This window comes from Pseudomonas sp. 22189 (assembly GCF_052045635.1).
Lineage (GTDB): Bacteria > Pseudomonadota > Gammaproteobacteria > Pseudomonadales > Pseudomonadaceae > Aquipseudomonas > Aquipseudomonas parakoreensis.
Genome location: NZ_JBQEPG010000034.1, coordinates 1 through 49,186 on the forward strand (window position 1 = coordinate 1; position 49,186 = coordinate 49,186).

47 protein-coding genes are annotated in these 49,186 nt (G+C 61.2%); 32 read left to right on the forward strand and 15 right to left on the reverse strand.

What is annotated here, in order from left to right; genetic code table 11:
- Window positions 1–507: 507 nt before the first annotated feature.
- The 3 genes from ACTJKS_RS25095 to ACTJKS_RS25105 all read right to left on the reverse strand — a co-directional run bounded on the left by ACTJKS_RS25095 (window position 508) and on the right by ACTJKS_RS25105 (window position 2,078).
- A complete protein-coding gene (locus tag ACTJKS_RS25095) occupies window positions 508–1,320 on the reverse strand; it encodes a class I SAM-dependent methyltransferase (protein ID WP_108183091.1) in 813 nt (270 codons plus the stop codon).
- 30 nt (window positions 1,321–1,350) lie between these two features.
- Window positions 1,351–1,623 (reverse strand): DUF4242 domain-containing protein, encoded by a 273-nt coding sequence (locus ACTJKS_RS25100; protein WP_041073516.1) that lies wholly within the window; start codon window positions 1,621–1,623, stop codon window positions 1,351–1,353.
- A gap of 191 nt (window positions 1,624–1,814) precedes the next feature.
- The gene (locus tag ACTJKS_RS25105; RefSeq protein WP_041073518.1) at window positions 1,815–2,078 is read right to left on the reverse strand and encodes a DUF2790 domain-containing protein; all 264 of its coding nucleotides are present in this window, start codon (window positions 2,076–2,078) and stop codon (window positions 1,815–1,817) included.
- 297 nt (window positions 2,079–2,375) lie between these two features.
- On the opposite strand from ACTJKS_RS25105, the gene ACTJKS_RS25110 reads away from it, so the two are divergent.
- From ACTJKS_RS25110 to ACTJKS_RS25135, 6 genes are all read left to right on the forward strand, one after another.
- On the forward strand, window positions 2,376–3,116 hold the full coding sequence (locus ACTJKS_RS25110) for a response regulator (RefSeq protein ID WP_108183092.1): 741 nt from the start codon (window positions 2,376–2,378) through the stop codon (window positions 3,114–3,116).
- Window positions 3,113–4,426, forward strand: coding sequence for an ATP-binding protein (locus ACTJKS_RS25115; RefSeq protein WP_108183093.1), 1,314 nt, complete (start codon window positions 3,113–3,115; stop codon window positions 4,424–4,426). The genes ACTJKS_RS25110 and ACTJKS_RS25115 overlap by 4 nt, the downstream gene beginning before the upstream one ends.
- A gap of 240 nt (window positions 4,427–4,666) precedes the next feature.
- Complete coding sequence (locus ACTJKS_RS25120) at window positions 4,667–6,847, forward strand: hypothetical protein (RefSeq protein ID WP_262949570.1); 2,181 nt, start codon at window positions 4,667–4,669, stop codon at window positions 6,845–6,847.
- On the forward strand, window positions 6,834–7,862 hold the full coding sequence (locus ACTJKS_RS25125) for an NAD(P)/FAD-dependent oxidoreductase (RefSeq protein WP_108183094.1): 1,029 nt from the start codon (window positions 6,834–6,836) through the stop codon (window positions 7,860–7,862). Before ACTJKS_RS25120 ends, ACTJKS_RS25125 begins: the two co-directional genes overlap by 14 nt.
- A 276-nt stretch (window positions 7,863–8,138) precedes the next feature.
- Window positions 8,139–9,185, forward strand: coding sequence for a class I SAM-dependent methyltransferase (locus tag ACTJKS_RS25130; RefSeq protein ID WP_108183095.1), 1,047 nt, complete (start codon window positions 8,139–8,141; stop codon window positions 9,183–9,185).
- 152 nt (window positions 9,186–9,337) lie between these two features.
- Window positions 9,338–10,180, forward strand: a complete 843-nt coding sequence (locus ACTJKS_RS25135; RefSeq protein ID WP_108183096.1) for an NAD-dependent protein deacetylase — start codon at window positions 9,338–9,340, stop codon at window positions 10,178–10,180.
- Between the two features lie 124 nt (window positions 10,181–10,304).
- Here the strand turns inward: ACTJKS_RS25135 and ACTJKS_RS25140 are convergent, their stop codons facing one another.
- Complete coding sequence (locus tag ACTJKS_RS25140) at window positions 10,305–11,180, reverse strand: LysR family transcriptional regulator (RefSeq protein WP_047293426.1); 876 nt, start codon at window positions 11,178–11,180, stop codon at window positions 10,305–10,307.
- A gap of 265 nt (window positions 11,181–11,445) precedes the next feature.
- Here ACTJKS_RS25140 and ACTJKS_RS25145 point away from each other — a divergent pair, with 265 nt between their 5' ends.
- Genes ACTJKS_RS25145 through ACTJKS_RS25155 form a run of 3 tightly spaced genes read left to right on the forward strand, consistent with a single transcriptional unit; the run spans window position 11,446 to window position 14,027 of the window.
- A complete protein-coding gene (locus ACTJKS_RS25145) occupies window positions 11,446–12,144 on the forward strand; it encodes a CoA transferase subunit A (protein WP_003226174.1) in 699 nt (232 codons plus the stop codon).
- 24 nt (window positions 12,145–12,168) lie between these two features.
- Complete coding sequence (locus tag ACTJKS_RS25150; RefSeq protein ID WP_041073534.1) at window positions 12,169–12,834, forward strand: CoA transferase subunit B; 666 nt, start codon at window positions 12,169–12,171, stop codon at window positions 12,832–12,834.
- An 11-nt stretch (window positions 12,835–12,845) separates the two neighbouring features.
- The gene (locus tag ACTJKS_RS25155; protein ID WP_108183097.1) at window positions 12,846–14,027 is read left to right on the forward strand and encodes an acetyl-CoA C-acetyltransferase; all 1,182 of its coding nucleotides are present in this window, start codon (window positions 12,846–12,848) and stop codon (window positions 14,025–14,027) included.
- Window positions 14,028–14,276: 249 nt separating this feature from the next.
- Here the strand turns inward: ACTJKS_RS25155 and ACTJKS_RS25160 are convergent, their stop codons facing one another.
- Complete coding sequence (locus tag ACTJKS_RS25160; protein WP_041073538.1) at window positions 14,277–15,596, reverse strand: Nramp family divalent metal transporter; 1,320 nt, start codon at window positions 15,594–15,596, stop codon at window positions 14,277–14,279.
- A 144-nt stretch (window positions 15,597–15,740) separates the two neighbouring features.
- Window positions 15,741–16,277, reverse strand: a complete 537-nt coding sequence (locus tag ACTJKS_RS25165; protein ID WP_086792825.1) for a chalcone isomerase family protein — start codon at window positions 16,275–16,277, stop codon at window positions 15,741–15,743.
- Window positions 16,278–16,410: 133 nt separating this feature from the next.
- Here ACTJKS_RS25165 and ACTJKS_RS25170 point away from each other — a divergent pair, with 133 nt between their 5' ends.
- Window positions 16,411–17,205: a hypothetical protein gene (locus ACTJKS_RS25170; protein WP_041073540.1), complete on the forward strand. Its 795-nt coding sequence runs from the start codon at window positions 16,411–16,413 to the stop codon at window positions 17,203–17,205.
- 75 nt (window positions 17,206–17,280) lie between these two features.
- Window positions 17,281–17,847 carry a hypothetical protein gene (locus tag ACTJKS_RS25175; RefSeq protein ID WP_108183098.1) on the forward strand — a complete coding sequence of 189 codons (567 nt, stop codon included), beginning with the start codon at window positions 17,281–17,283 and terminating at the stop codon, window positions 17,845–17,847.
- Window positions 17,848–17,850: 3 nt separating this feature from the next.
- Here ACTJKS_RS25175 and ACTJKS_RS25180 read toward each other — a convergent pair whose 3' ends face one another.
- From ACTJKS_RS25180 to ACTJKS_RS25195, 4 genes are all read right to left on the reverse strand, one after another.
- Window positions 17,851–18,567, reverse strand: coding sequence for an alpha/beta hydrolase (locus tag ACTJKS_RS25180; protein WP_108183099.1), 717 nt, complete (start codon window positions 18,565–18,567; stop codon window positions 17,851–17,853).
- A 165-nt stretch (window positions 18,568–18,732) separates the two neighbouring features.
- Entirely contained in the window at window positions 18,733–19,845 is a 1,113-nt protein-coding gene (locus ACTJKS_RS25185) for a M14 family metallopeptidase (RefSeq protein ID WP_108183100.1), read from the reverse strand.
- 200 nt (window positions 19,846–20,045) lie between these two features.
- Window positions 20,046–20,825: an ABC transporter substrate-binding protein gene (locus ACTJKS_RS25190; protein WP_003226194.1), complete on the reverse strand. Its 780-nt coding sequence runs from the start codon at window positions 20,823–20,825 to the stop codon at window positions 20,046–20,048.
- A 294-nt stretch (window positions 20,826–21,119) separates the two neighbouring features.
- On the reverse strand, window positions 21,120–21,548 hold the full coding sequence (locus ACTJKS_RS25195) for a rhodanese-like domain-containing protein (protein ID WP_108183101.1): 429 nt from the start codon (window positions 21,546–21,548) through the stop codon (window positions 21,120–21,122).
- A 102-nt stretch (window positions 21,549–21,650) separates the two neighbouring features.
- On the opposite strand from ACTJKS_RS25195, the gene ftrA reads away from it, so the two are divergent.
- Entirely contained in the window at window positions 21,651–22,625 is a 975-nt protein-coding gene (ftrA, locus tag ACTJKS_RS25200) for a transcriptional regulator FtrA (protein WP_440829035.1), read from the forward strand.
- Between the two features lie 106 nt (window positions 22,626–22,731).
- Here ftrA and cobF read toward each other — a convergent pair whose 3' ends face one another.
- A complete protein-coding gene (cobF, locus tag ACTJKS_RS25205) occupies window positions 22,732–23,487 on the reverse strand; it encodes a precorrin-6A synthase (deacetylating) (protein ID WP_108183103.1) in 756 nt (251 codons plus the stop codon).
- A complete protein-coding gene (locus tag ACTJKS_RS25210) occupies window positions 23,487–24,077 on the reverse strand; it encodes a histidine phosphatase family protein (protein WP_262949056.1) in 591 nt (196 codons plus the stop codon). Before ACTJKS_RS25210 ends, cobF begins: the two co-directional genes overlap by 1 nt.
- A gap of 311 nt (window positions 24,078–24,388) precedes the next feature.
- On the opposite strand from ACTJKS_RS25210, the gene ACTJKS_RS25215 reads away from it, so the two are divergent.
- From ACTJKS_RS25215 to ACTJKS_RS25265, 11 genes are all read left to right on the forward strand, one after another.
- Complete coding sequence (locus tag ACTJKS_RS25215) at window positions 24,389–25,243, forward strand: MurR/RpiR family transcriptional regulator (RefSeq protein WP_095668866.1); 855 nt, start codon at window positions 24,389–24,391, stop codon at window positions 25,241–25,243.
- A 2-nt stretch (window positions 25,244–25,245) separates the two neighbouring features.
- A complete protein-coding gene (locus ACTJKS_RS25220) occupies window positions 25,246–25,890 on the forward strand; it encodes an isochorismatase family cysteine hydrolase (protein WP_145595250.1) in 645 nt (214 codons plus the stop codon).
- Complete coding sequence (locus ACTJKS_RS25225; protein WP_041074159.1) at window positions 25,887–27,218, forward strand: glutamine synthetase; 1,332 nt, start codon at window positions 25,887–25,889, stop codon at window positions 27,216–27,218. Before ACTJKS_RS25220 ends, ACTJKS_RS25225 begins: the two co-directional genes overlap by 4 nt.
- Entirely contained in the window at window positions 27,202–27,954 is a 753-nt protein-coding gene (locus ACTJKS_RS25230; protein WP_262949055.1) for an N-formylglutamate amidohydrolase, read from the forward strand. The genes ACTJKS_RS25225 and ACTJKS_RS25230 overlap by 17 nt, the downstream gene beginning before the upstream one ends.
- An 85-nt stretch (window positions 27,955–28,039) precedes the next feature.
- Complete coding sequence (locus tag ACTJKS_RS25235) at window positions 28,040–29,389, forward strand: APC family permease (protein WP_262949054.1); 1,350 nt, start codon at window positions 28,040–28,042, stop codon at window positions 29,387–29,389.
- Window positions 29,390–29,508: 119 nt separating this feature from the next.
- Window positions 29,509–30,525 carry an arginine N-succinyltransferase gene (locus tag ACTJKS_RS25240; RefSeq protein ID WP_047293392.1) on the forward strand — a complete coding sequence of 339 codons (1,017 nt, stop codon included), beginning with the start codon at window positions 29,509–29,511 and terminating at the stop codon, window positions 30,523–30,525.
- Between the two features lie 61 nt (window positions 30,526–30,586).
- On the forward strand, window positions 30,587–31,621 hold the full coding sequence (gene astA, locus ACTJKS_RS25245; RefSeq protein WP_262949053.1) for an arginine N-succinyltransferase: 1,035 nt from the start codon (window positions 30,587–30,589) through the stop codon (window positions 31,619–31,621).
- A 185-nt stretch (window positions 31,622–31,806) separates the two neighbouring features.
- Complete coding sequence (locus ACTJKS_RS25250) at window positions 31,807–32,676, forward strand: isocitrate lyase/PEP mutase family protein (protein ID WP_007968750.1); 870 nt, start codon at window positions 31,807–31,809, stop codon at window positions 32,674–32,676.
- Window positions 32,677–33,002: 326 nt separating this feature from the next.
- Entirely contained in the window at window positions 33,003–33,776 is a 774-nt protein-coding gene (locus tag ACTJKS_RS25255; RefSeq protein ID WP_262949052.1) for a hypothetical protein, read from the forward strand.
- Complete coding sequence (locus ACTJKS_RS25260) at window positions 33,773–34,432, forward strand: transposase (RefSeq protein WP_145595239.1); 660 nt, start codon at window positions 33,773–33,775, stop codon at window positions 34,430–34,432. Before ACTJKS_RS25255 ends, ACTJKS_RS25260 begins: the two co-directional genes overlap by 4 nt.
- Before the next feature lie 17 nt (window positions 34,433–34,449).
- Entirely contained in the window at window positions 34,450–34,626 is a 177-nt protein-coding gene (locus ACTJKS_RS25265) for a hypothetical protein (RefSeq protein ID WP_198760018.1), read from the forward strand.
- Window positions 34,627–34,690: 64 nt separating this feature from the next.
- Here the strand turns inward: ACTJKS_RS25265 and ACTJKS_RS25270 are convergent, their stop codons facing one another.
- Together ACTJKS_RS25270 and ACTJKS_RS25275 are read right to left on the reverse strand one after the other, a co-directional pair.
- Complete coding sequence (locus ACTJKS_RS25270) at window positions 34,691–35,926, reverse strand: M20/M25/M40 family metallo-hydrolase (protein ID WP_198760019.1); 1,236 nt, start codon at window positions 35,924–35,926, stop codon at window positions 34,691–34,693.
- A gap of 125 nt (window positions 35,927–36,051) precedes the next feature.
- Window positions 36,052–37,125 carry a diguanylate cyclase gene (locus tag ACTJKS_RS25275; RefSeq protein WP_198760020.1) on the reverse strand — a complete coding sequence of 358 codons (1,074 nt, stop codon included), beginning with the start codon at window positions 37,123–37,125 and terminating at the stop codon, window positions 36,052–36,054.
- A gap of 172 nt (window positions 37,126–37,297) precedes the next feature.
- On the opposite strand from ACTJKS_RS25275, the gene ACTJKS_RS25280 reads away from it, so the two are divergent.
- The 6 genes from ACTJKS_RS25280 to hglS all read left to right on the forward strand — a co-directional run bounded on the left by ACTJKS_RS25280 (window position 37,298) and on the right by hglS (window position 45,029).
- Entirely contained in the window at window positions 37,298–38,749 is a 1,452-nt protein-coding gene (locus tag ACTJKS_RS25280) for a flavin-containing monooxygenase (RefSeq protein WP_262949051.1), read from the forward strand.
- A gap of 21 nt (window positions 38,750–38,770) precedes the next feature.
- The gene (locus ACTJKS_RS25285) at window positions 38,771–39,697 is read left to right on the forward strand and encodes an alpha/beta fold hydrolase (protein ID WP_262949050.1); all 927 of its coding nucleotides are present in this window, start codon (window positions 38,771–38,773) and stop codon (window positions 39,695–39,697) included.
- Window positions 39,698–39,789: 92 nt separating this feature from the next.
- Window positions 39,790–41,289 carry a glycolate oxidase subunit GlcD gene (glcD, locus tag ACTJKS_RS25290; protein WP_262949049.1) on the forward strand — a complete coding sequence of 500 codons (1,500 nt, stop codon included), beginning with the start codon at window positions 39,790–39,792 and terminating at the stop codon, window positions 41,287–41,289.
- Window positions 41,289–42,338, forward strand: coding sequence for a glycolate oxidase subunit GlcE (glcE, locus tag ACTJKS_RS25295; protein ID WP_262949048.1), 1,050 nt, complete (start codon window positions 41,289–41,291; stop codon window positions 42,336–42,338). The genes glcD and glcE overlap by 1 nt, the downstream gene beginning before the upstream one ends.
- Before the next feature lie 2 nt (window positions 42,339–42,340).
- The gene (gene glcF, locus ACTJKS_RS25300; RefSeq protein ID WP_262949047.1) at window positions 42,341–43,561 is read left to right on the forward strand and encodes a glycolate oxidase subunit GlcF; all 1,221 of its coding nucleotides are present in this window, start codon (window positions 42,341–42,343) and stop codon (window positions 43,559–43,561) included.
- Between the two features lie 88 nt (window positions 43,562–43,649).
- A complete protein-coding gene (gene hglS, locus ACTJKS_RS25305) occupies window positions 43,650–45,029 on the forward strand; it encodes a 2-oxoadipate dioxygenase/decarboxylase HglS (RefSeq protein WP_198760026.1) in 1,380 nt (459 codons plus the stop codon).
- Window positions 45,030–45,114: 85 nt separating this feature from the next.
- Here hglS and ACTJKS_RS25310 read toward each other — a convergent pair whose 3' ends face one another.
- Window positions 45,115–45,792 (reverse strand): type 1 glutamine amidotransferase domain-containing protein, encoded by a 678-nt coding sequence (locus tag ACTJKS_RS25310; protein WP_262949046.1) that lies wholly within the window; start codon window positions 45,790–45,792, stop codon window positions 45,115–45,117.
- A 386-nt stretch (window positions 45,793–46,178) separates the two neighbouring features.
- Here ACTJKS_RS25310 and ACTJKS_RS25315 point away from each other — a divergent pair, with 386 nt between their 5' ends.
- The 3 genes from ACTJKS_RS25315 to ACTJKS_RS25325 form a co-directional block, all read left to right on the forward strand.
- Window positions 46,179–46,694, forward strand: coding sequence for an Hcp family type VI secretion system effector (locus tag ACTJKS_RS25315; RefSeq protein ID WP_003226246.1), 516 nt, complete (start codon window positions 46,179–46,181; stop codon window positions 46,692–46,694).
- A 131-nt stretch (window positions 46,695–46,825) separates the two neighbouring features.
- Window positions 46,826–48,868: a type VI secretion system tip protein TssI/VgrG gene (gene tssI / locus ACTJKS_RS25320; protein ID WP_440828915.1), complete on the forward strand. Its 2,043-nt coding sequence runs from the start codon at window positions 46,826–46,828 to the stop codon at window positions 48,866–48,868.
- On the forward strand, window positions 48,858–49,186 hold a 329-nt coding region (locus tag ACTJKS_RS25325; protein ID WP_440828916.1), incomplete at its 3' end, for a DUF4123 domain-containing protein. The genes tssI and ACTJKS_RS25325, both read left to right, overlap by 11 nt.

A 49,186-nucleotide genomic window follows, 5' to 3' on the forward strand; every position in this document is an offset into this window, starting at 1 on the left:
GCTGTGGGCTCGACCTGCTTGTTCAACCAAGCTTCAAACTCTTTGAAACCCTTCGCGTCATTAGGCAGCTTGGCCTTGGTTTTGTGCTTACCGTTTGGCAAGTGCGTGGCGATATCAAAGGTGTTTTTAGCGATATCGACACCGACGAAACTGGACATGAGTGTCTCTCCATTGATCTGTTTTCGATCATCACTGCACTCTGTCCAACCTTGCGAATGCGAGCTCTCGCCAGAGACGGGCCCAAGATACCGTTCGAACTATATGAGTGAGTGTGGAGGGCTGGAGCACGATCTACATCACAGGCAAAAAGCCTAAGGAGCTGCACGGCTTCCAAGTCCCTCCCTCGATGATCAGTCGAGAACTATCGCTCCTGACGGAGCGATAGTCGAGATACAAGGAGCTGCCGAAGGCTGCGATCTTTTGGCTTTGGTTTTAAAAACAAGATCAAAAGATCGTCCGAACGCGGCCCGAGCCTTCGGCAGCTCCTACAGGGGTTTCATTGATGTCTCAGCGTTTGGTGATCACCACCTCCAGGTACTCGCTCGGCACCACCAGCGAACCGGCTCCCGCCCGATTCGAGCGGTTGAGCAAGTCCGCCAGATCACTCTCCAGCGCCTGACCGCTTTCCGGCGGCAATGCCGCGAAAGCCTTGTGCACCGGCCCGTACCAGTGACGGAAGATGTCGATGAAATGCGCTGCCGAGCGATAACGGAAGTTGAACGTGCGGCGGGTGACCTGCAGCAGAAATGCACGTTCATCGAAATGGCTGTGCAACCACGCTTCGGTGCCCCAGTTTGACGGTGGCTGCGCCACGGCGGGCGGCGGCACGTGACGGCCGAGAACCTTGAACATCTGGCCGACGAAACCTTCCGGCGTCCAGTTCGCCAGACCGATGCGCCCGCCACGCCGGCAGACCCGCGCCAGTTCCGCCGCCGCAGTCGCCTGATCCGGGGCAAACATCACGCCGAAGGTCGACAACACCGCGTCGTAACTCTCGTCAGCGAACGGCAACGCTTCGGCATCGGCGACCTGAAAAATCACCTCCAGATGCTCGGCTCGTGCCCGATCCTGCCCACGTTCGAGCAGCGCCGCGACATAGTCGGTCGAGGTCACCTGGCAGCCACGCCGCGCTGCCGCCAGGGTCGCATTGCCGTTGCCGGCGGCGACATCCAGCACCTCTTCATCGCAGCGCAGGTCGCAAGCCTCGGCGAGGTTTTCGCCGACGATCTGCAAGGTGGTGCCGATCACCGCGTAATCGCCGCTGGCCCAGGCGACTTTCTGGCGCTCCTTCAGACCCGTCAGATCAATGGGCGTACTCATCAATCGTGCTCCGCAGCAGGTTGGAGAACTTCATTCAGCCGTGGTCGGGTCAATGACCGTCATGACCCGTGCCACGCTGTTGGCCGGGAAGCCGCCCAGCCTGGCGTGCTCGCGTACCTGCTCCTCGTCAGGGGCGATGTAAACGCAGTAGATTTTGTCGGCCGTGACATAACTCTGCAGCCACTGCACTTGCGGCCCGAGTTCACGCAACACTTGGCAGGAGGTTTGCGACACGGCTTTGAGTGCTTGCTCCGACAGCTTTCCGGCCCCTGGAATCTCGCGTTCAATCACGAATTTCGGCATGGCAACCTCGCGTTCTTTTTATCAAGGACAGGGTCGGCAGTGGCCCTGCCTGTTCACTATCGCGCCGAGGGTCGATGGCGTCCGTGCCAATCGTCCGAAGAGCACGTAAAACAAGGGCTGGGCCGATGAATGGCGGTTTTTTGTAAAGCCTTCGAAACACTGTCGGGATTACTCGGGATGGCGAGGAGCACTCAATTTTCGTTGTTGCAGCCATCGGCGAATTTACGGTAATCCAGCACTTGGGTTTTGCCTGCCGAATCGAGGTAGGTCATGCGCGCATCGACAATGCCGCAGGTCACAGAGGTGTCCTGGGTCATCGACAGCACTTTCTGCACGTCCAGGTGCGTGCCGTAGGTGTAGGTGTGCGGGGTGATATCGGCTTCGGCACGGGCCGACAGGGTGCAGATGTTCAGGGCGGCGAACAGGCAGGCGGCGATCACGGATGTGCGGGTCATGGCGGTTACCTCAAGGCGTGGGTGGGTTGAGCCGAGGCAAGCTGGATGCGCCTCGATGGAGCCTATTTGAGGCGCTTGAGGTATCACGTCTGTGTCTGGAAATGCCCGTTATGACGCGTTGTGTATCTGCGCCACCCGGAGATACACAGCGATACAAAACCCTGAAAAAATCGCGTTTTTGCGTGTATCTGTATCCGTCATGGCGCCAGATACACTGCAATACAAACCCCGGCAGGCAAGCCGGCGCAGGCTCGATAGACTGCATGGCATTGCCCTTTGATTAGAGGTTCTGCACCGATGGAACATGTCGATCACATTCTCATCGTCGACGACGACCGCGAAATCCGCGAGCTGGTTGGCAATTACCTGAAAAAGAACGGCCTGCGCACCACCGTGGTTGCCGATGGCCGACAGATGCGCAGTTTTCTCGAAGCCAACACCGTCGACCTGATCGTGCTCGACATCATGATGCCCGGCGACGATGGTCTGCAGGTGTGCCGCGAGTTGCGCGTGGGCAAGCACAAGGCCACGCCGGTGCTGATGCTCACCGCGCGCAACGATGAAACCGACCGCATCATCGGCCTGGAAATGGGCGCTGATGATTACCTGACCAAACCGTTCGCTGCCCGCGAACTGCTGGCGCGGATCAACGCCGTGCTGCGGCGCACGCGGATGCTGCCGCCGAACCTGGTGGTCACCGAAAGCGGTCGTCTGTTGGGTTTCGGCCGTTGGCAGCTGGATACCTCGGCCCGACATCTACTGGACCAGGACGGCACGCTGGTCGCGCTCAGCGGCGCCGAATACCGCTTGCTGCGGGTGTTCCTCGATCACCCGCAACGGGTGCTCAGCCGCGATCAGTTGCTCAACCTGACCCAGGGGCGCGAGGCCGATCTGTTTGATCGTTCCATCGATCTGCTGGTCAGCCGCCTGCGCCAGCGTCTGCTCGACGATGCGCGCGAACCGGCTTACATCAAGACCGTGCGCAGCGAGGGTTATGTGTTCTCGCTGCCGGTGGAAGTTTCCGGGGCTTCGGCATGAGTTTCAGGCTGCAGTGGCCGCGTACGCTGGCGTCACGCTTGTCGCTGATCTTTCTGGTCGGGCTGATCCTCGCTCAGGCATTGTCGTTTGGCGCGCAGTACTACGAGCGTTTCCAGAGTGCCCGAAGCACCATGCTGGGCAATATGCGAAACGACGTCTCGACGTCGATCGCCATCCTCGACCGTTTGCCCGCGCAGGAACGGCCCGCCTGGCTCAAGCAACTGTCCCGCAGCAACTACGACTATCTGTTGAGTGTCGGCGAATCCGGTGCGCCGCTCGACCCCGACGCCGACGAGGTGCCGGTGGCCGTGACCTCGATCAGCGCCGCGCTCGGCGGTACACGCCCGCTGAGCTTCACCCGGTTTGCCGGGGAGCAAAAACACTTTCAGGCCCATGTCAGACTCAGCGACGGCAGCCCGGTGACGATTGATGTGCGTCCAGCCATGCCGCCCTTGTCGCCGTGGCTGCCGGGGGTCTTGCTCGGACAACTGGCGTTGCTGATCGCCTGCACCTGGCTGGCGGTGCGCATCGCCATCCGCCCCCTCGCCCGCCTCGCCAACGCCGTGGAAACCCTCGACCCCAACGCCCATCCCGTGATGCTCGACGAGCAAGGCCCGATCGAAGTGGCCCACGCCGCGCGGGCCTTCAACGCGATGCAGAAGCGCATCGCCGCGTATCTGAAGGAGCGCATGCAACTGCTGGCGGCGATTTCACATGACCTGCAAACCCCGATCACCCGCATGAAGCTGCGTGCCGAGTTCATGGACGACTCAGTGGAAAAAGACAAACTGTGGAACGACCTCGGCGAAATGGAGCACTTGGTCCGCGAAGGCGTGGCCTACGCCCGCAGCATCCATGGTTCGACCGAAGAAAGCCGGCGCACCGACCTCGATGCCTTCCTCGACAGCCTGGTGTTCGATTACCAGGACATGGGCAAGGATGTACGCCTGATCGGCAAGAGCGCGGCGGTGATCGATACCCGCCCCCAGGCCCTGCGGCGGGTGCTGGTGAACCTGACCGACAACGCGTTGAAATTCGCCGGTGCCGCCGAAGTCTGGGTCGAAGCCCACAAGGATAGCCTCGCAATCACCGTCATGGATCGCGGCCCGGGCATCGCCGACGCCGAACTGGCGCACGTGCTGCAACCGTTCTATCGCGTGGAAAACTCGCGTAATCGTGATACCGGCGGTACTGGTCTGGGACTGGCGATCGCCCAGCAACTGGCCATGGCCCTCGGGGGTTCGCTGACCCTGAGCAATCGCGAGGGCGGTGGGCTGTGTGCCGTGCTGAAGCTGCCGCTGCAGGCCTGAGCCGTTCAACGGCCACTGTTCAATCGCTGCCGACAGGTAACTGACGGTAAGGTGCACATTGTTGCACCATGCCTGCACCTTTATCGCAATCCACTGACTGCGCCGCCGGGTTGTCGCACTTATCGTTATGTTGTCCGTATCGCGTTAGCGACCACTGGTCACCACTGTCAGATCTGACAGTGGTGAATCAGCGTCGGGATGCGGTTCCATGGCGATTGGTCCAACCTGTCGGGGCGCCACATGACTCTGCTCGAATCCGTCAGCCACGTGTGTACGCGCCTTGCCCCCGGCGGCTGGCATTCGCTGATGCTCGCCCACGGCCTGGATCTGCTCGGTGAACCGTTCGCTGCCGAACTGCAAAAGCCGCTGAACATCGACCGCTCGATACCGGGGTTTGCCGATTTCACAGTGGCCGGCAGCCGCGCGATCGAAGCCGGCGTGCCGGCGCACAGCCTGCTGTATCACGCGCTGGCCTCGCCCGATGTGCTCTGCGATGAGAACGGGCAAACATTGCAACTGTTTCCCACCGCCGCCGAGATCGAGACAGTGCTCGACTATGTCTACAGCGTCATCCCGCCCACGCTCGACAGCCTGCGCCACAAAGCCCGGGGCGCGCCGTTGGCGGTGGTCGCGTTCGCCAGTGAATATCGTTGCGCCGCCGACACCGTGCATGGCCGGCATGCCGACCTGTGCTTCTCGCGTACCGGTATCGCCCGCGTCGGCACCGCCCCCGCGCGCTATGACGCGATGCGGCGCAGTTTCCTGCCCTTTGTCGACGATGACCCGCACGGCATCCGGGTGATGCCGGTACGCTACAGCGCCTACATTGCCGTGCAACTCAAGGGCGATGCCGAACGCTTCGGGCCGATGGATTTCCAGGTGGATCTCGACCCCGGGCTGGATTTCTGGGTGCCCCTGCACAAGTTGTTCAATGGTTCGCAGTGCCTGGAGGGGCTGAACCTGACGCTGACGCTGGACAACCACCAGATCAACGAAAAACTGCGACATATTCATTTGCGCCACAGTGGCACCGGTTGGCAGGAACCGCTGATCAGCCAGCCGCCCTTCGTCGTGACGGACAATCTTGCGCATTGGGCGTCGGCTGTGGATCTCGGGCCGGGTCTGCTGGTGCCGGAAACCAGAGCCCGGCTGGTCGCGCCTGTCGAGTACCAGGGCAAACCGTTGTCCTTTGTGCTGCCGGCCAACACCGGCGGCATGGTGCACGGACGTCACCGGGTCGAGGCGGATGGCAGCATCGAAGATCTGAACGACCACGAAGGTGTCGACGAGTTGGTTCGTCAGGGCGGTTATCGCGCCTTGCATTATCAGGACGGCACCGCCGATGGCTGGGTGTTGCCACGCTGCCGGATGCTGGAAAACTGCTTGCCGACGGTAGCCGCCTATTCACTGATTGGCCCTCCGGATTTCTACCCGTTATGCACTCAACGCCGGCTGTTGCACTGGCTCCGCAATGAACCGACGCTACCAGGTGCCGGCGTCTGGCACGCCCGACTGGAAGCACTCTCTAACGTACGCTACTGCGCCAACCTGGACTTGCAGGGTCAATTGTTCTCCCCGGCTGACCGCGGGGTGAGCGCGATAGTCGGCCTCGTCGATCAGCTCGGCCCGCCGCAATCCACCGGCGCACAAACGTCACCCTCGCGGCCCACCTCGTTGCCCGACGGCGCCGCCGGTGTGTTCGGGCCTGGCTGGGAGGTCGGCTGGGTTCGCCAGCGCACGGCGGACGACGAATGGATCAACGTCCTCGCCGGTTATCAGATGGCCAGCCCGTTTCCCGAGGATGCCAAGATCTGCGCCGCGCTAGGTTCTTTCTGGCCCGGGGTCGCGCCGGATTCGGCACGGGTCTTCGAACCGCGCTCGACGCTGCACAGCATCATTCCCCTGACCGATGAGGAAATCGGCATGGGCGGCGTGGCCTGGGATAATCAGCGCGCCCCGCAACTCATCACTGAAGACGAGCGCCTGATTGTCCAATACCACGCGTACGCCCATGCCGATTACACACAGGTGGCCCTCGATGGCCGGTTTTCCCTGAGCCTGACCGGCCACACCGCGCAAGCCGCGTATCAGCAACGCGTGCGCTCGATGTATCGCGTGTACCGCGTGCTCGGCGCCGCCAGCGACAAGCCTCTGCGCAATGCCTGGCCGCTGCTGTCGTTCGTAGAGTTGCAGCGACCGAATGCCGAACTTGAAACCGCGCAGGAAGAGTCAGGGCGGGTTCTCGACGGCTGGGTGCAGCGCTTTTTGCTGTACAGGCGCGGTGCCGTGAAAGTTGCTGAAAGTGATTTCAGGTTACGCCACGTTGAAGTCGAAGAGCGGGTGATTCTGCTGCTCAGCGCGGATGCAATCCTGATCAAACGCGACACCCTGCCATGGCAGGTAGCCGATGAAGCCATTTGACGTCGTGATCATCGGCGCCGGGCCTGCGGGCAGTGCAACCGCGATCAGTTGCGCCCGACACGGGCTGCGTGTGGCCTTGCTTGAACGGCAGGCGTTCCCGCGCTTTCGCCCCGGGGAAAGCCTGCATCCGGGCATCGAACCGCTGCTGCAGCAACTGGGGGTTGCCGAGCAACTGTGTGGCCGCACGGCCCGGCGCTTCGACGGCCACTGGGTACACTGGGACGGCGCACCGCGCTTCAATGGTTTTGGTGCCGATGATCGCGGCGCCTGGCAGGGTTTTCATCTGGAACGAGCACAACTGGATGCGGCGTTGCTATCGAGTGCCGCCGCGTTGGGTGTAGAGGTCAATCAACCCTGCCGGGCACGACGGGTACTGACCCAAAGCAACCGAGTAATCGGCGTGGAAACCGACAGCGGCTGCTTCTACGCGACCTGCCTGATCGACGCCAGCGGCGCTGGCTGCTGGCTCGGTCGCCAACTCGGTTTGCCGGTGCGCCACTGTTCACCGCCGCTGGTGGCGCGTTACGGCTACCTGCAGGGCCACAGCGCGACCTATGCAACGGCCGCGCATTTGCTGGCCGATCCTGACGGGTGGACCTGGATCGCCCAGGTTGAGCCCCAGTTGCTGCACTGGACGCGCCTGACATTCGAAAACAACGGTCGATCGGCGAGCCTTCCCTTGGCGCTGCATGCATTCCCGGCCGTGGGGCCGATACGAGGCGCCGATGTGACCTGGCGCATCACCACGACCGCCGCCGGTGCCGGCTATTTTCTGGTCGGCGATGCGGCCAACCGGCTCGACCCGGCGTCCTCCCACGGCGTGCTGAAGGCGTTGATGAGCGGTATGCAGGCCGCGCAAGCCGTGGTGGATTGCCTGCGCAAACCGGCCTTGCAAATACCGGCGCAGGCGCAATATCGCCATTGGCTGAACGCTGGATTCGCGCGCGATATGACGCACTTGCGCAATTTCTATCGTCAGCATCCCTGCCCACCGTCCTGGCTGCCTGTCGCATGACTCACAGGAAGCTGGCGAGCACGGAGTCCTCATGAAACCGCCGCAACAACGCCGAGCCGCCGACTGTATTCTTCCCACAGTGATAAAACCGCACTGTCTTTGCAGGTTCACAAAGCCTGCAGGTTGCCGCAGCCCGGCTAGACTGATTTATTACCCAGTCGAGGGGGCTGCAGGACGCATCGTCTCGCCCTGCCCGCATCCACGACCACCGCCCGGTGGTGTATGCCTCGACCTTCAACACCGCCGGACTGTGATCCTGTTTCAGGAGCACATGTGATGGACGAGGCCCGACTCAACGCATTCATGGGCAAACTGGTCAACGACATGGGCGGCGCCGCAATGTTGGCGAACGTCATCGTTGGCGAAGAACTCGGGCTGTACCGGGCAATGGCCGACAGTCAGCCGATCACCCCGCAAGCCCTCGCCGAAAAAACCACCTGCAATCCCCGACTGGTGCGCGAATGGCTCAGCGCGCACGCCGCGTCTGGCTACATGGAACATCACGATGGTCAGTTCCGTCTGCCGGAAGAACAGGCACTGGCACTCGCCGTCGAAGACTCACCGGTGTACGTCGCCGGCGGACTCGGCGTGGTGGCCTCGTTTTTCCACGACAAGGACAAACTGGTCAAAGCCATGCGTGGCAACGGCGCCCTGCCCTGGGGCGATCACCATCCGTGCATGTTCAGCGGTACCGAGCGCTTCTTCCGCCCCGGCTATAAGGGGCACCTGATCGCGGAATGGCTGCCGGCGCTGGACGGCGTGGTGGCCAAGCTCGAAGACGGCGCCAAGGTCGCCGACATCGGCTGCGGCCACGGTGCCTCGACGGTGATCATGGCCCAGGCGTTTCCCAACTCGCGCTTCGTCGGTTTCGACTATCACGCACCGTCGATCACCGTCGCCACTCAGCGCGCGGAAGAAGGCGGCGTCAGCAGTCGGGCGAAGTTCTTCCAGAACACCGCCAAGAGCTACCCCGGTGACGAATATGACCTGATCTGCTATTTCGACTGCTTGCACGACATGGGCGACCCGGTCGGCGCTGCGCGGCATGCGTTCGAATCATTGAAGGACGACGGCACGGTGCTGTTGGTCGAGCCATTTGCCAACGATACGCTGGACGACAATATCAACCCGGTCGGACGCCTGTTTTACGCGGCCTCGACCTTTATCTGCACACCGAATTCGCTGTCCCAGGAAGTCGGCCTGGGGCTCGGTGCGCAGGCGGGTGAAATGCGCTTGCGCAAGGTGTTTGCCGAGGCTGGGTTCAAGCATTTTCGCCGGGCGACGCAGACGCCGTTCAACCTGATTCTGGAGGCGCGCAAATAAACCACCGCTGTCACCTGTGGCGAGGGAGCTTGCTCCCGTCGGATTGCAAAGCAAGCACTAAACAGGCCTGCTGCGCAGTCCAGCGGGAGCAAGCTCCCTCGCCACACGGTTAATGCTAACCTGCGAGCACCGTCCTCCCCGGAGTGCTGAGCATGCTCGACAGCCCGATCCGCGAACACTTCAACACCCTGTGCCAGGCCATGGCCGATGGCGATTTTCTGGTGCTGACCGGCGCCGGCATCAGCACGCCATCGGGCATTCCGGATTACCGCGATAGCAAAGGTGTGCGCCGGGGCCGGCAGCCGATGATGTATCAGGAATTTCTTGCTGCCCCCGAATCCCGTCGCCGCTATTGGGCGCGGGCCATGCTCGGCTGGCCCCGGGTGCGCCAGGCGCAACCCAACGCCGCGCATACAGCACTGGCGGATTTGCAGCGCCAGGGACGGATCAGCGCCTTGATCACGCAGAACGTCGACACCCTGCATGATCAGGCCGGCAGTCCGGATGTGATCGAACTGCACGGCAGCCTGCACCGGGTGCTGTGCCTGGATTGCGGCCAACGCAGCGCGCGCGATGAGATTCAGCAACGCATGGTCGAGCAGAATCCATATCTGGCCGGGGTCGATGCGGTGCAGGCGCCGGACGGCGATACCCTGCTCGATCCGGCCTTCGAGGCGCGCTTTCAGACGCCGCAATGCCCGTATTGCGACGGGGAGCGGATGAAGCCGGACGTGGTGTTCTTTGGCGAGAACGTGGCGCAGCCGACGGCGGCGCGGGCCATGGCCGCAGCGGAAAAAGCCGAGGGTTTGCTGGTGGTGGGTTCGTCGCTGATGGCGTATTCGGCGTTCCGTCTGTGCCGGGTGATCGCCGATCGCGGCAAGCCGTTGCTGGCGATCAATCTGGGCAAGACTCGCGCCGATGATCTGTTGGATCTGAAGATCGAGGCGTCATGCGAACAACTGCTGCCGTTGCTGGCGCAACACTTATCTACCTGAATCCGCACTTTTTTTGTAGGAGCTGCCGAAGGCTGCGATCTTTTNTTGATCTTGCTTCTAAAAAACAACGTCAAAAGATCGCAGCCTTCGGCAGCTCCACAGAGATGGGATCTCAGTTCAGGGTTCAGTGTTCGGCTTTGAGGATGTCGAACAGTGCCTGCGCCGCCGCCGACAGTTCATTGCCTGGCTCGGTCAGCACGCCAATCGCTCGCTCCACCGAATCATTCAAGGTCAGGCAATGCGCGCCCAGTTCGAGCATCTGCTCGGCACACAACGCCGGCACTGCACTCACTCCCAGCCCACTGGCGACCATGCGCCCGACGGTTGCCAGTTGATGGCTTTCGAACTCCACCGGCAGCTTCATGCCCCGCGCCAGCAAGTGTTCTTCGAGCATCACCCGCACTGTCGACGGCCGTTGCAGGGTGATGAACGGTTCCTGCAGCAAGGTCTGCCAGTCGATTTCGCCAAGCCTGGCCAGCGCTGAATCTTGCGGCACCACCGCGACAAAGCGGTCCATGTACAACGGGGTGAACGTCAGCGAGGTGTTCTGCATCGGCTCGAACGCGACACCCAGTTCCACGTGGCGGTCGCGCACCATTTCCAGCACTTGTTCGTTGATCACGTCGTTGACCGTGACATTGACGTTCGGATAGCGCGCGCGAAACGTCTTGAGGATCGGCGGCAACAGGTTGCCGGCAAACGACGGCATCGCCGCCAGCGTCACCCGCCCGCGTTGCAGGCTGAAACGCTGGCGCATTTCGTCTTCGGCGTTGTCCCAATCGGCGATCAGGCGCCGAGCCAGCGGCAGCAGCGATTCGCCCTCGGCGGTCAGCGCCACATTGCGCGTGTTGCGGCTGAACAGCCGCCCGCCCAGCCCCTCCTCCAGCGCCTTGATGGTCAGGCTCAGCGCCGATTGCGACAGGTGCAGACGCTCGCAGGCCACGGCGAAACTCAGGCTCTGGGCCACGGCGAGGAAGGCGCGGATCTGTTTGATGGTCATACTGGATAACGCCCTGTTAGCGATATTGCCGGATAAACACCGTACCCACTGTAGGAGCTGCCGCAGGCTGCGATCTTTTGATCTTGATCCTAAAAAACAACATCAAAAGATCGCAGCCTGCGGCAGTTCCTACAGGTAACAGTCAAGATTATTGAGTTTTATCTATTAATCAACCTTAAAAATCAACTTAACAAATATATCCTCCAGCGCGACACTCCAGTCATTCGGCTAGCCAGCCGCCCGACAAACAATAAAAGAGGTGCATATGGCAGGTTTCGACAAGCGCGTGAGTTCCTACGAGGAAGCTCTGGCCGGTCTTGAAGATGGCATGACCGTGATCGCCGGCGGCTTCGGCCTGTGCGGCATTCCGGAAAACCTGATCGCCGAGATCAAGCGCAAGGGCACCCGCGACCTCACCGTGGTTTCCAACAACTGCGGCGTCGACGGTTTCGGCCTCGGTGTGCTGCTGACCGACCGCCAGATCAGCAAAGTGATTGCCTCCTACGTCGGCGAAAACAAACTGTTCGAAGAGCAACTGCTCAAGGGCGACATTGAAGTCATCCTGACCCCGCAAGGCACCCTCGCCGAGAAAATGCGCGCAGGCGGCGCCGGTATCCCGGCCTTCTTCACCGCCACCGGCGTCGGCACCCCGGTCGCCGAAGGCAAGGAAGTGCGTGAATTCAACGGGCGCAAGTACCTGATGGAAGAGTCCATCACCGGCGACTTCGCCATCGTCAAAGGCTGGAAAGCCGACCATTTCGGTAACGTCATCTACCGTCACACCGCGCAGAACTTCAACCCGCTGGCGGCCACCGCCGGCAAGATCACCGTGGTCGAAGTCGAAGAAATCGTCGAGCCCGGCGAACTGGATCCGTCGCAGATCCACACCCCCGGCATCTACGTCGACCGGGTCATTTGCGGCACGTTCGAAAAGCGCATCGAACAGCGCACCATCCGCAAATAATTCAGGCTGACGGAGAATAAAAACATGGCACTTACCCGCGAACAAATGGCTCAGCGCGTCGCCCGCGAAATGCAGGACGGCTACTACGTGAACCTCGGTATCGGCATTCCGACCCTGGTCGCCAACTACATTCCCGAAGGCATGGAAGTCATGCTGCAATCGGAAAACGGCCTGCTCGGCATGGGCCCGTTTCCGACTGAAGACACCATCGATGCCGACATGATCAACGCCGGCAAACAGACCGTCACCGCGCGCATCGGCGCATCGATCTTCAACTCCGCCGAATCCTTCGCGATGATTCGCGGCGGGCATGTCGACCTGACCGTGCTGGGCGCGTTCGAAGTCGACGTTGAAGGCAACATCGCCTCGTGGATGATTCCCGGCAAACTGGTCAAGGGCATGGGCGGCGCGATGGATCTGGTGGCTGGCGCCGACAACATCATCGTGATCATGACCCACGCCTCCAAGGACGGTGAATCCAAACTGCTGAGCAAATGCAGCCTGCCGCTGACCGGCGCCGGCTGCATCAAGCGCGTACTGACCGACCTCGCCTACCTGGAAATCGAAAATGGCGCTTTTGTCCTCAAGGAACGCGCACCTGGCGTCAGCGTCGAAGAAATCGTCGCCAAAACCGCTGGTAAACTGATCGTCCCGGATCACGTACCGGAAATGCAGTTCGCTGCCCAGTGAGGAATTCGAAAATGCAAGACGTCGTAATTGTTGCCGCCACCCGCACCGCGATCGGCAGTTTCCAAGGGTCTCTGGCCAGCGTGTCCGCAGTGGATCTGGGCGCTGCGGTGATCCGCCAACTGCTCGAACAGACCGGTCTGGACGGTGCGCAGGTCGATGAAGTGATCATGGGCCAGGTGCTGACCGCCGGCGCTGGGCAGAACCCGGCGCGTCAGGCGGCGATCAAGGCTGGCCTGCCCCATGCCGTGCCGGCCATGACCCTGAACAAGGTTTGCGGCTCGGGCCTGAAAGCCCTGCACCTGGGCGCGCAGGCGATCCGTTGCGGCGATGCCGAGGTGATCATCGCTGGCGGTCAGGAGAACATGAGCCTGTCCAACTACGTGATGCCGGGTGCTCGCACCGGTCTGCGCATGGGTCACGCGCAAATCGTCGACACCATGATCAGCGACGGCCTGTGGGATGCGTTCAACGATTACCACATGGGCATTACCGCCGAGAATCTGGTCGATAAATATGAGATCAGCCGCGAGCAGCAGGACGCCTTCGCCGCCGCTTCGCAGCGCAAGGCCGCCGCAGCCATCGAAGCCGGGCGTTTCGTCGATGAAATCACCCCGATTCTGATCCCGCAGCGCAAAGGTGATCCGGTCGCGTTCAAGGTCGACGAACAACCACGCGGCGACACCACCGCCGAATCCCTGGCGAAACTGCGTCCGGCGTTCAAGAAGGACGGCAGCGTCACCGCCGGCAACGCCTCTTCGCTGAACGACGGCGCCGCCGCCGTCATCATGATGAGCGCCGAGAAAGCCAAGGCTCTGGGCCTTCCGGTACTGGCAAAAATTGCTGCTTACGCCAATGCGGGCGTGGACCCGGCGATCATGGGCATCGGTCCGGTCTCGGCCACCCGTCGCTGCCTGGACAAGGCAGGCTGGAACATCGGCCAACTGGACCTGATCGAAGCCAACGAAGCCTTCGCCGCACAATCGCTGGCGGTGGCCAAGGATCTGCAATGGGATCTGGACAAGGTCAACGTCAATGGCGGCGCCATCGCCCTCGGTCACCCGATCGGTGCGTCGGGCTGCCGGGTGCTGGTGACTTTGCTGCACGAGATGCTCAAGCGTGATGCGAAAAAAGGTCTGGCGACCTTGTGCATCGGCGGCGGCCAGGGTGTGGCGCTGGCGCTGGAACGCGGTTAACCCAGAGGAGCAATACAGGCGGCGGACGGATCCACGACATCCACTGCTCGCTGGCTACAAAAAAACCGGTGCGACTTGCGTTGCACCGGTTTTTTTTGCCTGAATTTTGTGTCGATCTTCAGGGCCCCATCGCTGGCAAGCCAGCTCCCACAGGGTCTTGGGGTGTACAAAGAATTTGAATCCACCCTCAATCACTGTGGGAGCTGGCTTGCCAGCGATGAGGCCGGTTCAGGCAGCACAAAACATGGCTCACACCACCATCTGCAGAATCAACCAGGCATTCGCCCCACTGATCACCACAAACAATCCCCACGCCAGCACCCGGGTCGGCAGCCGATTCACAAACGGCCCCATCAGTTGTTTGTCGCTGGTCATACGGATCAACGGATACAGCGCGAATGGCAGTTGCAGGCTCAACACCACCTGGCTCAACACCAGCAATTTGCCCACCGCGTTATCGCCCATCAGCCACACGCCAATGAATGCCGGGATCAACGCCAGCCCGCGCGTGATCAAACGCCGCTGCCAGCAGGGAATCCGCAGGTTCAGATAACCCTCCATGATTACCTGCCCGGCGATGGTTCCGGTGAACGTCGAGCTTTGCCCCGACGCCAGTAACGCGACGCCGAACAGTACACTGGCCAGCGCGCCGCCGACCAGCGGGTCGAGCAGGTGGTAGGCGTCCTGAATGTCGACCACGTCGGTATGCCCGGACTGGTGAAAAGCGGCCGCCGCCAGAATCAGGATCGCCGCGTTGACCAGCAGCGCCAATGCCAGCGAACCGATGGTATCGATCCGCGCCAGGTTCACCGCGTCCTGTTTGCTGGCCAGATCCTTGCCGATCATCCGCGTCTGCACAATCGAGGTGTGCAGGTAAAGGTTGTGCGGCATCACCGTGGCGCCAAGGATGCCGATCGCCAGGTACAGCGGCGCAGCATCGCTGATCGCCGAGAGCGACGGTTTGAATCCGGCGAACACCTGCGGCCAGTAAGGTTTGATCAGCACCAGCTCAACGAAGAAACACACGCCGATGGTCGCCACCAGCACCAGCATGATCGCCTCCAGCCGACGGAAGCCACGGTTCTGCAAGGCCAGCACCAGCAGCGTGTCGAAGGCGGTCAGGGCAATGCCGAAGGTCAGCGAACAGCCAAGCAACAAGTGAAACGCCAGGGCGCAGCCGAGCACTTCGGCCAGATCAGTGGCGATGATCGAGATTTCCGCCAGCACCCATTGCAGGCGTGCGGTCGGGGTGCTGTAGCGCTCGCGGGACAATTGCGCCAGATCGCGACCGGTGGCGATGCCCAGACGCGAGCACAGGCACTGCACGACCATTCCCGCCAGACTTGCGAGCAACACCACGAACAGCAGGCTGTAACCAAAACGCGAACCGGCCTCGATGGCGGTCGCCCAGTTGCCCGGGTCCATGTAGCCGATCGACACCAGCAAGCCAGGCCCGGCAAAACGCAGCACGCGTTTGAAGAACGAAGCGTTCGGATCGACCGCGACGCTGCCGGCTACTTCTGGCGGGCAGAACGGCGCAGTGGCGATTTTGGGTAAGCTGAATTTCACGCACACATCCAGAAACAAGTTCGAAAGACGCAGCTTAGACGTTTCAGTTGAACCCTTGAAGAGCAAAAGATCGCAGCCTTCGGCAGCTCCTACACTGGAATGCGTTCCCCTGTAGGAGCTGCCGAAGGCTGCGATCTTTTGACTTTAATGGCTCATGCCCAGTAACTGCTGACGCAACTCGGGGTTACGGGTGCGCGGATCCAGCCAGATATCGAAAAACGCCCGGGCAAATTGCGGATCATCGATTTCATGCTGCAACTGCTGCCCGACAAAAAACCGCGCGCCCTGCCCCGGCAGGTACACGCCGGTAATCCGCGTACCCGCCTGCACATCGACGAACGATTGCTGCATTTGTCCTTGCCACTTGGCCAACTGCGCGGGGCTGACGCCGGAGCCTGCCAGCCGTTTGATTTCATCGACACTGGCCTGCACCAGATCATCGCGCGAGATCTTGCGCCGGTAGATCAGCTCCAGGGCAAAGGGCTGTTCGGTCGACAACGGGCGTGCCGCGCTCCACAACCGGGCGTTGTAGACGTCGAAGCCGAACACACTGAAATCGCCGGTGCCGATGATTTGCGCGCCGGGCACCGCGTCCTGCCAATTGGCCCAGGTCGGCGTGAGTAACAACGCCCACAAGCCGATGCCACAGCACCCACGCAGCAACTTCGATGGTTTGCTCATCGCCGCCATAACTCCCGCTTGAACCCTGATAGCCAGAGCATAGCGGATGTCCACCCAGCGCTTTGTATACAATGTTTGTCGATCAACGCACCAATCGGTTACCTTGGCCGTTCCATCCCCGGAGGCCTCCCGCGTGCTGATCCTCAAATTACTGCTGATCCCCGGTTTCCTGCTGCTGATTTCCCTCGCTGGCAAGCGCTGGGGGCCGAGCGTCGCCGGTTGGCTATCGGGGCTGCCAGTGGTGGTCGGGCCGATTCTGTTTTTCCTCGCCATCGAACAGGGGCCATCGTTTGCTGCGCAATCGGCGGTCGCGGCGCTGTCGGCGATGTTCGCCATGATCGCCTTCTGCGTCACCTACGCGCAGGTGGCGCAGCGGGCGAACTGGCCGTTGGCGCTGACGATTTCCCTGACGGTTTGGGCGGTGCTGGCGCTAATGTTGTCGCTGATTCCGTCGTCACTGACGTTCTCGGTCGCGGCGGCGGCCACTGCCCTGCTCGCCGCGCCGTATCTGTTCCCCAACGTGCAACCGGTGCTGAACGGTCCGGCACCGAAGTCGGACAAACTGCTCTGGCGAATGATTGCCGGCGCGGCGCTGACGCTGTTGGTGACGATGCTCGCCAGCACCGTGGGCGAGCGCTGGAGCGGTCTGCTCGCGGTGTTCCCGGTGCTCGGGAGTGTGATGGCGGTGTTTTCTCAGCAGACCCGTGGCCCGGCGTTTACTGCGGCATTGCTACGGGCGACGGCGACGGGCATGTACTCGTTTTCGGCGTTTTGTCTGGTGTCGGCGCTGACCCTGCCAAGCCTCGGCCTCAGCGGTTTCATCGTCGGTGTCGCGGTGTCGGTGGCCATGCTCGGGGTCACCCGCAAACTGCTGGCCCGACCTGTTCCGGCAAAAAACCGTATTCCCGAGGCGGATGTCAACACCTGACAAACCGCGCTGGAATGCCGGGCATGCTCCGTGGGATCATCGCCGCCCTGGCGCGACCATCCCTCGGAGATTCACATGTCATTGCTCAGCAAGAAAGCCGTCGTCCTGTTGCTGGCGGCGGTCGCCGGTCTCGGCGCCCTCAACGCCCAGGCAGCCAAGCCCAAGGAAAAGGCCTCGACCAACAACGTGTCGATGCTCGACGGCAAGTTCACCTTCGTCCTGCCCAAAGGCTTCACCGCCGACCCGCTGCCAGCCGGGCCGACCGGTGCCAAGGGCACGATGTACACCAATCAGGCGACCAAGACCGTAGTCATCGCTGCGGAAAACCAGATCGCCGGTGGCGCCAGCGTCAAGGACAACGACAACGAATTTCTCGACGGCAGCCTGGCAAGTTTCATCGATGACCAGCGCAAGGCGCTGCCGGACTTCAACAAGCTCACAGAAAAAAGTCTGACCCAGAAAAGCAGCGGCCTCGGCGTGCGTCAGGTCGACAGCACTGCCACCCAAGGCGGCGGCCAGACACTCAATACCACCCTCCTCGCCGCCTCCGGCAAGCGCATGGCGCTGGTCCAGGTGATTTCCCGAGCCAGCGACAAAAGCGGTCACGATGCGCTGGTGAAAACCATCCTCAAGGACAAGTGATCGTCACGGGTTGAGCTGCTGCAGCCAGGCGTTCAAGTCACGCAGCTCGGCCGTGCTGATGCTGTGGCCGACGCCGGGATAGGCGTGAAACTCGGGCTTATAGGCGAGTTTCTGCAGCAGCGTATTGGCCTCGGTACCGTCGCGGTACGGCACTCGATCATCGGCGGTGCCATGGCCGATGAAGATGTGCAGCGGCAGCGGTTGCTGCTCGGCTTTTAGCTCGGTTTTCAACACCGGCAACAGCCGTCCGCTCAACGCTGCGATGCCGCCGACCGCCACGGGCGGACGCAGGCCCACTTCGTAGGTCATCATCGCGCCCTGGCTGAAACCGATCAGGTACACCTTGTCCGGGCTGGCGTGATATTTCTGCGCCGCCTGCGCGACAAACTCCCGCAACTTCCGGCCGCTGGCCTGCAGATCATCGGTCTCGCCGTTGTAAGCCCCTTCGCCTTTCTTGCGAAACCACTGGAAACGTCCTTCGCCCAACGCCAGCGGCGCCTGCACCGAGAGGTAGTTGTACTGCGCCGGCAGCTGAAATTTCATACCGATCAGATCGGCTTCGTTACTGCCGTAGCCGTGCAGGAAAATCACCAGTGGTCGAGTGTTCGCGTCCGGGTGAACCTGTTCAATGTATTTCAGTGGCAAGTCGCTTTGCAGCGTGGTTTGCGCATGCACGGCGCTGGACGCCAGCAGGGTTAACAGGGCAAACGCCTTCAACATAGAGCCTTCCTTCACGGAGTGTCGGGTTCCGGGAGAGCCTAACAGCCTTGATCCACCACACCCACCCCTGTAGGAGCTGCCGAAGGCTGCGATCTTTTGACTTTGACTTTTAAAAGCAAGATCAAAAGATNCGGCAGCTCCTACAGGGGTGGGTGAAATCTGGACTCAGTCGTTGATCAACTTGCCCACCCGAATCGGTTCACGCCCCGCCACTTTGGCCTGCCAGATCCCCGGCTGGGTATAACGCCCACGATCAATCGCAAACAGCACGCCACTGGTACCGGCGCGGACAGTGGTGAGGCGGTCATTCAACGGGTCCACCACCTCGAACAACGCATCGCCCTGCTCGACCCACTCCCCGGCATTACGCAGGAAACTGACCACGCCGTGGTGCGGCGCGAACAGGTATTCGGTGCCTTCGAACGGCATGCCTTCGCAGCATTCGCTCGGTGCCGCCGGCCATTCACCGCTGATAAACCCCTGCTCGGCGAGAAAGCCGAGTATCGCTTCGCAATTGGCCTGCGCCTGATCGACCCGGGTGTCGCCCATACTGCCCAGTTCCAGGGTGGTGGCAAGGTTCGCCGGGGGAATCGCCGCGTTCGGAAACGCCCGCGCCAGACGCAACCAAGGCGATGAGCACGACTCGTCGAACGAACTGCCGCCGGAGTCTTCACACAACAGCGCAACGCCGGCCTGCAGTCGCGCCGCCAGCGATTGCCAGCGCGGCCAGTGTTGCGGCAATGCGTAAATGTGAATCGCCGCGTCGAAATCGCAATGCAGATCGAGGGTGATGTCGGCGTCGCAGGCATGGCGCAGCAGCAAGCGGTGCAGAGCTTCCAGCTGCGAGGCCGGGGCCGGCAACTCATCGAGCACCTGGCCCATGGTTTGCCGGATCAGCGCTATGTTGGCCTCGGCATCGCTGCCCAGCCGCTCGCCGATGCGCGCCGCCACTGGCGCGCTGAGTTCGACAAACGCGCGGTTGAAATTTTTCCCGCTGCCCAGCTCGAAGCGGCCCATGTGGCTGCCTTGCAAATGCTGATCGAGCCCGATCGGGTTGGCCACCGGCACCAACTCGATCACCCCTTGCAGACGGCCCTGCTGCTCCAGCGCGTTGAGGCGTTGCTTGAGTTCCCATGCGGTGCGCATGCCCGGCAGTTCGTCGGCGTGCAGACTGGCCTGGATGTAGACCTTGCGGCTGCCCGCGCCGTAACGGAAGACGCTGAGGGAACGTTCGCTGCCCAAGTGGCTCCAGGGCAGGACATGGTCGATGCGTTGCATGGGAAAACTCCGATAAACCTGTAGGAGCTGCCGCAGGCTCGGGCCGCGATCGGACGATCTTTTGATCTTGCTTTTCAGCGTCAAGATCAAAAGATCGCAGCCTGCGGCAGCTCCTACATTGGATAGGTGTTGGCAGAATAAATCATGGGCACAAAAAAAGTGGCCACCGCGCATACGGGACCACTTTTTTCTACAGCGTATTAATGGCCGTACACGTCAAAGTCGAAGTACTTGTCCTGCACTTTCTTGTACTCGCCATTGGCGCGGATTTCGGTGATGGCCTTGTTGAATTTCTCGGCCAGCTCGGTATCGCCCTTGCGCACCGCAATGCCGGCGCCGCCACCGAAGTACTTGGCGTCTTCGTAGGTCGGGCCGACGAATTCGAAGCCTTTGCCGGCGTCGGTCTTCAGGAAACCGTCGCTGAGGTTGACCGAGTCGGCCAGCATCGCATCCAGACGACCGGATTTCATATCCAGGTTGGCTTCCTGTTGCGAGCCGTAGCGCACCACTTCAAACCCGGCGTCCTTGGCCATGTCGGTGGCGTAGCGGTCGTGGGTACTGGCGCGCAGTACGCCGACTTTCTTGCCCTTGAGCTCGGTCAGCGGGTCTTTGACACCGGAGCCTTCCTTCATCACGAAGCGCGCCGGGGTGTGATAGTACTTGATGGTGAAATCGACGTTCTTCTTGCGATCGTCGGTGATGGTCATCGAGGACAGGATCGCGTCGATCTTCTTCACTTTGAGTGCCGGGATCAGTCCATCGAACTCCTGCTCGACCCACACGCATTTAACGTCCATCTGTTTGCACAGCGCATCGCCGATGTCGACATCGAACCCGGTGAGCTTGCCGTCAGCGGTTTTCATCGAGAATGGCGGGTAAGCGGCTTCGATCCCCAGACGAATCGGTTTGGCGTCTTCGGCCACAGCGGTCAGGGACAACATCGACAGTGCCAGGGCACCGAACATCACTAGCTTCTTCATTTATTACTCCTGTGTGCGGAGGCTTTTATTGGCAGCTTTCGATTGGCGTTCGGTCATGGCCATCAAGTAGCAAAAACCGAAGTGGACGGCAGTCTATGGCGGCGCGCACAGGGTAAATTGTGTTTAGGCGACAAATACTTACAGAACATCGGCGCACGCGTTGACCGGGATCAACGGTGCGCCGACATGGTGCAAAGGCTGTAGGACAAATCTTTGAAAATGACAAAAATTGCCTTTGTAGGAGCTGCCGANAAGTCAAAAGATCGCAGCCTTCGGCAGCTCCTACAAAAGCATTCAGCATTCACATCCAATAGGCGCCTTGGCGGCTTGAGTAGTACTCAAGCTGAAGCCCTCATCCAGCCAGCCGCACACGCCACCGATCATCTCCTTGACCGAGTAACCCAACGCCGCCAGTTTCACCGCAGCCTTGTTGGCGCCGTTGCAGTGCGGTCCGGCGCAATAGACCACGAACAACGTGCTCGTCGAATACTCCGCCAGGCCTTCGGCGGTCAGCAAGCGGGTCGGAATGTTGATCGCGCCCGGCACATGACCACGCTCGAACGCCAAAGGCCCGCGCACATCGACCAAGACAAAATCGACCTCACCGGCCTCCTGGCTGCTGTACACGTCAGAACAATCGGTTTCAAACGTCAGACGGTTGCTGAAATGCATCAGGGCAATGGCCGACGGTGCGGCAGGAATGTCGCGAACCAGGCTGGTCATGTTGTGTGGCTCCTTCATATGTTGGGGTGTGAACAGACTTTATCGGGCCGTCACTTGGCGCTACAGTGGCGCGCAAGACACTCACCGGGAACTTTCCGCCAAATGCCTGATTCACCTGGATTGGTCGCGATTCTGGCCTACGACGGCCTCTGTACCTTCGAGTTCGGGATTGCCGTGGAAATCTTCGGCCTCGCCCGGCCGGAGTTCGATTTCCCGTGGTACGAGCAACGCATCGCCGCCGTCGACGCAGGGCCGATGCGCGCCATGGGCGGCATTCACGTCCTGGCCGACGGCGGCCTGGAGCTGCTGGCGCAGGCACGCACCATCATCATTCCCGGTTGGCGGGATCGCGAAGCCCCGGTGCCACTGGACCTGCTTGGCGCATTGCGTCAGGCCCACGCCCACGGTGCGCGGCTGTTATCGATCTGTTCAGGGGTGTTCGTGCTGGCCGCCAGCGGCTTGCTCGACGGCCACGGCGCGACCACCCACTGGCGCTACAGCGATGAACTGGCGCGGCGCTTCCCGGCGATTGCGGTGGATCCGGATGTGCTGTACGTCGACTCGGGTCAATTGATCACCTCGGCCGGCAGTGCCGCCGGGATCGATGCGTGTCTGCATCTGGTGGCCCGCGACTTTGGCACTCAGGTCGCCAATTCGGTGGCGCGGCGGCTGGTGATGTCGCCGCAACGCACCGGCGGCCAGGCGCAATTCATTGCCACGCCTGTCAGCCCAACGCCGCGCAACGATTTGTCACGGGTGATGCAATGGGCTCGCGAGCGTCTGCACCAACCGCTGGAAGTACGCGATCTGGCGAGCGAAGCGGCGATGAGCGAACGCACGTTTCTGCGGCGATTCAGCGAGGCCAGCGGCCAATCGCCCAAGGCGTGGCTGCAACACGAACGCCTGGCGCGGGCGCGGGAACTGCTGGAAAGCACAGCACACAACAGCGAACAGATTGCCGAGCGCTGTGGTTACCGATCGGTGGAAAGCTTTCGCGTGGCATTTCGCAGCGTGGTCGGGGTGCCGCCGTCGGTGTATCGGGAGCGGTTTGGGCGTGGGGTCAAAGCCATTTCCTGAGTTGGCTGTGATGACTCCTTCGCGAGCAGGCTCGCTCCCACATTTGAAATGCGTTCCCTGTGGGAGCGAGCCTGCTCGCGAAGGGGCCAGCCCTGACAAACACAATCTAGGGCTTGCGCAACAGATAGGTATCCATGATCCACCCATGCTCGGCCCGCGCCGCTTTGCGCGTGCGCTCGATCTGATCCGCAACATCCTCAAGCTTGCCACTGATCAGAATTTCATCCGGTGTGCCGAGGTAAGCGCCCCAGTAAATCTCGGTCTGCTGATCCGCCACATGGCGGTAGGAATCTTCAGCGTCGAGCATCACCACCAGGCTATCCGTGTCACTCACCTGCCCCGCCGCCAGACGCCGGCCCGTGGTGATTTCGATTGACCGGCCAATGCTGTTCAACGGCACTTTATGCTGCGCGGCCAGTGCCTGAACGCTGGTAATCCCGGGGATCACTTCAAACTCGAACGCACAGCGGCCTGACGCCAGAATCGCCTGCAGGATACGAATCGTGCTGTCGTACAGCGCCGGATCGCCCCACACGAGGAAACCGCCGCATTCGTTGTCAGCCAATTCTTGATTGATCAGCCGCTCGAAGGTTTCCTGCTTTGCACGGTTCAGATCTTCGACCGCGCGGGTGTAGTCCACGTCGCCACGCTCACGCTCCGGGCTGTGAGCCTCGACGAAGCGAAAGGCAGGATCGGTGATGTAGCGCTCACAGATGTCGCGACGCAGATCGATCAGTTTGTCCTTGTGCGGGCCTTTGTCCATCAGAAAAAACACGTCTACCCGGTTGAGCGCTTTCACCGCCTGCAGGGTGATGTAGTCGGGGTTGCCGGCGCCGATGCCGATGACCAGCAGTCGTTTCATCACTGTGCTCCCACACGAACGCTACTCGGCAAGCGTAGCCGCCAGATCCCGTTGAACCGCAGTTCAACGACTGACAGCGGTTCAACATCAATCGCGTTGAACGCTACGCCCTGCACCACCTGCATCAATGCAGCTCGCACCACGAAAGGATGGGTGATCGCGACGATAGGCCCCGGCGTGCCTTGCAGGCTGGCCAGCCACGCCGCCACGCGTTCGCCCAATTGCGTCACCGACTCGCCGCCATGGGGTGCCGCCTGCGGATCACTGATCCATGCCTGCAAAGCCTCGGCCTCGCGCAGTTGCAGATCCTTGATCGCTTGTCCGTGCCAGCGCCCCATATCGCAATCGCGCAGCGCTTCGTCTACCTGCGGCGCCGCACCAAACCACTCGGCGGTCTGGCGCGTACGCAATTCCGGCCCGCACAGCAGACGGCCGGCGCTGGCGAGTTGTGCGGCCAACGCACCGAGCCCTGATGGCGGATTTTCAACAGGCTCGTTCGTAGGAAAACGCGACAATTTCTGTGCGACGGTTCGAGCGTGGCAGATCAATGTCAAACAGGTGGATTGCACAGGGTTGCACTCGCTGAACATCGGTTGAATCGGCGGCAAACCGCCGGTTTTGCGGCAATTGTGCCGTAAAACCGGGCGGCCCGGGGGACCTCGCGAGCTAGGACGATACCCCGGCGAGCGTACAAAAACGGCAATGTCTCACACACCAATAGGCAATGGACTACAAGGGTCGAGGACATCGGTGTAGCCCTTGTGACACAGCTCTTTGAGGTTATTTAAACAGTGAATTCCTACCGCAAAAAATTCACTAGACATGTAACCTGAGTTACATAAATACTGTTTTAACGGATTATGAAACAAATTCAACACCCCCTCATCCAGCAGGAGCCCGGATGCCCCCTCTTAGAGACTTGATCACCGATCCCGGCCTGGAGCTGACGCCGTCGGAGCGCAAAGTGATTCGCGCCCTGCTCGACCAGTATCCACGCAATGGCCTGGGTCCGATGGCGCGTCTGGCCGAACACGCCGGCGTCAGCGATCCGACCATCGTGCGGCTGGTGAAGAAGCTCGGATTCGGCGGTTATGCCGAATTCCAGGACGCCCTGCTCAGCGACATGGACCACCGCCTGCGCTCGCCGCGTACCCTGTTGCAACCGCGTTCGCACCTGAACAAGGACGACGCCTGGGGCCATTATCTGGCCGATAGCCAACGCCTGCTGGTGGAAACCCAGGTTCTGACCCAGCCCGAAGACGTACGCATTCTGCTCGACTGGCTGCTCGATACGCGGCACCAGATCTACTGCTTCGGCGGGCGTTTCAGCAGCCTGATGGCCAACTACCTGCTCAATCACCTGCGCCTGCTGCGCCCCGGCTGTTTTGCCCTGGAAGACAACGCGCAGCTGCCCGACCGCCTGTTCGATCTGCAACGCCAGGACGTGGTGCTGCTGTTCGACTATCGCCGCTATCAGACCCAGGCCTTGCGCGTGGCCAGTGCTGCAAAAAGCCGCAACGCCCGGGTGGTGCTGTTCACCGACATCTATGCCTCACCGCTGCGCGAACTGGCCGACCTGATCATCAGTGCCCCGGTGGAATCGGCTTCGCCGTTCGACACCATGGTGCCAGCGCTGGCCCAGGTCGAAGCACTGATTGCCTGCCTGACCCTGCGCAGCCCCGATCTGGCCGATCGCCTGGAAGGCATCGACGCCCTGCGCAACGAGTTCCACACCCACTTGCTGGAGGATAAATAAGGATGTTCAGTCTTCCCCACCGCTCGCCGCGGGACTTGCCGTTCGTCATCGACCACACTGCGTTGCTGCTGGTGGACATGCAGCGTGCCTGGCTCGAACCGCAGTTCGACCCGCACCTGAACGGCCCGGACGCCGAGTATTTCCTGACCCGCACCCACATGCAGGTGGTGCCCAACCAGCGCCGCTTGCTCAGCGCCTTTCGTGAAGCGCGGCAGAACGTGCTGCACACCATTATCGAAAGCCTGACCGCCGACGGTCGCGACCGCTCGCTGGATCACAAACTGTCGGACATGCACCTGCCCAAGGGCAGTGAACAGGCGCGGATCATCGACGACCTGACCCCGGTGGAAAACGAAATCGTGCTGCCGAAAACCTCGTCCGGGGTGTTCAACTCGACCAACATCGATTACGTGCTGCGCAACCTCGAAACCCGCCACCTGATCATCGCCGGCATTGTCACCGACCAGTGCGTCGACATGGCGGTGCGTGATGCCGCCGACCGCGGTTATCTGGTGACGCTGGTCGAAGACGCCTGCGCCACCTACACCCCGGCGCGACATGACGCCTGCCTGAATGCGATCAAGGGCTACTGCTGGATCAGCGACACCCAAACCGTGCTCGGCCGCTTGCAGGAGATGCGCCCATGAGCGAGCGCCTGACGCCGTTGCCGATGACCACCATCGTCACCACTGACCTGATCGGCATCACCCGTGGCCGTTCTTTTCCCACCGATCAGCTGGAGCATTATCAAGCGGCCGGTTGCGGCTGGGTGCCGGCCAACAGTGCCTTGACGCCGCAGGACATCATCGCCTCGACCAACCCGTGGGGCGCGTATGGCGATTTGCGGCTGATCCCTGACTTGAGCAGCCGCGTCACCGTCGGCAACGGCCCGGATGCCGCAGCGCCGGCGCTGGACTTCATCCACGGCGACATTCGCGAAACCGATGGCCGCCCGTGGAGTGCCTGTCCGCGCACGCTGCTGCGCGATGAAATCGAACGTTATCGCAACGACCTCGGCCTGCAGGTCAACGCGGCGTTCGAACACGAATTCAACCTGCATGCCGGCTTCGCCGAACACCTGGCGTTTTCCCTCGAAGCCCAGCGTCAGGGCGCCGAGTTCGGCGGCTGGCTGCTCAGCGCCTTGCGTGCCGGTGGCGTCGAGCCGGAGATGTTTCTGCCGGAATACGGCAAGCATCAATACGAAATCACCTGCCGCCCGACCTGTGGCGTGGCAGCGGCGGACCGTGCGGTCAATGTGCGCGAGATCACCCGTGAAATCGCCCGGCAAATGGGCCTGGACGTCAGCTTCGCGCCGAAAACCAAGGCCGATGCGGTGTGCAACGGTGTGCATTTGCACGTCAGCCTGCTCGACCTGCAAGGTCTGCCGCTGCTCTACGACGCCGGCACCAGCAACGGTCTGTCGACCCTCGGCCAGCATTGGGCGGCGGGGATTCTGCATTATCTGCCAGCGCTGTGTGCATTCACCGCGCCGACGCCGGTGTCGTACGAACGCCTGCAGCCGCATCACTGGAGCGCGTCCTACGCGTGTCTGGGGCAGCAGAACCGTGAAGCGGCGTTGCGCATTTGTCCGACCGTGAGCCTGGGCGGCAAATCCGTGGCGGCGCAGTACAACCTGGAGTTCCGCGCCATGGACGCCACCGCTTCGCCGCACCTGGCGATGGCCGCGCTGCTGATCGCCGGACGGCTGGGCATCGAACAGCGTCTGGCGCTGAACGCGATCACTGACGAAATTCCCGATTCACTCAACGACGAGCAACGCAAGGCCCGGGGCATCGTTGCCCTGCCCGCCTCGCTGGCCCAGGCGCTGGATTGCCTGCGTGACAGTGCAGCCTTCAACCAATGGCTGCCCAAGCCGTTGCTCGACACTTACCACGCCCTTAAAACCGAGGAACTGGCGCTGACGGAACAGCTCTCGCCCGCTGACCTGTGTGAGCACTATGCACGCCTGTACTGAATCCGCCGAGCTGGGGTTGTATACCCGCCCGGTCTACAACCTGAGTCGTGAAGATTCATCGCATCCGTTGATCCTGGTGTGTGAGCACGCCAGCCGCTACATCCCCGAAGCCCTGAACAATCTGGGCCTGGACGATGCAGCCGCGCGCGAGCACATCGCCTGGGACATCGGCGCCTTGCAACTGGCTGAAAAGCTCTCGCAAGTGCTCGGGGCGACACTGTTGAGCGCCAACTATTCACGGTTGCTGATCGACCTCAACCGGCCCCGGCATGCCCCCGACAGCATTCCGGCACAGAGCGAGATTTATCAGGTGCCCGGCAATCGCGAGCTGGACGAAGCCACTCGCGAGTACCGGCGCCAGACGCTGTTCAAACCGTTTCACGCCCGGCTGCAAACCCTGATCGACCAACGCGTCGCGCAGGGTCAAGCGGTACGGGTGGTGGGGATTCACAGCTTTACCCCGGTGTATTACGGCCAGCCGCGCCCGCTGGAAGTCGGCGTGTTGTTCGGCCAGGCCAGCGCCTATGCACAACAGCTGATCGACGGCCTCGGCCAGCACCCGTTGAAGGTCGCGGGCAACCAGCCGTACCGGATCGATCCGCTGGGTGACATGACCGTGCCGGTGCACGGCGATGCCCGTGGACTGGAGTCGGTGCTGATCGAGGTGCGCAACGATCTGCTGCGCAGCCCGGAAGCGGTTTCGCTGTGGGTCGAGCGCCTGGCACCGCTGCTGTAACGAATGCAAAGATTGATAACGCGGTAACCGATGGACCGACATAACAACTAAAAACGCCGGATAGGCTGACAAGGAGTTGCGCTTCATGGAAATAGAAGAGTTCGGCTACAAACAGGAGTTGAAACGTAGCCTGACACTGACCGATCTGGTGGTGTACGGAATGATCTTCATGATCCCCATCGCCCCGTTTGGCGTGTATGGCTACGTCAATGCCGAGGCGCCCGGGATGGTGCCGCTGGCCTACATCATCGGCATGGTGGCGATGCTGTTCACCGCGTTGAGCTATGGCAGCATGGCGCGGGCATTTCCGATTGCAGGTTCGGTCTACTCCTACGCGCAACGCGGCCTCAACCAACACGTCGGCTTCCTCGCCGGCTGGCTGATGCTGCTCGACTACCTGCTGATTCCGCCGCTGCTGTACGTCTACGCGGCGATGGCCCTCAACCATCTTTATCCGGACATTCCGAAAGTCGGCTTCATTCTGGCGTTCCTGGTCAGCGCGACGTTCGTCAACCTGCGCGGCATCACCTTCACCGCACGGATGAACATCATCTTCCTGCTGGCGCAATTGGTGGTGTTGGGGATTTTCCTGTTCTACGCCTGGAATGCCCTGCACAACGGCGGCGGCAACGGCGGGCTGACCCTGGCGCCGCTGTATCACCCGGAAACATTCAACTTCGCCCTGCTGATGCAAGCGGTGTCGATTGCGGTGCTGTCGTTCCTCGGCTTCGATGCGATCTCGACGCTCGCCGAAGAAATCAAGGGCGACCCGGGCAAAAGCGTCGGTCGGGCAGCGCTGATCACGCTGGTGGTGATGGGCGCAATTTTCGTCGTACAGACCTGGATCGCCACCGACCTCGCTGCCGGCATGGGCTTCAAGTCCGCCGACACCGCGTTCTATGAAATCGCCGAAATCGCGGCGGGCAGCTGGCTGGCAACGCTGACCGGTGTGGCGACTGCTCTGGCCTGGGGCGTTGCCGTGGCAATCACCTCGCAAGCCGCGGTGTCGCGCCTGCTGTTCGGCATGGCCCGTGACGGCAAGTTGCCGAAAGTGCTGGCCAAGGTGCACCCGAAGCACAACACCCCGTACCTGAGCATTTATCTGGTGGCGCTGCTGTCGCTGGTGATCTGCTACCTGTTCATCAATTCGGTCGACACCCTGACCTCGCTGGTCAACTTCGGCGCCCTCAGCGGTTTCATGCTGCTGCACCTGACAGTGATCAACTACTACTGGCGTCGGCAGAAGTCCGGCCAGGTCGTGCGCCATCTGATCTGTCCGGTGATCGGCTTCATCATCGTCGCCGCCATCATGTACAACATGGGCGTCGATGCGCAGAAACTCGGCCTGATCTGGATCGCGCTGGGTCTGGTGTACCTGTTCTTCCTGAACAAGCTCGGCGCCAGCAGTGCGTTGCCTGACCCGAGTAATGGCTGACAAGAAAAAGAGCGGCGTCTGACAACAAATCAGGCGACCGCCGCTTTAAAGCGTGGCAACCGACAGTGATAGTCAGGTTCGGTGCGGATCACCGGACCCTTTGATACAGGAGTACATCCATGCTGGTCTTACGCCCAGTCGAGCCAACCGACCTGCCGCAATTGCAGCAACTGGCCCGCGACAGTCTGGTCGGCGTCACGTCGCTGCCAGACGACAGCGAACGCCTGCGTGAAAAAATCGCCGGTTCCTGCGCCTCGTTCGACCACGACATTCAGGCGCAAGGCCCGGAGAATTACTTCTTCGTGCTGGAAGACCTCGACACTCGGCGGCTTGTCGGCTGCTCGGAGATCCTCGCCACGGCCGGTTTCAACGAACCGTTCTACAGCCTGCGCAACCGCCACTTCACCAGTGCCTCGCGGGAATTGAACATCGAACACGGCGTGCCGGCGTTGTCGCTGTGTCACGACCTCAACGACCACACCCTGCTGCGCGGTTTTCACATCGACAATGCGCTGGTGCGCAGCGCTTTTTCCGAACTGCTGTCGCGGGCGCGGCTGCTGTTCATCGCCGCTCACGCATCCCGTTTCGCCGATGCGGTGATCACCGAAATCGTCGGCTACAGCGATGAGAATGGCCATTCACCGTTCTGGGATGCACTGGGCAAGCATTTCTTCGACCTGCCCTACGTCGAGGCCGAGCGCCTGTGCGGTCTGCAAAGCCGCACGTTTCTCGCCGAACTGATGCCGCAATACCCGATCTACGTGCCGATGCTGCCCCCGGAAGCACAGGCATGCATCGGCCGGATTCACCCGGACGGCCAGGAAGCGTTCGACATCCTTGAACGCGAAGGCTTTGAAACCAACAGCTACATCGACCTGTTCGACGCCGGCCCGACCCTGTATGCGCGCACCGCGAACATCCGTTCGATCGCCCGCAGCCAGACCGCCACCGTGCGTCAGCAAGCACAAATCGATGCACGGGGACGCTATCTGGTGAGCAACGACGCCTTGCACGGTTTCCGGGCCATCGTCGCCGAACTGGATTACCAGCCCGATCAACCGCTGTCCCTTACGCCAGCCCTGTGCACGGCGCTGAAGGTCACCGATGGCAGCACGATCAGGCTGACAGCCCTGTGAACGGCGCCCGGTTGCACACCCAACGACAGTGCCCGAACAGGCGCGTACAAGGAGTTACCGCATGATCGTCCGTCCGGTCAAAGTCAGCGACCTGCCAGCGCTGATGACTCTGGTGCAGCAGGCTGGCCCCGGGTTCACCACCCTGCCGGCCAATGAAGACCGCCTCGCTCACCGGGTGCGCTGGGCGCAACGTGCGTTCGCCGAGCAGGTGGAACGGGCCGACGCCGACTACCTGTTCGTGCTCGAAGACGACGACCTGCGCGTGGTGGGTGTCAGCGCCCTGACCGGCGCGGTTGGCCTGCGCGAGCCGTGGTACAACTACCGCGTCGGGTTGACCGTGAGTTCATCAGCGGATCTGGGCATTTCCCGGCAGATACCCACGCTGTTTCTCAATAATGAGCTGACCGGCCAGTCGGAACTGTGCTCGCTGTTTCTCAGCCACGACCATCGTCATGGCAGCAACGGCCGGCTGCTGTCGTTGGGGCGCCTGCTGTTCGTGGCTGAATTTCCGCAATTATTTGGCGAGAAGATGATCGCCGAACTGCGTGGCAGTGCCGATGAACGCGGTTGTTCGCCGTTCTGGGACAGTCTGGGCCGGCACTTTTTCCAGATGGACTTCAGCCACGCCGACCACTTGTCGGGTCTGGGCAACAAGTCGTTCATCGCCGAACTGATGCCGCGCCAACCGTTGTACACCTGCATGCTGACCGAACAGGCACAAGCGGCCATCGGCCAGACACATCCCAATACCGAGCCGGCGCTGAAGATCCTTCGCGAGGAAGGCTTTGTGCATAAGGGCTACATCGACATCTTCGACGGCGGCCCGGTGATCGAAGCGCCGATCGGCAGCATTCGTACCGTACGCGACAGCCAGGCGCTGACCCTGAGCCTCGGCACGCCGGACGATCAGGCCCCCTTGTGGCTGATCCATAACCGTCGCCTGGAGAACTGCCGCATCACCGTGGCCCCCGGTCGTCTGGTCGGCAATACCCTGGTGGTCGATCGCCTGACCGCCAAGCGCCTGCAACTGCAGCCGGGCAATTCGGTCCGCGCCGTGCTGCTGCCCAGGCAACAGCAACATGCAGTCGCGGCCTGAACGCCGGCCCTGACACTGGAAATCCGCTGATTGCAGATGAAACCTTTCAGCCTTTGCATCCGTGATCAACGCCTCACTTGCAAATTCGTCATGAACCTTGACCCATTCGCGTGATAGCCTTTTCATTCTTCGGCGTTGACACCTTTGCTCAAGCCGTTCCATTCCTTTGTATTGGTGGAACTCGTATGACCAGGCTTTCCCATCAAGATTTGCGCCGTAACTTCCGTCAATTGCTGGCTTCCGACACCTGCTACCACACGGCCTCGGTGTTCGACCCGATGTCCGCGCGCATCGCCGCAGACCTGGGTTTTGAAGTGGGGATCCTTGGCGGCTCCGTCGCCTCGTTGCAGGTGCTGGGCGCTCCCGACTTCGCCTTGATCACCCTCAGCGAGTTCGCTGAGCAAGCCACCCGCATTGGCCGCGTCGCTCAGCTGCCCGTGATCGCCGACGCCGACCACGGCTACGGCAACGCTCTCAACGTGATGCGCACCATCGTCGAACTGGAACGCGCCGGCGTCGCCGCCCTGACCATCGAAGACACGCTGCTGCCGGCACAATTCGGCCGTAAATCCACCGACTTGATCTCGGTTGCCGAAGGCGTCGGCAAGATCCGTGCAGCGCTGGAAGCCCGGGTCGATTCGGAAATGGCGATCATCGCCCGCACCAACGCCGGCATTCTGCCGAACCAGGAAATCATCAGCCGCACCAAGCAATACCAGGCCGCCGGTGCCGACGGCATCTGCATGGTCGGCGTGCAGGACTTCGATCAGCTTGAACAGATTGCCGAACACTTGACCGTGCCACTGATGCTGGTCACTTATGGCAACCCGGCGCTGCGTGATGACAAGCGTCTGGCCGAACTCGGTGTGCGCGTAACCATCGACGGTCACGGCGCGTACTTCGCGGCGATCAAGGCCACCTACGACAGCCTGCGTGAGCAACGCCAGATCTTCACCCAGGCTTCGGACCTGAGTGCCACCGAACTGACGCACACCTACACCCAGCCAGAGGATTACATTCTGTGGGCGAAGGAATACATGAGCGTCAAGGAGTGATTGCTCACTGATACGAAGGTTTCGGGCAACTCTAAAGATGGCCGGTAGACGCAATGTCACCGGCCAAGTTGCGAGAAAAGGCGAATTGATAATAGCCAGCTTCTACCAGCGATACACACCTACAAACAAACACCAATATTTAACAACAACTACAGCGTTGATATTAAATATCGCCTCTCTATAATCGCAAACCGTTAAACAGCAAAAACATTCAAACCCTCAAGCGCGGAGATCTGTTTAACAAAACGAAATAACAAACCTGATAATTACGCCTGATCAAATAGTCTAAAAAGTACATTTGACAGAAAATGACAAAGCGACTTCCCATGATAAAAAACCTGCTCAACCCAGACTTGAAGCCTGACCAGCTTATTACCTGCATCAAAACAACAAACATGGGGAGCGAAGTAAAGAGTCTGGCCGACCAGTTATCCGAACCTGAAGCAGATACCGAGAATTTGTCCCGTCACGCCGCGATCATGAAAGCGACCAACATCCACACCGGAACGTTGACGTTATATTGCAACAAAGATGGAAACATCAGCCTCAAGGCACCTGATAACGCATCTGCGCCTGAGCAACTATATTCCGTACCCGGAAACAGCGTTTTGTTCGCCATCAACGGGCAATCGTATGCCATCCAGCTTTATCGGCTCGACGGTGAATATCTGACGCGCGCAGAGCAGGTGATCGTGGATGCCGAAAATCCGTTGTTCATCGACGGCAGCAAAATGCTGTATGACAGCAATCCGAATGGAAACGGGCACCCGGCGTTTATTGGCAGCATCAATCTGCCCGACAGAACTGCCGACATCAGTGTGTTCGACCCCCACTCGTTGCGCAAAATCGGCTGGTTTCCTCATGACGACAGCGCCGCGCGCTTTCTGGTGAGTCTTGAACTGCTCGAAGCAGCACAGGATCCCGGAGCCTGCAAAGTGGCGCAGGAATTGATTTATCACTATCACCCCGCTGTCGCTTGGCGGGCCTTTCAGATGATCAACAGAACGGATCGTCAGGCCGCACTAAGTTGCGCCCCGCTGTTGAGAAACCTGCAAGACAGTCGCCTGAACTACTTGCTTGACCAGTGTGAAGCGGCATGAAACTACAGTCATTTATCGAGCGCATGGCGACTTACGATCTGCAACTGGACAGTTCAAGGATCGTGGAAGATCTGCGTCAACTGGCGACTAACCGCACGTTGTTGAGCGAGTACCTCTACACCACGATTCAACAGGACGGCTTCAGTACCAAAAACAGGCTTTACGGGGCCTATGCATTTGTCCTGCACTCCAACGATCTGTTTACAGTTCGCCTGGGGTTCTGGTCGCCGGTCACGTCACGGGATGAAAGGGAAACCTTTATCTATGACCTTAACCACAGTCATGACTTCGAACTCTATTGCGTGGGTTACAGCGGTGACGGTTACACCACCGTTTCACGGGAGATTCTGGATCAAGCGCCGCTCCAGGCCGGCAGAAGGCCCGAGTTCGGCGAAGAACGAGTCCTTAAACTTATTCCGGGTGAGGTGCTGCACATGCTTCCACTAAAGGAAGTACACAAACAGCTACCACCTGAAACAATGTCTGCCTCGCTGAGTTTGCTTATTCATCCTCCGCAGGCAGCCAAAACCGAAGAAGCCTGGTGCTTCGACGACAATCTGGTGCCGACTTATCCCGGCATCGCCCGCCAGGAGACAGCACTCTATGACAGCCTGCTGTCACGGCTACAACGTGAGCAGACATCACTGCTCACTTAATCAGAAAGGAAATCTGCATGAACAAGCAACTCGATAACTGGAACCAGACTCCACTGCTGCACGCCGGCGCCAACGTCATCAATACGCCGGTTGCAACCGCTGCGGCATCGCCATGTGCAGGCATCATTCCACGTTACAACGTGGGCAACATTCACGAAATCAAACAATTCTGGAACACCCCGCAACAAGCCTGATTGCTTCAGGATTCACCGTATGAAGGTGGCAGGCCTTAACGGCTGCCGCCTTCACGCGTGGCAACTATTTGCCCGCCAATTCCATGATCATCCGCGACAACAGATAAATCCGCGGCGTCACGCTCGCCACTTCGGCGTACTCCTCCGGCGTATGAATATTGCCGCCGACAATCCCGAAACCGTCCAGCGTCGGCGTCCCCACGCCGGCTGACAGGCTGGCATCCGCCGCACCACCACTGCCCTCTTCGGTCAGCTTGCGGCCGATCTCGCCGTAAATCCCTTGGGCCATCGCCATCAAGCGATCCGACTCCGCCGTTTGCGGCATCGGCGGCAAGCCGCGTTTGAGGCTGGTGGTGACTTCGGTTTCCGCGATCAGCTTGTCCTGCGAGACCCGCGCCAGGTCTTTCTCGATCCGGTCGAATTCTTCCGGCACGGCCGCGCGCACGTCAGCCTTGACGGTGGCGTGATCGGGAATCACGTTGGTGCGATCACCGGCCTGGAGCACGGTGAAGTTGATCGTGGTTTTCTTCGCTTCGTCGCCGAGTTTGCCCAGTTGCAGAATCTGGTGCGCCGCTTCCATCGCTGCGTTGCGTCCCAGCTCCGGCGCAACGCCAGCGTGCGCAGCCTTGCCCTTGACCTCGACCAGCGCCGTTGCGCTGCCTTTGCGCCACACCACCAGACCATCGGCCGGACGCCCCGGTTCGAGGTTGAGCGTCACGTCGTGGGCCTTGGCGGTTTTCTTGATCAGGTCGGTGGCGACGTCCGAGCCAGTTTCTTCGCTGGCATCGAGCAGGAAGGTGATTTGCGCGTAATCCTTGAAATCGAGGTTCTTCAGGATCTTCAGCGCGTAGATCCCGGCGACGATGCCGCCCTTGTCGTCCATCACCCCCGGCCCGTAGGCGCGGCCGTCCTTGATGTGGAACGGGCGCTCGGCCGCGGAGCCTTCCTTGAACACCGTGTCCATGTGCGCCATCAAGAGGATTTTTGCCTTGCCGGTGCCTTTGAAGGTGGCCAGCACGTGGTTGGATTTTTCCGGGGTGTTGGGCACCAGTTCGATGGTGGCGCCAAGCTTTTTCAGCTCATCGATGGCGATCTCGCTGACTTGCTTCAGGCCCGGCTCATAGCCGGAACCGGAGTCGATGTTGACCAGCCGTTCCAGTAGTTTGAGGGCTTCGGGTTGATATTGCTCGGCATCCGTCAGCACTTGCTTGTGCGGTTCGGCAAAGGCACCGGCAGCGCTGAAGGCGAGGGAAAGGCCGAGGCTGGCGGCCAGCAGCGAGCGGGAAAATGAGAACGTCATGAATCGATCCTTGTTTCGCGTCGGGGGGATTGAACCGTACCTGACATCGGCGCAAGGCTCTACACCGGATGCGACATCTCTGCGGCCGACACCGAACACCTGTAGGAGGAAATTGTGCTGGGCAGTCAGACCGAATCGAGCAGTTCCTGCTTCGGCAGATCGTCATTGTTGCAGATCACCCGATTGCGCCCGGTTGCCTTGGCCTCGTACAGCGCCTGGTCCGCATCATTGAGCCAGCGGGTCGCGTCGCCATGCGCCGGATCATAAGCCGCCAGGCCAATGCTCAGGCTGACCTTGAGCGCCGGGTTCTGCTCGTAACCCAGGGTGGCGAAACGTTCGCGCAAGGCTTCCATGGCCTGCGCGGCATTGAACAGCGGCAGGTCGGGCAGAATCACGCAGAACTCATCGCCGCCGTAGCGCCCGGCAATATCCGCAGCGCGCAGGTTCTGCTTGAGCATTTTGCTCAATTGGCGCAGGACGATGTCACCCGCCACATGCCCATACGTGTCATTGATCGACTTGAAGTGGTCGATATCGATCAACGCAATCGCCGCGCCCTGTTGCTGTCGACGGCAACGTTGAAACGCGATGTCCAGTTGATCCTTCCAGGCGCCGTGGTTGAGCAGACCGGTCAGGCTGTCGGTGCGACTCAGGGCCAGCAGTTCACGTTTGTGCAGGCCCAGCGTGTAGGCCTGGCGAAAGCAGATCCAGCCCAGCGCCAATGGGTACAACATCAACAACGGCAGGCAGGCATACAGCTGTAAAGGTGAGGTGGGCGGGATGAACGCCGGGGCGAACACCACCAGGCCGACGCCGATTCCAAGGACCTGCGCCGCCAGGCCCGCCGCGAGAAAACGCAAGCCGCCGATGGCGACATTATTCATCGCCATCATCGAAACGGTGGTGGCACTGGGCAACGGATTGAACTGCATGGCGGCGACCCAGAAGCCGCCCATAAACGCGTCGATCAACAGATTGCGGTGTTCAGCATGGTAGGGAACGCTGGAGCGACGGGCCCATTGAAACGCCAGATGCGGCCAGATCAGGCCATTGAACAGCATCAGTGCCCAGACCCACGGCGGCGGGTCAAGCGGGTACATCGCCACGCCAACGCACAACAACCCCAGCACCAGGCCGAGGGTTCGCGATGTATAAAGCCTCCTGGCCAGTGAAAGTCCCTTTCCCCCCTTGTTTCGCATAAGGGCCTCGACCACTCAACGGAACCTGCGCACACCGTCAGACCGATGTGCTGGGAGTCTATCAGCCAGCCGTTAAATAGCCATCACCGCCCAGCCACCCGCTCCCACTCGGCGAATTTTTAGCTATACCTGAAAGGATGAAAACGGTGAAACGACTATAAGAAGGAGACCCATGCGGACCTACCAGGTGTTGATCATCGGCAGCGGATTTGGCGGTCAATGTGCGGCGGTCAATTTGCTCAAGGCCGGCATTGACGATTTTCGCCTGCTGGAACGAAGGGCGTTCTTCGGCGGCACCTGGTGCCAGAATACCTACCCCGGCGCGGCGGTGGATGTGCCCTCACCGCTGTACTCGCTGTCCTTCGCGCCGTACCGCTGGACGCAGATGTTTGCCACCCAGCCTGAACTGCACCGATACACCGAACACGTCATCGAACGCTTCGGCCTGCGCGAACGCGTGGAACTGCAAACCAACGTCGAACGCATCGAATGGGATGACGCCGCCAGGCAGTGGGCGGTGCACACTGACAAAGGGATGTTCTGCGCGCAGTTCGTGATCAACGCCTCCGGGCCATTGAGCCAACCGGTGATCCCGCCCTTCCCCGGCCAGGATCGCTTTCAGGGCAAGACTTTTCATACAAACAATTGGGATCACCGCTACGACTACCGCGGTAAACGCGTGGCCATCGTCGGCAGCGGCGCCAGCGCCGCGCAGGTCATTCCGGCAATTGCCCCCGAGGTCGCACAACTGCACGTATTCCAGCGCACACCACATTGGGTGCTGCCGCGCGCCGATCGACGGTTCGGACCTTTTCAGCGCTGGCTGCTGGGGGTAAAACCGGCCTACAAGCTGCTGCGCTGGCTGCTTTACTGGCAATTCGAAACGCGGGTCATCGCCTTCAAATATTCGAAACCGGCGATTCACCTGGTCCAGCGCCAGGCGCTGCGTTTTCTCAAGCAACAGGTGCTGGACCCGGTATTGCGCGCAAAACTCACCCCGGACTTCACCATCGGCTGCAAGCGCATTCTGCTGTCCAGCACCTATTACCCGGCGCTGACCCGGCCCAATGTCACGTTGCACAGCCGCGAACAAGGCATCGCCGCGCTCGATGAAACCGGGATCACCACCACGGACGGCCAGCACATCGATGTCGATCTGATTATCTGGTCGACAGGCTACGACGCCACCGACGGCGTGGTCTCCTATCCGGTGACCGGCAGGCACGGCGTGCAACTCAAGGATGTCTGGGCGCAGTACCCGCGCGCCTACCTGGGCACCAGCCTGCCAGACTTTCCCAACCTGTTTATCGTCACCGGGCCCAACACTGGCATCGGGCATACCTCGGCGCTGTTCATCATCGAGGCGCAGATGAACTACATCCTCGACTGCATCCACACCCTGCAGGCAAAAGGACTGCGCAGCATCGAAGTGCGCCCCGACGCGGAACGTACCTACACTGCAATGATCCACCGTGAGATGGAGCGCACGGTATGGAAGTCCGGCGGCTGTCACAGTTGGTATCAGAGCAAGAGCGGTCATGTGATCGCGATATTTCCGGGCTTCAGTTTCAGCTATTACCGGTTGACCCGGGCGCTGAAACCGGCTGACCACATTCTGTCCTGAACACGTAAAAGGAAGACGTCGATGCTTGTGCTGTTTGTCGCTCTCGCGGTTTTCGTGGCCTGGAGCTGGTTGAGTTATCCGGCGATCGGCCATTGGCTGTATGACCTGAGCACGGCGCTCGAGGCCAGGATGTACAAGTTGCACAAGATCGAAGTGCCGATTGCCGAAATGACGGTCTCGACCTGGCAGGGTGGCCCCTATGAAGCGGCCAGCGCGATCCTGATGCTGCACGGCTACAGTGCCGAGAAAAACCTCTGGCTGCGCTTCGCCAGGCACTTTGTCCGCCAGTACCGAGTGATCATTCCGGACATCGCCGGCCACGGTGAAACCGGCTTCAAGGCCGGTGGCGGCTATGACATTGCGCTGCAGGCCAAGCGCATGATCCAGCTGCTCGACGTGTGCGGTGTGGAGAAAGTCCACGTGATCGGCAACTCGATGGGCGGCTACATCGCAGCGTGGCTGGCGGCAACCTACCCGGACCGGATTGCCTCAGTGGCACTGATCGACCCGGCCGGCGTCACCGCACCGCAGGCCAGCGACATGGAACGCCATCTGGCCCGTGGACATAACCCGTTCCTGATCAACTCCCGGGAAGAATTCCGCCAGTTTTATGCGATGACCATGGCCTCGCCACCGTGGGTACCCGGACTGGTGCTGGACGCCATCGCCCAGCGTTACCAACGCCAACGTGATGAGCTGGAAGAGATCTTCCGCGACTTTCGCGCCAGCCCGCCGATGGAACCGAAACTGGCCGAAATCAAATGCCCGGCGCTGCTGCTGTGGGGGCGCAAGGACCGCTTGATCGACGTCAGCAGCGTGCCGGTGTGGAGCAAGGGCATCGCCAATCTGCGGGTCGAGGTGTGGGACGGTGTCGGGCACATGCCGATGGTCGAACAACCGGGGAATACTGCGCGGTTGTATCGGGAGTTTCTGGGCAATCAGCGATGAATCCCAACACTATCCCCTCACCACAATGAATTTCCTCACCACCTTAAGTCTTATTCATGCAAAGAATTAAGGTTGGCAGAAGGCTGTGTGGAATGAACATTCTCTACGACGAACGCTTCGACGGCCCGCTACCGGAAGTGAACAAGGCTGAGCTGCTGAAAACCCTGCAGCACGCCCTCCCGGACCTCGACCTTCTGTGGCGCGAAGACGAACTAAAGCCGTACGAATGCGATGGCCTCTCGGCCTATCGCACCACGCCGATGCTGGTGGCGCTGCCCCGGCGACTCGATCAGGTACAAACCCTGCTCAGACTGTGCCATCAACACCACGTGCCGGTGGTGGCCCGTGGCGCCGGCACCGGGTTGTCGGGCGGCGCGCTGCCGCTGGAAAGCGGCCTGTTGCTGGTGATGGCGCGGTTCAACAACATCCTGCACATCGACCCAGCGGCTCGCACCGCACGGGTTCAACCCGGGGTGCGCAACCTGGCGATCTCCCAGGCGGCGGCGCCGTACGGCCTGTATTACGCGCCGGATCCGTCGTCGCAGATTGCCTGTTCGATCGGCGGCAACGTCGCGGAAAATGCCGGTGGCGTGCATTGCCTCAAGTACGGTCTGACCGTACACAACCTGCTGAAGATCGAAGTGCTGACCATCGAAGGCGAACGCCTGACGCTGGGCAGCGAGGCCCTCGATGCCCCGGGTTTCGATTTGCTGGCGCTGTTCACTGGCTCCGAAGGTTTGCTCGGGATCATCACCGAAGTCACGGTCAAACTGCTGCCCAGACCGCAGGTCGCCAAGGTGCTGCTGGGCAGCTTCGATTCGGTGGAAAAGGCAGGCCGCGCGGTGGCCGACATCATCGCTGCGGGGATTATTCCCGGCGGCCTGGAGATGATGGACAACCTGGCGATCCGCGCCGCCGAAGACTTCATCCACGCCGGTTACCCGGTCGCTGCCGAAGCGATTCTGCTATGCGAACTCGATGGTGTCGAAGCCGATGTCCACGACGATTGCCTGCGGGTGCGCGAGGTCATGCTTCAGGCCGGCGCCAGCGAGGTGCGTCAGGCCCGCGATGAAGCCGAGCGCGTGCGCTTCTGGGCCGGACGCAAAAACGCCTTTCCGGCGATCGGCCGCTTGTCCCCGGACTACTACTGCATGGACGGCACCATCCCGCGTCGCGAATTGCCCGGCGTACTGCAAGGCATCGCGCGCCTCGGCGCCGAATACGGCTTGCGCGTGGCCAACGTGTTCCATGCCGGCGACGGCAACATGCACCCGCTGATCCTGTTCGACGCCAACCAGCCTGGCGAACTGCAGCGCGCGGAGGCGTTGGGCGGGAAAATTCTCGAATTGTGCGTGCACGTCGGCGGCAGCATCACCGGCGAACACGGCGTCGGCCGCGAGAAAATCAATCAGATGTGTGCGCAATTCAACAGCGCAGAGCTGACCCTGTTCCACGCCGTCAAAGTCGCGTTCGATCCGCAAGGCCTGCTCAACCCCGGCAAGAACATCCCGACCCTGCACCGCTGCGCAGAATTCGGCGCCATGCACATTCACGCCGGACAACTGCCATTCCCCGAACTGGAGCGCTTCTGATGGCTGACGTCGACGCCAGCGGCGCCCTGCTCGATCAGGTCAATCAGGCCCGGGCCAACGCCACGCCGCTGAAAATCCAGGGTGGCAACAGCAAGGCGTTTCTGGGGCGCGAGGTGGCCGGCGAAGTGCTCGACACCCGCGCGCACTGCGGCATCGTGCGCTATGAACCGACCGAGCTGGTGGTCAGCGTGCGCGCCGGTACGCCGCTGCGCGAGTTGCTCGCGGCGCTCGACGCGGCCGGGCAGATGCTGCCGTGCGAGCCGCCGGCCTTCGGTGACAGTGCCACCGTTGGCGGGATGATTGCCAGCGGACTGTCCGGGCCACGGCGGCCATGGTCAGGTTCGGTACGCGACTTCGTCCTCGGTACCCGGGTCATCACTGGCCTCGGCGAACATTTGAGGTTCGGTGGCGAGGTGATGAAAAACGTTGCCGGCTACGACCTGTCACGCCTGCTGACCGGCAGTTTCGGCTGTCTCGGCGTGCTCACCGAGGTCTCGCTGAAAGTCCTGCCGAAACCGCGTCAATGCCTGAGCATCCGCCTCGATATCGACTGCACCCGAGCGCTGACCAGGCTGGCCGAATGGGGTCAGCAACCGTTGCCGATCAGCGGCGCCTGCCATGACGGGCAAAGCCTGTACCTGCGCCTGGAGGGCGGCGAAGGCTCGGTGACCGCCGCGCATCAACGACTCGGCGGCGAGCCGCTGGACTCGCTGTTCTGGCGCGATTTAAACGAGCAACGCCTGAGCTTTTTCGACGAAGGCCTGCCGCTGTGGCGCCTGTCGCTGCCGAACAATCTCGGGCCGCAAGAATTGCCCGGCCAGCAGTTGATCGACTGGGCCGGCGCGCAACGCTGGCTGAAGTCCGATCACGAGCACGTTCAGATTCTCGCCCAGGAACTCGGTGGCCATGCCATCTGCTTCACCCATGGCGCCAGCGACACACCGTTCCAGCCGCTGCCGCGCACGCTGATGCGTTATCACCAGCAACTCAAGGCGCAACTCGACCCGCAAGGGCTGTTCAACCCCGGCCGGATGTACGCGGAGTTCTAGCCATGCAGACCACCCTCAGCGAACAATCCCGACAACTGCCGCGTGCGGCCGAGGCGGAAAAGATTCTGCGCACCTGCGTGCATTGCGGTTTTTGCAACGCCACCTGCCCGACCTATCAGGTGCTCGGTGATGAGCTCGATGGGCCACGCGGACGCATCTATCTGATCAAACAAGTGCTCGAAGGGACGCCGGCCACCGAGCAGACTCAGTTGCATCTGGATCGCTGCCTGTCCTGCCGCAATTGCGAAACCACCTGCCCCTCCGGTGTTGACTATCACAACCTGTTGGATATCGGGCGGGCGGTGGTCGATCAGGCCGTGCCGCGACCTGCCGCCCAGCGCTTGTTGCGCGAGGGCTTGCGTGCACTGGCGCCGAATCCGGGCGTATTCAAGGGACTGCTGCGGGTAGGCACGACGTTCCGGCCGCTGTTACCGCGCATCCTCGAAAGCAAATTGCCGCAACGCGCCCCAGTGTCCGGCTCACGCCCCGCCCCATGCCATGCGCGGCGGGTGTTGCTGCTCGAAGGCTGCGTGCAACCGGGCCTGTCGCCGAACACCAACGACGCGACGGCACGAGTGCTGGACCGGTTGGGGATCAGCGTCACGCCGGTGACCGAGGCCGGTTGCTGCGGCGCGCTGGACTATCACCTCGACGCCCAGGCCAAAGGCCTCGAGCGCGCCCGACAGAACATCGACGCCTGGTGGCCGCACCTGGAAAACGGCGCGGAAGCCATCGTGCAGACGGCCAGCGGTTGCGGCGCGTTCATCAAGGATTACGGGCATCTGCTGGCGCAGGATCCGCGCTACGCCGACAAGGCGCGGCAGATCAGTGAGCGAACGCTGGATCTGGTGCAACTGCTCGCTCAGGAACCTCTGGAGCAAGTGTGCGCCGCCCGCCAGCGGCGGATCGCCGTGCATTGCCCCTGCACCCTGCAACATGCGCTGAAACTCGGCGGCGCAGTCGAGGCGCTGCTGACCCGCCTTGGGTTCAATCTCACACCCGTGCCGGACGGTCACCTGTGTTGCGGTTCGGCCGGCACTTATTCGCTGACGCAAGCGACCCTCGCCCGGCAATTGCGCGATAACCGCCTCAATGCACTGGAAAGCGGGCGCCCGGAGCTGATCGTCACGTCTAACGTCGGCTGCCAGAATCATCTGGCCGGCGCCGGACGCACGCAGGTTTTGCACTGGATCGAACTGGTGGATCAGTCGTTGGCAGAATGAAGTTCGTAGGATTCTTCGTTTGCTGCCGTCGGCGAAGGCTGCGATCTTTTCCTCTATCCAAACCGTGACCGTGGCAGGAATTTTTTTCATGACCGTGCAGCCTTTCGTCAGCCCCGACCTGATCCGTCAACGCTTCTCCAAAGCGATGTCCGACATGTACCGCGAAGAAGTGCCGTTGTACGGCGCGCTGATGGAGTTGGTGGAACAGACCAACCGTGAAGTGCTGGCCGCCCAGCCAGACCTCGCACGGCAGCTCGACAGCACCGGTGAAATCGAGCGCCTGGACATGGAGCGACACGGCGCGATCCGCGTCGGCACCGGCAAAGAGCTTGCGACCCTCGCGCGCCTGTTCGCGGTGATGGGCATGCAACCGGTGGGCTACTACGACCTGACCCCGGCGGGTGTGCCGGTGCACTCCACGGCGTTTCGCGCGGTGCATGAAGCGGCGCTGCAGGTCAGCCCGTTTCGGGTGTTCACCTCATTGCTGCGTCTGGAGCTGATCGAAGATCCCGAGTTGCGCGGTTTTGCCGAATCGGTGTTGAACCGGCGTTCGATCTTTACCCCTGCTGCCTTGCAGCTGATCGAGCGGGCGGAGTCAGCCGGTGGGCTGAATGAGGAGGACGCGGCGCAATTTGTCCTGCAGGCACTGGAAACCTTTCGCTGGCATCACAGCGCCACCGTCACCGCTGCGCAGTACCAGACCCTCAGCGCCCAGCACCGTCTGATCGCCGATGTGGTGGCGTTCAAAGGCCCGCACATCAATCACCTGACCCCACGCACCTTGGACATCGATATTGTCCAGGCGCAGATGCCGGTGCACGGCATCACCCCGAAAGCGGTGATCGAAGGCCCGCCACGCCGCAAGTGCCCGATCCTGTTGCGCCAGACCAGCTTCAAGGCGCTGGACGAGCCGATCGCTTTCACCGATCAACACGAGACTCGCGGTAGCCACAGCGCGCGTTTCGGCGAAATCGAACAACGCGGTGCGGCGCTGACCCCCAAAGGCCGGGCGCTGTATGACCGCTTGTTGAACGCCGCGCGCGATGAACTGGGCGACTTTCCCAACGAAGGCAACGCCGCACGTTACAACACGCTGATGACCCGACACTTTGGCGAATTTCCGGACAGCGTCGACGGCATGCGTGAACAGGAGCTGGCGTATTTTCGCTATTTTCCCACGGAAAAAGGCTTGGCAGCGGGTAGCCTCAAATCAACATCGCTGGAGGATTTGCTCCGCGATGGCCATGTGAAAGCTGAACCGTTGGTGTACGAAGATTTCCTGCCGGTGAGTGCGGCGGGGATTTTTCAGTCGAACCTTGGGGACGCGGCGCAGACGCACTATGGCGAACACTCGAACCGCCAGGCATTCGAACAGGCGCTGGGGCGTGCGACCATTGATGAGCTGGGGTTGTATGCCGAGACGCAGCGGCGTTCGATTGAGGAGTGTCTGGCAGCGCTTTCGCGCTGAAAGATCAAAAGATCGCAGCCTGCGGCANTGGAATGTGTTTCCCCCTGTAGGAGCTGCCGCAGGCTGCGATCTTTTGCTTTCGCTTCTAGCGCAAGCGTGACAACAACGCGAAAGCCGTCTCCTCCGACGACGCCGGATTCTGCCCCGTCAGCAACAATCCATCTTCACGGGTGTAGCTCGACCAGTCCGCGCCCTTGGAGAAATTTCCGCCTTTGACCTTGAGCTCGTCCTCCACCAGAAACGGCACCACGTTGGTCAACTGCACCGCATCTTCTTCGCTGTTGCTGAAACCGGTCACCTGCTTACCCTTGACCAATGGCTGACCGTCCGCACCTTTGACATGGCGCAGCACCCCGGGCGCATGACACACGGCCGCCACGGGTTTGCCACTGTTGTAAAACGATTCGATCAGCGCAATCGAATGGCGGTCTTCAGCCAGGTCCCACAATGGGCCGTGGCCGCCGGGATAGAACACGGCATCGAAATCCGCAGCCTTCACCGTGTCCAGTGTGACCGTAGAGGACAGTGCCGACTGGGCGGCAGAATCCTTGCGAAAGCGCTCGGTCGCGGCGGTCTGCGCATCGGGCTCGTCACTTTTCGGGTCCAGCGGTGGCTGGCCGCCCTTGGGCGAGGCCAGCGTCAGTTGCGCGCCGGCATCCTTGAACACGTAATACGGCGCGGCGAACTCTTCCAGCCAGAAGCCGGTTTTCTTGCCGGTATCACCCAGTTGATCGTGGGACGTTAAAACCATCAGGATTTTCATGTCGTTCTCACTCGCGGTGGGGAATGTTCAGACGCCTGCGGCGCAGTCGTGAGTGATTGACCGTCGCGCTGGGTGGATCGTTTCAAACGCTCGACGCTGGCACTTGGCCTTACTGCGCAACTTCTTGCGCACTCGCTCGGCGAAAAAGACTGATCATCGCGCTGTAGGCCTTGAGGCACGTGGCCCGCAGCCGAGTGCGCAANGAAGTTGCGCACTTTCCACCTCGATTCAGCAAAAAACATCGGTCATAACGCAGACTAGAGCCGCTTCACCCCCGGCTGCCGGGCCCTTCGACAAACCTGGCACGCTCCTTGATAACAGTCAGGCACCCACCGGGCGATTTCGCCTCCCGGGCACCCTAAATTTATCCGCAAGGAGAGCACCCCATGGCAACACCAGCGTACATGTCGGTTACCGGCGAAAAACAAGGCCTGATCACTGCCGGCGCTTTCACCGCCGACTCCGTTGGCAACACCTACCAGGAAGGCCACGAAGACCAGGTCATGGTTCAGGCTTTCAGCCACGACGTGATCATCCCGCGTGACCCACAATCCGGTCAGCCAACCGGTCAGCGCGTTCACAAGCCAGTGATCATCACCAAGGTCTACGACAAGGCTTCGCCTCTGCTGCAAGCGGCTCTGACCTCCGGCGAGCGCATGAGCGAAATCGTTATCCAGTGGTACCGTACTTCTGCTCAAGGTACTCAAGAGCACTACTACACCACCAAACTGGAAGACGCGATCATCGTCGCCATCAACAACAAAATGCACAACTGCCAGGATCCAGGCAACTCGCACTTCACCCACCTGGAAGAAGTGCAGTTCACCTACCGCAAAATCACCTGGACCCACGAAGTATCCGGTACTTCGGGCTCCGATGACTGGCGTGCTCCAGTCGTTTAATTACGGCTGATCGTTACAAGCATCGACCAGCCCTGCTGGTCGATGTTGTTTACGCCCCTCCAGAATTTCGCGTGCGTTGAACCGCTTTGCGGTAGTCGACGAACGCCGCTGTACAGCACGAGGAACAAGGGATGTTCGCGCCGGCCAATGAAACCCACTTTGCCCTGACCATCGAAGGGCTCTCCGCCGATTTTCAGGTATTCACCCTGACCGGCCGGGAAGCCATCAGCCAGCCTTTTGTGTTCGAGGTGGAGCTGGTCAGTGAGCAGCCGTCGCTGGACCTCGAAACCCTGCTGCACAAACCGGCCTTCCTGCAGCTGTCGCCCGACGGCAGCGGTATCCACGGCCTGATCTACCGCGCCGCGCAAGGCGATTCCGGCAAGCGCCTGACGCGCTACTCCGTGACCCTGCGCCCGCAACTGGCGTACCTGGCGCACCGGATCAACCAGCGGATCTTCCAGAACCTCAGCGTGCCGAAAATCATCGGCAAGGTCCTCGAAGAACACGGCATCCAGGGCAACGCCTACGCCTTCCAGACCGGCTCGATCTACCCCGACCGCATTTACTGCGTGCAATACGACGAATCGGACCTGCATTTCATCCAGCGCCTGTGCGAAGAAGAAGGCATTCACTACCACTTCCAGCACAGCGCCACGGGCCACAAACTGGTGTTCGGCGACGACCAGACGGTGTTCAAGAAACTGGCGCCGGTGGCCTATCAGCAGGACTCCGGCATGGTCGCCAGCAACCCGGTGATCAAACGCTTCGACCTGCGCCTGGAAACCCGTACCAGCCGCACCACCCGCCGCGACTACGACTTCGAAAAACCGCGCCTGACGCTGGAAAGCGAAAACCGCGGCGACGCCCTCCCCGACCTCGAGGACTACGATTACCCGGGCCGTTTCATCGACCGCGAGCGCGGCAAACACCTGGCCAAACGCGCCCTCGAACGTCATCGCAGCGACTTCCAGCTCGCCGAAGGCAAGAGCGACCAGCCGTTGCTGGTCAGCGGCCATTTCCTCGCACTCAAAGAACACCCGAAGGCCAAGTGGAATGACCTGTGGCTGCTCACCGAAGTCCACCACGAAGGCAAGCAGCCGCAGGTGCTGGAAGAGTCGGTCACCAGCGACACCACCGCGCTCAAAGACGATTTCCATCAGGGTTACCGCAACCGCTTCCAGGCCACCCCGTGGGACGTGCCGAACCGCCCGCCCCTGCGCCACCCGAAACCGCGCATCCTCGGCAGCCAGAGCGCCGTGGTCACAGGCCCGAAAGGCGAAGAAATCCACTGCGACGAATACGGCCGCGTGAAAGTCCAGTTCCACTGGGACCGCGACGGCCAGGCCGACGACAAGACCAGCTGCTGGCTGCGTGTCTCCAGCGCCTGGGCCGGCGCCCAGTACGGCGGCATCGCCATCCCGCGCATCGGCATGGAAGTGCTGGTGACATTCCTCGAGGGCGACCCCGACCAGCCGCTGATCAGCGGCTGCCTGTACCACAAGGAAAACACCGTCCCGTACGCCCTGCCGGCGAACAAGACCCGCACCACCTTCAAAACCCTGAGCTCGATGGGCGGTGGCGGCTTCAACGAACTGCGCATCGAAGACAAGAAAGGCCAGGAACAGATCTTCCTCCACGCCCAGCGCGACTGGGACGAGAACATCGAACACGACCAGAAAATCCGCGTCGGCAACGAACGCCACGACGTCGTGGAAAAGAACAGCTACACGGAATTCAAGGCCGAAGAACACCACACGGTTTATGAAGACCGCAAAGTCGAAGCACGGGCCAACGACCACCTGACCGTGGGCGTGAACCAGCACATCAAGATCGGCACCGGACAATTCATCGACGCCGGCCAGGAAATTCACCTGAGCAGTGGCATGAAGGTGGTGCTGGAAGCCGGGGCTGAACTGACGCTGGTCGGCGGTGGCAGCTTCATCAAGATCGACGGCGGCGGCGTGACCATGAGCGGGCCGGCGATCAACATCAACTCCGGTGGTGGACCGGGCAGCGGCACCGGCGCCGCCCCACTGCTGCCGGGCGTGTTGAAGCAGGCGGATGCCGACAAGGCTGGCGCCGTGCTGACCCCGGCGCAAATCAACACTCTCAAACGTAATGCGCCGTTCTGCGAAGAGTGCGAAAAATGCAAGGCAGGTGCCTGTGCCATCTGATCGACTGACACCCAAGGACTGGCTGGCACAACAGCCGTTGCAGACTGGCGAGCGCCTGTACCTGATCGTCAGCGCAGCAAGCGATGCCGACGCGCTGAAAACCCTGTACCTGACCGAACCCACCGCCCAGCTCCTGCCGATCTGGGGCGGCACGCCCTACTCCACCTGGCAACCGGTGATGCCCTACGTCACCGAACTCAAACCGAACTCGGCATTCCTGCCCTGGATCGCCGAAACCGACGCCCTCGACTGGGGCTGGCTGGCCGTCTCACGCGCCGAACCGAACGACGTGTTCGAGCACCTGCGCAGCCTGACACA

Coding starts and splice junctions, on each gene's coding strand:
- ACTJKS_RS25095 (WP_108183091.1), bottom strand. CDS start 1,320: ATGAGTACGCCCATTGATCTGACGGGTCTGAAGGAGCGCCAGAAAGTC.
- ACTJKS_RS25100 (WP_041073516.1), bottom strand. CDS start 1,623: ATGCCGAAATTCGTGATTGAACGCGAGATTCCAGGGGCCGGAAAGCTG.
- ACTJKS_RS25105 (WP_041073518.1), bottom strand. CDS start 2,078: ATGACCCGCACATCCGTGATCGCCGCCTGCCTGTTCGCCGCCCTGAAC.
- ACTJKS_RS25110 (WP_108183092.1), top strand. CDS start 2,376: ATGGAACATGTCGATCACATTCTCATCGTCGACGACGACCGCGAAATC.
- ACTJKS_RS25115 (WP_108183093.1), top strand. CDS start 3,113: ATGAGTTTCAGGCTGCAGTGGCCGCGTACGCTGGCGTCACGCTTGTCG.
- ACTJKS_RS25120 (WP_262949570.1), top strand. CDS start 4,667: ATGACTCTGCTCGAATCCGTCAGCCACGTGTGTACGCGCCTTGCCCCC.
- ACTJKS_RS25125 (WP_108183094.1), top strand. CDS start 6,834: ATGAAGCCATTTGACGTCGTGATCATCGGCGCCGGGCCTGCGGGCAGT.
- ACTJKS_RS25130 (WP_108183095.1), top strand. CDS start 8,139: ATGGACGAGGCCCGACTCAACGCATTCATGGGCAAACTGGTCAACGAC.
- ACTJKS_RS25135 (WP_108183096.1), top strand. CDS start 9,338: ATGCTCGACAGCCCGATCCGCGAACACTTCAACACCCTGTGCCAGGCC.
- ACTJKS_RS25140 (WP_047293426.1), bottom strand. CDS start 11,180: ATGACCATCAAACAGATCCGCGCCTTCCTCGCCGTGGCCCAGAGCCTG.
- ACTJKS_RS25145 (WP_003226174.1), top strand. CDS start 11,446: ATGGCAGGTTTCGACAAGCGCGTGAGTTCCTACGAGGAAGCTCTGGCC.
- ACTJKS_RS25150 (WP_041073534.1), top strand. CDS start 12,169: ATGGCACTTACCCGCGAACAAATGGCTCAGCGCGTCGCCCGCGAAATG.
- ACTJKS_RS25155 (WP_108183097.1), top strand. CDS start 12,846: ATGCAAGACGTCGTAATTGTTGCCGCCACCCGCACCGCGATCGGCAGT.
- ACTJKS_RS25165 (WP_086792825.1), bottom strand. CDS start 16,277: ATGAGCAAACCATCGAAGTTGCTGCGTGGGTGCTGTGGCATCGGCTTG.
- ACTJKS_RS25175 (WP_108183098.1), top strand. CDS start 17,281: ATGTCATTGCTCAGCAAGAAAGCCGTCGTCCTGTTGCTGGCGGCGGTC.
- ACTJKS_RS25180 (WP_108183099.1), bottom strand. CDS start 18,567: ATGTTGAAGGCGTTTGCCCTGTTAACCCTGCTGGCGTCCAGCGCCGTG.
- ACTJKS_RS25185 (WP_108183100.1), bottom strand. CDS start 19,845: ATGCAACGCATCGACCATGTCCTGCCCTGGAGCCACTTGGGCAGCGAA.
- ACTJKS_RS25190 (WP_003226194.1), bottom strand. CDS start 20,825: ATGAAGAAGCTAGTGATGTTCGGTGCCCTGGCACTGTCGATGTTGTCC.
- ACTJKS_RS25195 (WP_108183101.1), bottom strand. CDS start 21,548: ATGACCAGCCTGGTTCGCGACATTCCTGCCGCACCGTCGGCCATTGCC.
- ftrA (WP_440829035.1), top strand. CDS start 21,651: ATGCCTGATTCACCTGGATTGGTCGCGATTCTGGCCTACGACGGCCTC.
- cobF (WP_108183103.1), bottom strand. CDS start 23,487: ATGAAACGACTGCTGGTCATCGGCATCGGCGCCGGCAACCCCGACTAC.
- ACTJKS_RS25210 (WP_262949056.1), bottom strand. CDS start 24,077: ATGTTCAGCGAGTGCAACCCTGTGCAATCCACCTGTTTGACATTGATC.
- ACTJKS_RS25215 (WP_095668866.1), top strand. CDS start 24,389: ATGCCCCCTCTTAGAGACTTGATCACCGATCCCGGCCTGGAGCTGACG.
- ACTJKS_RS25220 (WP_145595250.1), top strand. CDS start 25,246: ATGTTCAGTCTTCCCCACCGCTCGCCGCGGGACTTGCCGTTCGTCATC.
- ACTJKS_RS25225 (WP_041074159.1), top strand. CDS start 25,887: ATGAGCGAGCGCCTGACGCCGTTGCCGATGACCACCATCGTCACCACT.
- ACTJKS_RS25230 (WP_262949055.1), top strand. CDS start 27,202: ATGCACGCCTGTACTGAATCCGCCGAGCTGGGGTTGTATACCCGCCCG.
- ACTJKS_RS25235 (WP_262949054.1), top strand. CDS start 28,040: ATGGAAATAGAAGAGTTCGGCTACAAACAGGAGTTGAAACGTAGCCTG.
- ACTJKS_RS25240 (WP_047293392.1), top strand. CDS start 29,509: ATGCTGGTCTTACGCCCAGTCGAGCCAACCGACCTGCCGCAATTGCAG.
- astA (WP_262949053.1), top strand. CDS start 30,587: ATGATCGTCCGTCCGGTCAAAGTCAGCGACCTGCCAGCGCTGATGACT.
- ACTJKS_RS25250 (WP_007968750.1), top strand. CDS start 31,807: ATGACCAGGCTTTCCCATCAAGATTTGCGCCGTAACTTCCGTCAATTG.
- ACTJKS_RS25255 (WP_262949052.1), top strand. CDS start 33,003: ATGATAAAAAACCTGCTCAACCCAGACTTGAAGCCTGACCAGCTTATT.
- ACTJKS_RS25260 (WP_145595239.1), top strand. CDS start 33,773: ATGAAACTACAGTCATTTATCGAGCGCATGGCGACTTACGATCTGCAA.
- ACTJKS_RS25265 (WP_198760018.1), top strand. CDS start 34,450: ATGAACAAGCAACTCGATAACTGGAACCAGACTCCACTGCTGCACGCC.
- ACTJKS_RS25270 (WP_198760019.1), bottom strand. CDS start 35,926: ATGACGTTCTCATTTTCCCGCTCGCTGCTGGCCGCCAGCCTCGGCCTT.
- ACTJKS_RS25275 (WP_198760020.1), bottom strand. CDS start 37,125: ATGCGAAACAAGGGGGGAAAGGGACTTTCACTGGCCAGGAGGCTTTAT.
- ACTJKS_RS25280 (WP_262949051.1), top strand. CDS start 37,298: ATGCGGACCTACCAGGTGTTGATCATCGGCAGCGGATTTGGCGGTCAA.
- ACTJKS_RS25285 (WP_262949050.1), top strand. CDS start 38,771: ATGCTTGTGCTGTTTGTCGCTCTCGCGGTTTTCGTGGCCTGGAGCTGG.
- glcD (WP_262949049.1), top strand. CDS start 39,790: ATGAACATTCTCTACGACGAACGCTTCGACGGCCCGCTACCGGAAGTG.
- glcE (WP_262949048.1), top strand. CDS start 41,289: ATGGCTGACGTCGACGCCAGCGGCGCCCTGCTCGATCAGGTCAATCAG.
- glcF (WP_262949047.1), top strand. CDS start 42,341: ATGCAGACCACCCTCAGCGAACAATCCCGACAACTGCCGCGTGCGGCC.
- hglS (WP_198760026.1), top strand. CDS start 43,650: ATGACCGTGCAGCCTTTCGTCAGCCCCGACCTGATCCGTCAACGCTTC.
- ACTJKS_RS25310 (WP_262949046.1), bottom strand. CDS start 45,792: ATGAAAATCCTGATGGTTTTAACGTCCCACGATCAACTGGGTGATACC.
- ACTJKS_RS25315 (WP_003226246.1), top strand. CDS start 46,179: ATGGCAACACCAGCGTACATGTCGGTTACCGGCGAAAAACAAGGCCTG.
- tssI (WP_440828915.1), top strand. CDS start 46,826: ATGTTCGCGCCGGCCAATGAAACCCACTTTGCCCTGACCATCGAAGGG.